56 protein-coding genes (2 of these 56 cut by a window edge) are annotated in these 54,953 nt (G+C 66.3%); 22 read left to right on the top strand and 34 right to left on the bottom strand.

Annotated features, from left to right (window positions below; all coding sequences use genetic code 11):
- Both AC5RUU_RS09860 and AC5RUU_RS09855 read right to left on the bottom strand, forming a co-directional pair.
- Window positions 1–102: the beginning of an alpha/beta hydrolase gene (locus tag AC5RUU_RS09860; protein WP_493975029.1), read on the bottom strand. It extends 753 nt beyond the left edge of the window; only the first 102 of its 855 coding nucleotides appear in the window; its start codon is at window positions 100–102; the stop codon falls past the left edge of the window.
- 511 nt (window positions 103–613) lie between these two features.
- Entirely contained in the window at window positions 614–1,816 is a 1,203-nt protein-coding gene (locus AC5RUU_RS09855; protein WP_493975028.1) for an NAD(P)/FAD-dependent oxidoreductase, read from the bottom strand.
- Between the two features lie 332 nt (window positions 1,817–2,148).
- Between AC5RUU_RS09855 and AC5RUU_RS09850 the strand changes: the two genes are divergently transcribed.
- Window positions 2,149–4,095 (top strand): BCCT family transporter, encoded by a 1,947-nt coding sequence (locus tag AC5RUU_RS09850; protein WP_493975027.1) that lies wholly within the window; start codon window positions 2,149–2,151, stop codon window positions 4,093–4,095.
- 74 nt (window positions 4,096–4,169) lie between these two features.
- On the opposite strand, the gene AC5RUU_RS09845 is transcribed toward AC5RUU_RS09850, so the two are convergent.
- From AC5RUU_RS09845 to AC5RUU_RS09835, 3 genes are all read right to left on the bottom strand, one after another.
- Entirely contained in the window at window positions 4,170–5,033 is an 864-nt protein-coding gene (locus AC5RUU_RS09845; RefSeq protein WP_493975026.1) for a glycosyltransferase family 2 protein, read from the bottom strand.
- Window positions 5,034–5,227: 194 nt separating this feature from the next.
- Window positions 5,228–5,593, bottom strand: coding sequence for a hypothetical protein (locus AC5RUU_RS09840; RefSeq protein ID WP_493975025.1), 366 nt, complete (start codon window positions 5,591–5,593; stop codon window positions 5,228–5,230).
- 53 nt (window positions 5,594–5,646) lie between these two features.
- Complete coding sequence (locus AC5RUU_RS09835) at window positions 5,647–6,546, bottom strand: SDR family oxidoreductase (RefSeq protein WP_493975024.1); 900 nt, start codon at window positions 6,544–6,546, stop codon at window positions 5,647–5,649.
- 219 nt (window positions 6,547–6,765) lie between these two features.
- Here AC5RUU_RS09835 and AC5RUU_RS09830 point away from each other — a divergent pair, with 219 nt between their 5' ends.
- Genes AC5RUU_RS09830 through AC5RUU_RS09815 form a run of 4 tightly spaced genes read left to right on the top strand, consistent with a single transcriptional unit; the run spans window position 6,766 to window position 9,126 of the window.
- Window positions 6,766–7,278, top strand: a complete 513-nt coding sequence (locus AC5RUU_RS09830; RefSeq protein ID WP_493975023.1) for a DUF6328 family protein — start codon at window positions 6,766–6,768, stop codon at window positions 7,276–7,278.
- 17 nt (window positions 7,279–7,295) lie between these two features.
- A complete protein-coding gene (locus AC5RUU_RS09825; RefSeq protein WP_493975022.1) occupies window positions 7,296–7,958 on the top strand; it encodes a DUF6766 family protein in 663 nt (220 codons plus the stop codon).
- A gap of 27 nt (window positions 7,959–7,985) precedes the next feature.
- Complete coding sequence (locus tag AC5RUU_RS09820) at window positions 7,986–8,336, top strand: LuxR family transcriptional regulator (protein WP_493975021.1); 351 nt, start codon at window positions 7,986–7,988, stop codon at window positions 8,334–8,336.
- Between the two features lie 46 nt (window positions 8,337–8,382).
- A complete protein-coding gene (locus AC5RUU_RS09815) occupies window positions 8,383–9,126 on the top strand; it encodes an MBL fold metallo-hydrolase (RefSeq protein ID WP_493975020.1) in 744 nt (247 codons plus the stop codon).
- Between the two features lie 25 nt (window positions 9,127–9,151).
- Here the strand turns inward: AC5RUU_RS09815 and AC5RUU_RS09810 are convergent, their stop codons facing one another.
- The 6 genes from AC5RUU_RS09810 to AC5RUU_RS09785 form a co-directional block, all read right to left on the bottom strand.
- The gene (locus AC5RUU_RS09810) at window positions 9,152–10,276 is read right to left on the bottom strand and encodes a glycerate kinase (protein WP_493975019.1); all 1,125 of its coding nucleotides are present in this window, start codon (window positions 10,274–10,276) and stop codon (window positions 9,152–9,154) included.
- Between the two features lie 67 nt (window positions 10,277–10,343).
- Entirely contained in the window at window positions 10,344–11,153 is an 810-nt protein-coding gene (locus AC5RUU_RS09805) for an SDR family oxidoreductase (protein ID WP_493975018.1), read from the bottom strand.
- A gap of 46 nt (window positions 11,154–11,199) precedes the next feature.
- A complete protein-coding gene (locus tag AC5RUU_RS09800; RefSeq protein WP_493975017.1) occupies window positions 11,200–11,616 on the bottom strand; it encodes a hypothetical protein in 417 nt (138 codons plus the stop codon).
- A 90-nt stretch (window positions 11,617–11,706) separates the two neighbouring features.
- Window positions 11,707–12,156 carry a hypothetical protein gene (locus tag AC5RUU_RS09795; RefSeq protein ID WP_493975016.1) on the bottom strand — a complete coding sequence of 150 codons (450 nt, stop codon included), beginning with the start codon at window positions 12,154–12,156 and terminating at the stop codon, window positions 11,707–11,709.
- Window positions 12,157–12,289: 133 nt separating this feature from the next.
- Window positions 12,290–13,108, bottom strand: a complete 819-nt coding sequence (locus tag AC5RUU_RS09790) for a class I SAM-dependent methyltransferase (protein ID WP_493975015.1) — start codon at window positions 13,106–13,108, stop codon at window positions 12,290–12,292.
- A gap of 110 nt (window positions 13,109–13,218) precedes the next feature.
- Entirely contained in the window at window positions 13,219–13,617 is a 399-nt protein-coding gene (locus AC5RUU_RS09785; RefSeq protein WP_493975014.1) for a DUF7793 family protein, read from the bottom strand.
- A 38-nt stretch (window positions 13,618–13,655) separates the two neighbouring features.
- On the opposite strand from AC5RUU_RS09785, the gene AC5RUU_RS09780 reads away from it, so the two are divergent.
- The 3 genes from AC5RUU_RS09780 (at window position 13,656) to AC5RUU_RS09770 (ending at window position 18,190) form a co-directional block, all read left to right on the top strand.
- The gene (locus AC5RUU_RS09780) at window positions 13,656–15,356 is read left to right on the top strand and encodes a sensor histidine kinase (RefSeq protein WP_493975013.1); all 1,701 of its coding nucleotides are present in this window, start codon (window positions 13,656–13,658) and stop codon (window positions 15,354–15,356) included.
- A gap of 21 nt (window positions 15,357–15,377) precedes the next feature.
- Window positions 15,378–16,913, top strand: coding sequence for a putative bifunctional diguanylate cyclase/phosphodiesterase (locus tag AC5RUU_RS09775; RefSeq protein ID WP_493975012.1), 1,536 nt, complete (start codon window positions 15,378–15,380; stop codon window positions 16,911–16,913).
- A gap of 212 nt (window positions 16,914–17,125) precedes the next feature.
- A complete protein-coding gene (locus AC5RUU_RS09770; RefSeq protein ID WP_493975011.1) occupies window positions 17,126–18,190 on the top strand; it encodes an EAL domain-containing protein in 1,065 nt (354 codons plus the stop codon).
- Window positions 18,191–18,259: 69 nt separating this feature from the next.
- Here the strand turns inward: AC5RUU_RS09770 and AC5RUU_RS09765 are convergent, their stop codons facing one another.
- Entirely contained in the window at window positions 18,260–18,451 is a 192-nt protein-coding gene (locus AC5RUU_RS09765) for a DUF6480 family protein (RefSeq protein ID WP_493975010.1), read from the bottom strand.
- A 135-nt stretch (window positions 18,452–18,586) separates the two neighbouring features.
- Here AC5RUU_RS09765 and AC5RUU_RS09760 point away from each other — a divergent pair, with 135 nt between their 5' ends.
- Window positions 18,587–19,042, top strand: coding sequence for a hypothetical protein (locus AC5RUU_RS09760; RefSeq protein ID WP_493975009.1), 456 nt, complete (start codon window positions 18,587–18,589; stop codon window positions 19,040–19,042).
- Window positions 19,043–19,063: 21 nt separating this feature from the next.
- On the opposite strand, the gene AC5RUU_RS09755 is transcribed toward AC5RUU_RS09760, so the two are convergent.
- From AC5RUU_RS09755 to AC5RUU_RS09745, 3 genes are all read right to left on the bottom strand, one after another.
- Window positions 19,064–19,876, bottom strand: coding sequence for a glycerophosphodiester phosphodiesterase family protein (locus AC5RUU_RS09755; protein WP_493975008.1), 813 nt, complete (start codon window positions 19,874–19,876; stop codon window positions 19,064–19,066).
- Window positions 19,877–19,924: 48 nt separating this feature from the next.
- Window positions 19,925–20,173, bottom strand: coding sequence for a hypothetical protein (locus AC5RUU_RS09750; RefSeq protein ID WP_493975007.1), 249 nt, complete (start codon window positions 20,171–20,173; stop codon window positions 19,925–19,927).
- Window positions 20,174–20,284: 111 nt separating this feature from the next.
- Window positions 20,285–21,103 carry an HAD family hydrolase gene (locus tag AC5RUU_RS09745; RefSeq protein ID WP_493975006.1) on the bottom strand — a complete coding sequence of 273 codons (819 nt, stop codon included), beginning with the start codon at window positions 21,101–21,103 and terminating at the stop codon, window positions 20,285–20,287.
- 337 nt (window positions 21,104–21,440) lie between these two features.
- Between AC5RUU_RS09745 and AC5RUU_RS09740 the strand changes: the two genes are divergently transcribed.
- From AC5RUU_RS09740 to AC5RUU_RS09730, 3 genes are all read left to right on the top strand, one after another.
- Complete coding sequence (locus AC5RUU_RS09740; protein WP_493975005.1) at window positions 21,441–22,628, top strand: FAD-dependent monooxygenase; 1,188 nt, start codon at window positions 21,441–21,443, stop codon at window positions 22,626–22,628.
- A 223-nt stretch (window positions 22,629–22,851) separates the two neighbouring features.
- Window positions 22,852–23,283 (top strand): LexA family protein, encoded by a 432-nt coding sequence (locus AC5RUU_RS09735; RefSeq protein ID WP_493975004.1) that lies wholly within the window; start codon window positions 22,852–22,854, stop codon window positions 23,281–23,283.
- A gap of 8 nt (window positions 23,284–23,291) precedes the next feature.
- Entirely contained in the window at window positions 23,292–24,590 is a 1,299-nt protein-coding gene (locus AC5RUU_RS09730; RefSeq protein WP_493975003.1) for a Y-family DNA polymerase, read from the top strand.
- 43 nt (window positions 24,591–24,633) lie between these two features.
- On the opposite strand, the gene AC5RUU_RS09725 is transcribed toward AC5RUU_RS09730, so the two are convergent.
- From AC5RUU_RS09725 to AC5RUU_RS09685, 9 genes are all read right to left on the bottom strand, one after another.
- Complete coding sequence (locus AC5RUU_RS09725) at window positions 24,634–25,470, bottom strand: alpha/beta fold hydrolase (RefSeq protein ID WP_493975002.1); 837 nt, start codon at window positions 25,468–25,470, stop codon at window positions 24,634–24,636.
- A 78-nt stretch (window positions 25,471–25,548) separates the two neighbouring features.
- Window positions 25,549–26,508 carry a lipid kinase gene (locus AC5RUU_RS09720; RefSeq protein ID WP_493975001.1) on the bottom strand — a complete coding sequence of 320 codons (960 nt, stop codon included), beginning with the start codon at window positions 26,506–26,508 and terminating at the stop codon, window positions 25,549–25,551.
- Between the two features lie 165 nt (window positions 26,509–26,673).
- Window positions 26,674–28,278: an APC family permease gene (locus tag AC5RUU_RS09715; protein WP_493975000.1), complete on the bottom strand. Its 1,605-nt coding sequence runs from the start codon at window positions 28,276–28,278 to the stop codon at window positions 26,674–26,676.
- A 120-nt stretch (window positions 28,279–28,398) separates the two neighbouring features.
- Window positions 28,399–29,952, bottom strand: a complete 1,554-nt coding sequence (locus AC5RUU_RS09710) for an aldehyde dehydrogenase family protein (protein ID WP_493974999.1) — start codon at window positions 29,950–29,952, stop codon at window positions 28,399–28,401.
- A gap of 31 nt (window positions 29,953–29,983) precedes the next feature.
- Window positions 29,984–31,687 (bottom strand): choline dehydrogenase, encoded by a 1,704-nt coding sequence (gene betA, locus AC5RUU_RS09705; protein ID WP_493974998.1) that lies wholly within the window; start codon window positions 31,685–31,687, stop codon window positions 29,984–29,986.
- Window positions 31,688–31,909: 222 nt separating this feature from the next.
- Window positions 31,910–32,494, bottom strand: coding sequence for a TetR/AcrR family transcriptional regulator (locus tag AC5RUU_RS09700; RefSeq protein WP_493974997.1), 585 nt, complete (start codon window positions 32,492–32,494; stop codon window positions 31,910–31,912).
- A 58-nt stretch (window positions 32,495–32,552) separates the two neighbouring features.
- Complete coding sequence (locus AC5RUU_RS09695; RefSeq protein ID WP_493974996.1) at window positions 32,553–32,882, bottom strand: DMT family transporter; 330 nt, start codon at window positions 32,880–32,882, stop codon at window positions 32,553–32,555.
- Window positions 32,879–33,232 (bottom strand): DMT family transporter, encoded by a 354-nt coding sequence (locus AC5RUU_RS09690; RefSeq protein ID WP_493974995.1) that lies wholly within the window; start codon window positions 33,230–33,232, stop codon window positions 32,879–32,881. The genes AC5RUU_RS09695 and AC5RUU_RS09690 overlap by 4 nt, the downstream gene beginning before the upstream one ends.
- Window positions 33,229–33,771 (bottom strand): TetR/AcrR family transcriptional regulator, encoded by a 543-nt coding sequence (locus AC5RUU_RS09685; protein WP_493974994.1) that lies wholly within the window; start codon window positions 33,769–33,771, stop codon window positions 33,229–33,231. Before AC5RUU_RS09685 ends, AC5RUU_RS09690 begins: the two co-directional genes overlap by 4 nt.
- Window positions 33,772–33,984: 213 nt before the next feature.
- Between AC5RUU_RS09685 and AC5RUU_RS09680 the strand changes: the two genes are divergently transcribed.
- The 8 genes from AC5RUU_RS09680 (at window position 33,985) to AC5RUU_RS09645 (ending at window position 42,483) form a co-directional block, all read left to right on the top strand.
- A complete protein-coding gene (locus AC5RUU_RS09680; protein ID WP_493974993.1) occupies window positions 33,985–35,166 on the top strand; it encodes an ABC transporter substrate-binding protein in 1,182 nt (393 codons plus the stop codon).
- Between the two features lie 237 nt (window positions 35,167–35,403).
- Window positions 35,404–36,423: a VOC family protein gene (locus AC5RUU_RS09675; RefSeq protein ID WP_493974992.1), complete on the top strand. Its 1,020-nt coding sequence runs from the start codon at window positions 35,404–35,406 to the stop codon at window positions 36,421–36,423.
- Between the two features lie 7 nt (window positions 36,424–36,430).
- Complete coding sequence (locus AC5RUU_RS09670; protein WP_493974991.1) at window positions 36,431–37,393, top strand: fumarylacetoacetate hydrolase family protein; 963 nt, start codon at window positions 36,431–36,433, stop codon at window positions 37,391–37,393.
- Window positions 37,390–38,427 carry a cyclase family protein gene (locus AC5RUU_RS09665; RefSeq protein ID WP_493974990.1) on the top strand — a complete coding sequence of 346 codons (1,038 nt, stop codon included), beginning with the start codon at window positions 37,390–37,392 and terminating at the stop codon, window positions 38,425–38,427. Before AC5RUU_RS09670 ends, AC5RUU_RS09665 begins: the two co-directional genes overlap by 4 nt.
- A 60-nt stretch (window positions 38,428–38,487) precedes the next feature.
- Window positions 38,488–39,612, top strand: a complete 1,125-nt coding sequence (locus tag AC5RUU_RS09660; protein ID WP_493974989.1) for an FAD-dependent oxidoreductase — start codon at window positions 38,488–38,490, stop codon at window positions 39,610–39,612.
- On the top strand, window positions 39,609–40,685 hold the full coding sequence (locus AC5RUU_RS09655; RefSeq protein WP_493974988.1) for an amidohydrolase family protein: 1,077 nt from the start codon (window positions 39,609–39,611) through the stop codon (window positions 40,683–40,685). Before AC5RUU_RS09660 ends, AC5RUU_RS09655 begins: the two co-directional genes overlap by 4 nt.
- A gap of 12 nt (window positions 40,686–40,697) precedes the next feature.
- The gene (locus AC5RUU_RS09650) at window positions 40,698–41,696 is read left to right on the top strand and encodes a fumarylacetoacetate hydrolase family protein (protein ID WP_493974987.1); all 999 of its coding nucleotides are present in this window, start codon (window positions 40,698–40,700) and stop codon (window positions 41,694–41,696) included.
- A gap of 1 nt (window position 41,697) precedes the next feature.
- Window positions 41,698–42,483, top strand: a complete 786-nt coding sequence (locus AC5RUU_RS09645) for an SDR family NAD(P)-dependent oxidoreductase (RefSeq protein WP_493974986.1) — start codon at window positions 41,698–41,700, stop codon at window positions 42,481–42,483.
- 53 nt (window positions 42,484–42,536) lie between these two features.
- Here the strand turns inward: AC5RUU_RS09645 and AC5RUU_RS09640 are convergent, their stop codons facing one another.
- The 6 genes from AC5RUU_RS09640 to AC5RUU_RS09615 all read right to left on the bottom strand — a co-directional run bounded on the left by AC5RUU_RS09640 (window position 42,537) and on the right by AC5RUU_RS09615 (window position 49,504).
- Complete coding sequence (locus AC5RUU_RS09640) at window positions 42,537–43,319, bottom strand: SDR family NAD(P)-dependent oxidoreductase (protein WP_493974985.1); 783 nt, start codon at window positions 43,317–43,319, stop codon at window positions 42,537–42,539.
- Between the two features lie 74 nt (window positions 43,320–43,393).
- On the bottom strand, window positions 43,394–44,356 hold the full coding sequence (locus AC5RUU_RS09635; RefSeq protein WP_493974984.1) for a LysR family transcriptional regulator: 963 nt from the start codon (window positions 44,354–44,356) through the stop codon (window positions 43,394–43,396).
- A 64-nt stretch (window positions 44,357–44,420) separates the two neighbouring features.
- Window positions 44,421–45,989 (bottom strand): GMC oxidoreductase, encoded by a 1,569-nt coding sequence (locus AC5RUU_RS09630; RefSeq protein ID WP_493974983.1) that lies wholly within the window; start codon window positions 45,987–45,989, stop codon window positions 44,421–44,423.
- Window positions 45,990–46,005: 16 nt separating this feature from the next.
- The gene (locus AC5RUU_RS09625; RefSeq protein ID WP_493974982.1) at window positions 46,006–47,496 is read right to left on the bottom strand and encodes an MFS transporter; all 1,491 of its coding nucleotides are present in this window, start codon (window positions 47,494–47,496) and stop codon (window positions 46,006–46,008) included.
- Between the two features lie 173 nt (window positions 47,497–47,669).
- Window positions 47,670–48,464, bottom strand: a complete 795-nt coding sequence (locus AC5RUU_RS09620) for a hypothetical protein (RefSeq protein ID WP_493974981.1) — start codon at window positions 48,462–48,464, stop codon at window positions 47,670–47,672.
- Entirely contained in the window at window positions 48,461–49,504 is a 1,044-nt protein-coding gene (locus tag AC5RUU_RS09615; protein ID WP_493974980.1) for a Gfo/Idh/MocA family protein, read from the bottom strand. Before AC5RUU_RS09615 ends, AC5RUU_RS09620 begins: the two co-directional genes overlap by 4 nt.
- A 104-nt stretch (window positions 49,505–49,608) precedes the next feature.
- Here AC5RUU_RS09615 and AC5RUU_RS09610 point away from each other — a divergent pair, with 104 nt between their 5' ends.
- Window positions 49,609–50,871: an ROK family protein gene (locus tag AC5RUU_RS09610; RefSeq protein ID WP_493974979.1), complete on the top strand. Its 1,263-nt coding sequence runs from the start codon at window positions 49,609–49,611 to the stop codon at window positions 50,869–50,871.
- A 27-nt stretch (window positions 50,872–50,898) separates the two neighbouring features.
- On the opposite strand, the gene AC5RUU_RS09605 is transcribed toward AC5RUU_RS09610, so the two are convergent.
- Window positions 50,899–51,324, bottom strand: coding sequence for a C-glycoside deglycosidase beta subunit domain-containing protein (locus AC5RUU_RS09605; RefSeq protein WP_493974978.1), 426 nt, complete (start codon window positions 51,322–51,324; stop codon window positions 50,899–50,901).
- A 59-nt stretch (window positions 51,325–51,383) separates the two neighbouring features.
- Here AC5RUU_RS09605 and AC5RUU_RS09600 point away from each other — a divergent pair, with 59 nt between their 5' ends.
- On the top strand, window positions 51,384–52,400 hold the full coding sequence (locus tag AC5RUU_RS09600) for an apurinic/apyrimidinic endonuclease family protein (RefSeq protein ID WP_493974977.1): 1,017 nt from the start codon (window positions 51,384–51,386) through the stop codon (window positions 52,398–52,400).
- Between the two features lie 114 nt (window positions 52,401–52,514).
- Here the strand turns inward: AC5RUU_RS09600 and AC5RUU_RS09595 are convergent, their stop codons facing one another.
- The 3 genes in view from AC5RUU_RS09595 to AC5RUU_RS09585 are tightly spaced (at most 12 nt apart) and all read right to left on the bottom strand, a layout consistent with a single transcriptional unit that may run on beyond the window.
- A complete protein-coding gene (locus AC5RUU_RS09595; RefSeq protein ID WP_493974976.1) occupies window positions 52,515–53,519 on the bottom strand; it encodes a sugar phosphate isomerase/epimerase family protein in 1,005 nt (334 codons plus the stop codon).
- A 12-nt stretch (window positions 53,520–53,531) separates the two neighbouring features.
- Window positions 53,532–54,719 (bottom strand): Gfo/Idh/MocA family protein, encoded by a 1,188-nt coding sequence (locus AC5RUU_RS09590; protein WP_493974975.1) that lies wholly within the window; start codon window positions 54,717–54,719, stop codon window positions 53,532–53,534.
- Window positions 54,716–54,953 carry the 3' portion of a C-glycoside deglycosidase beta subunit domain-containing protein gene (locus tag AC5RUU_RS09585; protein ID WP_493974974.1) on the bottom strand. It continues 161 nt past the right edge of the window, so only the last 238 of its 399 coding nucleotides appear in the window; its start codon lies beyond the right edge, outside the window — the gene reads right to left on this strand; the stop codon is at window positions 54,716–54,718. Before AC5RUU_RS09585 ends, AC5RUU_RS09590 begins: the two co-directional genes overlap by 4 nt.

The raw sequence follows: 54,953 nt of genomic DNA, 5'->3' as shown, positions 1-54,953 counted from the left end.
TCCGGTGGCACTCGTTGGGGAGAAGACGTCGATTGTCGCATCCGCGTTGTAGGCAACCCCTGTACGGGTCCTTAAGGGCGTATCGGGAACATGGGGAGTCATTTCCCGGATGGTGGCCTGCGCTCCCCGTTCAAAGACACTTCGGATCAGGAGGGCTGAGGGCCATGGGGTCGCGGAAAGAACGGTAAGAACGGCCAGTGCCAGCAGGACTGCCGTGTCGGTCTTCCTGAAGCGAAGACGCTTCTTTGCCCAGCTCATTTTCCCGGACACTGGTGCGCCCTTGATGTTTTCCAGCGATAACGGCTGTTGACTGCCGGCTTCCGGCGAATCCAATGGCCCCATCACACGATCCCCCCATACGTGTCATCAGAATGTTAGGGCCAGACTATGCCACTGGACAGCACCAACGATGCCTACGATGTCCGGTTTGTCCTCAGCAATACGCAGCGCCACCGCGGCTTCGCGCTGCTCCTTCGAAACGAAGTGCCCGTGAACATGAAACTGCGCCCCGAAAGTTGGCACCGAATTTGAGTCCAATTTTCGGGGCGCAGTCCATTGGGCCAGGCCTTTCCGTTGCCTGCTTCCATGTCTCTGCCTGGGATGCCCGGAGGGCTTAGGAGGCCCCCGCGGCGGCAAGTGCCGCCGGGGCGGCGCTGACCACAGGCGTGCCGATGCTGCGGCGCCATTTGGCGAAAAGCCGAGGCTGGTTCATTGCCAGTACCGCCAGTGGGGTGTCGCCCTGGTAGTAGACCGCAAGGAAGCTGTGCTGCTCCGGATCGCCGGCTTCTATCGCAAGCCGGTCATAGCCTGCGGAGTGGCCTGCAAACTGGATTTTTACGCCGTGCTGGTCGGACCAGAAGTAGGGCGGCTTCAGGGGTTGCTGTGGCGCGCCGTCGTCGAGCAGCGCCTGGACGGCGAGCGCGGCACGCTCCAAAGCTCCGGTCCAGTGTTCAACGCGGCGGTGCCTGCCAAGGCCAGCCTCGAACCAGGCAGCACAGTCTCCGACTGCCACGATGCCCGGGACATTGGTGCGTCCCATGGAATCACACACCACGCCGTCGCGAAGCTCAACGCCGGAGCCGTCCAGCCACTCCACGTTGGGCTCGGCACCGATGCCCACAACAACGACGTCGGCGGGCAGGCGGCGTCCATCCGAGAGCCGGACGGCGGTGACCTGCCCGTCGGACGTGTCGAACGAGTCGATCGCCACGCCGCAGACCAGGTTGACCCCATTGGCGGTGTGCAGCCGGGCCACCGTGGCTCCCATGTCGCCGCCCAGCTGGGCGGTGAACGGGAGGGGGTTGTTGTTGATCATGGTGACGTCCATGCCGCGCGATGCCGCGACTGAGGCAGCCTCCGCGCCGATGAAGCCGGCCCCGATAATGACCATGCGGTTCCCGGGAACCAGCCTGGGTGCGAGGTTCTCCGCGTCCGCGATGGTGCGCAGGTAGGAAACGTTGTCCAACCCTTCAAGGGCGGGGAGCCTGCGGCAGCGGGCTCCCGTGGCAATAACAATGCCATCTGCCGCCACGGACCGGCCGTCCGAGAGCTCAATGGTCCGACTGGGAGCGTGCAGCCCTACAGCACCGACACCGAGAACCCATTCGGCCTCGAGTCCGTCGTCGGCTGATTCCAGGAAGAGGTCCTCGGCCGTGATGGCACCCAGCAGGAAGTCCTTGGAAAGCGGAGGCCTGTCGTACGGGCGGTGCTGTTCATCGCCAATGATGACCAGCCGTCCCGCGAAGCCCTGAGCGCGGGCGGCCCGGGCGGCCGACAGGCCTGCCAGCGAGGCTCCCACGATCGCAAGCGTCTGCATTGTTTTCCCTTTCAGTCGCTTTCTACGCAACATGAATCGCGATAAGCAACAGCGTGACCCACGCCACGGAGCCTGTCAAGGGATGCGGCCTGTACTACGAAATACCTTGACTTTGAGTGTGGCCTGGTTCACTCTGTTGCTTAGCGCGAGTTTTGTTGATTCTTGCGGAACACCTCCCCCAGGGGCCTCCCGGCCCCCGACAGCGACCACGATCCTCAATCGAAGAGGTGCAACATGCACAAGGCCTGCCCCCCACAGCCCGTTCTCCAGCGCGACTCTTCGGCTTGATATCCAACCCCAAGCGCATGACTCGCCGAGCAAAGGACCCGCTCATGGCCATCAACAGTGAAATAAAATCCCCGCAACCCAAGAAACCGTCGGCGGGCAGCGATCCGCTGCCCGATCCCGGCCTTCCGGACTCGGCCAAGACGGCGTCAGCCGACCCGGCCGAGGAAGAAACCACCGTCCTGCCCGAAACGGAGGAGTACGAGCAGATCCTGGAGGAACTGCGCCAGACCAAAACCGAGCAGGCCGTCTCCGAACGCCGCAACCGCAAGCTCATCCTGGACAAGACCACCTTCGGGATCACGGGCGCCATCGCCGTCGCCTTCGTGATCTGGGGGTTCGTTGGCAAGGACAGCCTTTCCACCACGTCGAAAGACGCCCTCAACTGGGTGATGGAATACACCGGCTGGCTCTTCATGGTCCTTGCCTCCCTGTTCGTTGCCTTCGTCCTGTGGCTGGCCTTGGGCAAGTTCGGAAACATCCCCCTCGGCAAGGACGGCGAAAAGCCCGAATTCCGGACCGTCTCCTGGGTGGCGATGATGTTCGCCGCGGGCATGGGCATTGGCCTCATGTTCTACGGCGTGGCAGAGCCGCTCTACCACTTCATCACTCCCCCGCCCGGCACCGTGGACGGCCGCACGCCGGCCGCCATCCAGACGGCGATGGCCACGTCCATCTTCCACTGGACCCTGCACCCCTGGGCCATGTACGCGGTGGTGGGAATTGCCATGGCCTACGGCACTTACCGTTTGGGCCGCAAGCAGCTGATCTCGGCTGCCTTCACGTCCCTCTTCGGCATCCGGACGGTGGAGGGGCCGGTGGGGAAGTTCATCAACATCCTCGCCATCTTCGCCACGCTCTTCGGTACTGCCGCTTCGCTGGGCCTCGGAGCACTCCAAATCGGCAGCGGCCTGTCCTCCAACGGCTGGATGGGCGAGGTCGGAACCCCGGTCCTGGTGGCCATCGTAGCGATCCTGACAGCATGCTTCGTGGCCTCTGCGGTGTCCGGCATCAGCCGCGGCATCCAGTGGCTGTCCAACATCAATATGGTCCTGGCCGTCATCCTGGCCTTGATCGTCTTCATCGCCGGGCCCACGTTGTTCATCCTCAACCTCATTCCGGCTGCCGTGGGCGACTACGCCCGTGACCTCGCCGAAATGTCCTCCCGGACCGAGGCGGTAGGCGACGAAGCGCTGAGGACCTGGATGTCCGGCTGGACCATCTTCTACTGGGCATGGTGGATTTCCTGGACGCCCTTCGTAGGGATGTTCATCGCCCGCATCAGCCGCGGCCGGACCATCCGGCAGTTCGTCACGGGCGTCCTGCTGGTTCCGAGCATCGTCAGCGTGATCTGGTTCGGCATCTTTGGCGGCACGGCGTTCAACATCCAGCAGGAAGCCGACAAAGCGAACCTGCCGGGGCTCATGACGGTCACGGACGGGACAGCCAGCATCGATTTCGACGGCGCCCTCTTCAACCTGGTCAAGAACCTGCCGCTGCCTGCCTGGCTCACCGCAGCTGTCATCGTCCTGGCCATGGTCCTGGTTGCCATCTTCTTCATCACGGGGGCCGACTCGGCATCCCTGATCATGTCATCACTGAGCTCCAACGGTTCCTCCGAGCCGAAACGCGGCCTGGTCATTTTCTGGGGCACGCTGACCGGGGCAGTTGCGGCAGTCATGCTGCTGGCAGGCGGCGACGAGCCCTCCGAAGCCTTGTCCGGCCTGCAGAGGATCACCATCGTGGCGGCGCTGCCGTTCGTCCTCGTCATGCTGCTGCTCTGTTTCGCCCTGGCCAAGGACCTGCGCCGGGACCCCCTCTCCCTGCGCCGCCGCCTTGCCACCTCCGTGGTGGAGCGGGCCATCCGCACCGGAGTGGAACAGCACCGCGGCGTCCAGTTCGACCTCGTGACCCGGCATGAATGCGCCGAATCCTGCCCCGACCCTGAGTCCTGCCCGGGCGGAAGCGCGGGTCCGGAGACCGACAAGAAATAGCCAGTGCTTCTGGCCCCGGTGACCACCGGGGCCAGAAGCATTTAACCCCTATCCCAGGACGGACCATCCTAGGGCTATTCGCCGTTCAGCACCACCTCGTAGGCCTCCACGCGCCGGTCCGTCACCGTGGTGGGGGACTCCAGGTGCACGGCCCCGGACGGCAGGATGCCGGCCCCGCCGGACCGCTCCATGACCTGCCACTGGGCCAGGACGTCCTCTCCGGCATGCTCGGCCGGCAGGTCCGGCCAGAACGTGAACCCGCCGGCGTCGTTCAGCGCTTCCCGCCGGTACAGCACGCAGCCGCCCAGCCACGCCACCCGGTACGGCATCCACTCCCCCGGCTGCAGGGACAGTTCGGCGCTGAGGTGGCTGAGGTTGGCCGCGTTGTGGAGGGGCCAGCGTTCGAAGCCGGGTGCGCCCGGGCGGATGCGCTCCGGTGCCACCTGTTCCTCCCAAGCTTCGAATCGGGCCGTCTGTTCAGGGCGCCTGTCATTCAGGTAGGACAGTCCCTGCGGTGCCATTCCGACAAAGCCGCACCCCAGCCCATCCAGCGCCCTGCTCAGCCGCGCCAGCGCGCCCGGTTCCAGCCAGACGTCGTCGTCAAGGAAAAGGCATTGGTCCGCGGTGGACTGCTCCAGCAGGAACTGGCGGTGCTCGGCCAGCCCGCGCCGCGGCAGATGGCGGAGCAGCGTGACCTGTGTCCCCTGGGCTTCCAGGACCCGGACCATGGCGGCAGCGGCGGGGTGCTCCCACCCCGGTTCCCCGGCTGACTGGTCGCTGATCACGACGGCGAACGCAGGCTCCGCTTGTCCGGCAAGCCCGGCGAGGGTAACAGCGAGCTCAGCCGGGCGGTTACAGGTGGGCACCAGCACGTCCACTGCCACCTGCGCGGGAATACCGGCGGGGCGGGCCCATTGTTCTGACGATCTCCTGATCACAACTCCTCCTGGCGCCGGCCGGCCGTGCCGGCCGCTGGCGGATTGGTTTCCCTGTGTTCTTTACCCAGCCCGCATCGATGTATGCCCTCGGCACGGCAAGGCCCCCGCCCCAGCATCTCGAAGCGTCGAGCAAGCGGGGCGAGGGCCCTTTGCCTGTACCGGAACTCTTTGTCCAAGGAGCCGTCTCTAGGCGGTTAGCCGGCGTCGAAGCTTTCGCCGCCGCCGTCCTTGGGAGACTCGTCCTGCGGAAGGTCGTCGCCGCTGCCGTCCGGGATGCCGGCCGCTTCCTGCCCGGACTCCGAGGAGACCGGCGCAGAACCCTTGGAGTCATCGTTCTGATCGTTGATCTCGGCCTCCCCCGAAGGAAGGTCCATATCGTGGGGAACCGGCTCGGTGCCGGCACCGGGCTGCGGTGCATTGGTGTCGGCACCGCCGGCCGCCTGGCTGGCCGGAGACGCGCCGCCGGCGCCCTGGCTTCCCCCCATCTCCTGCTCGGCGGTTGGGGTTCCGTATCCGCCGGGATCCGACTCGGGCTGGGCCTGCTGGTTTTCCTGCGTCATGGTTCCTCCTGTTGGGTTGTGGTTGGAATGGTCTTGAGGGGCTGTTCCACCGGCTAGAGCCCTTTGCCGCCGGTGACCGGAAGTACTGCCCCGGAGATGTAGGAGCCGTCCTCGGAGGCCAGCAGCACGTAGGCCGCGGCGAGCTCGGCGGGCTGCCCGGCGCGCTCCAGGGGCGTGTCCTGGCCGAACTTGGGGAGCTTGTCCGGCCATTCGGTGGCCGGGATCAGCGGGGTCCAGATAGGGCCGGGAGCCACTGCGTTGACACGGATGCCCTTGGGGCCGAGTTCCTGGGCCAGGGCTTTGGTGAACGCGACCTGTGCCGCCTTGGTCATGGCGTAATCGATGAGGCCCGGCGAGGGGTTGAACGCCTGGATCGATGCCGTCGTGATGATGGAGGCGCCGGCTTTCAGGTGCGGAACGGCGGCCCGCGCACTCCACAGCAGGGAGTACAGATTGGTCTTGAAGACCCGGTCAAATTCTTCCGTGGGGAGGGTCTCCAGGCTCTCGCGGTTCTTCTGGTAGGCCGCGTTCAGCACAACGATATCCAGGCGGCCGAACTCGGACACCGTTTCCTCCACGATCCGGGTGCTGAACTCCTCATCCCGCCCGTCCCCGGCGAACAGGAGCGCGCGCCGCCCAGCCTTTCTGATCCAGTCTGCGGTGTCCTGGGCGTCGTCTTCCTCCTCGGGAAGATAGGAAATGGCGACGTCGGCTCCTTCGCGGGCGAACGCAATGGCCGCCGCCTTGCCAATCCCCGAATCGCCGCCGGTGATAAGCGTTGCCTTGCCTTCCAGCTTGGCGTGGCCCTCGTAGCTGAGCTCACCATGGTCCGGCTTGGGGTCCATGGGCGCCGTGAGGCCCGGCTGCTTTTGTTCCTGCTCCGGGAACGGGCCCGAGTGGTAGCCGCCCCGGGGGTCTTTTGGCTGGTCTGTTTGCTTCTCTGTGCCGCTCATAGTCCGCCTCGCTGTGTCGGTGCCGCAGTGCCGGTTGCCGAAGGCCGCGCCGGAGCGCCGGCCCTTCGAAGCTATCCCGGCCGGAGGAACAAGTCCACCGATCGGCATGAATAATCAGTAAACTTATCAAATGATGGTACGGGCGCAACGCCTGTCGAGTTTTTGGGTACGTGAGGAGTAGAAAGGGACTAGGGGCGGCCGTCGAAGGAAGGAGAGGCAATGTCCGAGGTGGAGGATTACACCGGTAGAACGGGGCGGAACGAGACCCGTGAGGAACAGCTGGACCGCAACTGGGCCGAGCTCCTGCAGGAACTCCGGGTGCTGCAGATGGGCGTGCAGATCCTGGCAGGTTTCCTGCTGACGCTTCCCTTCCAGGAACGGTTTGAAGACCTCGATGACTTCCAAGTGAACCTGTACCTCGCCAACGTGGTGGTCGCGGCCCTGACCACCGCTTTCATCCTCCTGCCCGTCAGCGTTCACAGGAGGCTGTTCAGGAAGCGGCTCAAGGAGACGCTGGTTTCCAGCGGAGACACGATTGCCAAGATAACCCTCGCCGGCATCGCGGTGCTGAGCGCCGGCACGGCCGCCCTGGTCTTCGACGTGGCCGCAGGGCGTTCGGCGGGCTTCACCGCCGGCGGGGCACTGCTGGCCTTCATGGTGGTACTCCTGGTCTACGTTCCCATCCATCTGAACAGGAAAGCGGCCGCGGGGAAGCTTGACCGGCAGGTGTGAGTCAGGAGTTCGAAAAAATGCGCAAATGGGCGAAAGAGCACGGGCTGCTCCTGGCGAATGCGGCCCTGTTCCTGGTGTTCTTCGGAGGCATGGTCCTCTCCGGAGCGGCATCCTACAGCGAGGAACAACAGGCGCACGGCGAACCCGCTGCCTCAGTCCTTCAGTTCATGGGCACGGGGGAGTTCTTCGAGGCCACGTTCGAGAACTGGGAATCCGAGTTCCTGCAGATGGCCATGTATGTGGTGCTGACAGTGTTCCTGTTCCAGAAGGGTTCATCCGAATCCAAGCCCGTGGGCAAAGAGGCCCCGCAGGATGAGGATCCCCGGCACGCGGCCATCAGGAAGGCAACACCCCTGCCGGTGAAGCGCGGCGGGTTGGTGCTCAAGGTCTATGAGCATTCGCTGTCCATCCTCCTGTTTGTACTGTTCCTGGCTTCCTTCACCGGCCATGCCCTGGGCGGCGCCGAGGCCTACAACCAGGACCAGCAAAGCCACGGCCAGCCCACGGTCACCTTCCTGCAGTACATGGGTACCAGCCGCTTCTGGTTTGAGTCCTTCCAGAACTGGCAGAGCGAGTTCCTGGCCGTCGCCGTCCTGGTGGGCGCGTCCGTCTACCTTCGCGAGAAGGGATCGCCCGAGTCCAAGCCCGTTTCCGAACCACACTACGAGACCGGCGCCTGAGCCGGTTCTCAACATCGAGAGGAACCTATGCGAACTGTCGCGAAATCTATTCTCCTGGCCCTCCTGCTCCTGGCCGCCCCGGCCCTTTCGGCAGGCGCAGCCTCAGCGGCCCCGGCGGCGCACGCCGGCCAAGGGAACGCAGTCCAGGCGGGCGCGGGATCCTTCGGAGGGGTCTGGGTGCTGGCTGGCAATACCCCCACGCCGTCCCCCGGGGATACCGCCGGCACCGGCCCTGCCAACCCCGGAACAGGCGAGTCGGCACAGAATGAGTCCACGCGGCTGGATTGGGCGCCCTGGGTCATTGGCGCCATCGCTGCAGTTACGCTCATCGTGGTGCTGATCTGGCGCCGCCGCCGCAACACCACCATCGTCGGCTAATGGATACTGGACAGCCTTTGGGGCCCGGCGGATGCGGAACGCCGGCATGATCACGTCCAATGTGGCGGACGGTGTCCACCTGATGACGCACGCCCACGTCAACTGCTATGTGATTGAGGACGACGACGGGCTGACCCTGGTGGACGCCGGCCTGCCGAGCATGTGGCCCATGCTGCTGCAACTGCTCGAGGACCGCGGCCGGCGCCCCGAGGACATCAAGGCGCTGGTGCTCACGCACGGCCACTTCGACCATGTGGGATTCGCCCTTCGGGCGCAGCAGGAGTGGGGCGTCCCGGCCCTGGTCCATCCTGCTGATTCGCACCTGGCGGCCCACCCCTACCGGTACACGCCCCAGCGCAACCGGTTCGCCTACCCCTTCACGCATCCACGCTCGCTGCCGCTCCTGGGGAGGATGGCTGCGGCCGGGGCGCTGAAGGTCAAGGGAATCTCCGCCACCCGGCCGCTGCGCGCCGGGGATGCGCTGGCCGTCCCTGGCCACCCGATGGTGGTCCACACTCCGGGCCACACTGACGGGCACTGCATTCTGCATCTGCAGGACCGGAATACCGTCCTCAGCGGCGATGCCCTGGTGACGCTGGACCCGTACACGGGCAGGCGGGGGCCGCAGATCGTGGCTTCGGCCGCCACCAAGGACACCGGCCGGGCACTGTCATCCCTGGCTGCGCTTGCGGCCACCGGTGCCGCCACCGTGCTGTCCGGCCACGGGGAGCCGTGGACCGGGGGCGCGGAGGCGGCGGTAAACCACGCACTTGGCGTGGGTGCGCACTAACGCGGGCGGGAAGCCGCCCGGGCAGCTACGCCCCTTCGAGAACCTGGCTTGTTGCCCAGGCCAGGTACTTTCCGGCGTTCGCGACGGCGTCTGCCGGGCTGGAGGCCACGTCCAGCAACTGCGCCGCGGCCACCACCCCGTGCCCGGCAAGATCCTCAAGGGTCACCAGGATCCGGCCGGCCACAACGATCACCGGAATCCCCTTTTCCCGGGCCGCGTCGGCGAGCGCGATGGGCGCCTTGCCGGTCAGGGACTGAGAATCCATGGACCCCTCGCCGGTGATCACCAGGTCTGCGCCGGACAGCTGGTCGGCAAGTCCGGTGAGTCCGGCCACCAGCGCGAAGCCGCCCTCCAGCGCGGCGCCCGTGAAGGCCAGGAGTGACGCAGGGAAGCCGCCCGCGGCGCCCGCGCCCGGCACGTTCACGTCCCGGCCCGTTGCTTCCCGCAGCACCGATGCCCAGTTGCGGAGCCCGGCGTCGAGCAGCTCAACGGCCTCCTGGTCTGCGCCTTTTTGCGGAGAGAAGACGTGCGCGGCGCCGGCCGGCCCGAAGAGTGGGTTGCGGACGTCCACGGCGATGCGGAACCTGGTGGCGGCCAGCCGGGGGTCCAGCCCGCTGGTGTCCAGCGAAACGACGTCGGCCAGGGAGCCGCCGCCCAGCGGCACCACGTTGCCGGCGGAGTCAAGCGGTTTCAGCCCGAGGGCGCGCAGGGCACCGCTGCCGCCGTCGGTCATCGCCGATCCGCCAAGCCCGAGCACGATCTCCGTGGCACCGGCGTCCAGTGCGGCCGCGATCAGCTGGCCGCAGCCGTAGCTGTGCGCGCGGAGCGCATTCTCCGGGGTGGGTTCCATGTCCGCCAAACCGGAGGCCTGCGCGGTTTCGATGACGGCTGTGATGGTGCCGTCGCCGGACTTGCGGATGGCCCAGGCTGCGCCGAGAGGGGCAAGGATGGGACCCACCACGGCGTTGAGGCGTTCCTCGTATCCGGCAGCTACTGCCGCTTCGAGAGTGCCCTCGCCGCCGTCGGCAATGGGGAATTGGGTGGCCACCGCGTCCGGGTAAACGCGCAGGGCGCCTTCCGCCATTGCGGCGGCAGCTTCGGCCGCAGTCAGGGAGCCCTTGAATTTGTCCGGAGCAATAAGGATGCGCATGGGCTCCATCATGCCAGTTGCACCCAGGAAAGCGATTGCCTGATCCGGGATGCGGACTTCGGACGCCTTAGCCCTCGCGCCATTCATGGCTGGTGATGTGAGAGCCCGCCTGCGGCCCCATCTGGAGCATGCCGCCGTCCACGGCCCAGGCTGCCCCGTTGACGTAGCTGGAAGCGGGTGAGGCCAGGAAGGCTATGACGGCGGCGATTTCCCGTGCGTCGCCGGGCCGGCCTAGCGGAACTCCGGGGCGGTCCTTTGTGGTGGGATCCTCGTCCTCCTGGCCGGTCATTGGTGTTGCGATCTCACCGGGTGCCACGGTGTTGGCGGTGATCCCGTGCGCGGCCAGTTCCAGGGCCAGGGTCTTCATGAGCCCGCCCAGCCCGTGCTTTGAGGCATCGTAGGCGGAGGAGCCCACGCGGGGCTGGAATTCGTGGACGCTGGAGACGGCAATCAGCCGCCCGCCCCTGCCGGCCTGGACCATGCGGCGGGCGGCGGCCTGCAGGCAGACGAAGGCCCCGTTAAGGTTGGTGTCCAGGGTTTGCATCCAGCGGTCCAGGTCCATGTCCAGGAACTTGGTGCTTTCCCCGGTACCGGCGTTGTTGACAAAGACGTCCACTCCGCCCAGCTCCTCCGCGAGTTCGTCGATGACGGCCGCCGCGGATCGCAGGTCGGTAGTGTCCAGCTGGCGAACGACCGCCTTGCGGCCAGCAGCCCGGATCTCCTCGGCCGTTCCCTCGGCCCCAGCCTTGTCCGAATGCCAGGTGACACCCACATCCATCCCCGCCTGGGCAAGGGCTACTGCGGTGGCCTTGCCGATTCCGGAATCGGACCCGGTGACGATGGCGGTGGCGGGTGAGAAATTGCTGGTGTCCTGCATCGCGGCAGCCTTTCGGTGGGTCAGGTGCTGGGATTGGGGTGCGTGGTCACGCGGGACGGCGAAGCTCCGGCTCGGAGCGGTAACGGCCGCTGGCCACTTCGTCCGGTTCGTCCTCCACGGCCATAAGCGGAACGGCGAAGGTGACCACCGGGCGCTCGGCGTCGTCTGCCGACCTGACCGTCAGGCTCCTGGTGCCCGGCGGCACCGAGGGGGTGAAGACCTGCAGGTTCCGCGAGCCCAGGACCGCCGAGTTTTTGAACCTGTACTCGGTGCCAAAGTGGTCCTGCAGGATGATGTTTGGCTGTGGTGCCCCTTCGGATGCCATCTGGATATTGACCACCAGCCCGGTGGCCCAGATTTCGACGGACAGGACGGTGAATTCGGTGGATTCCGTGACGTGGCTTCCGTAGGTGGGTGGCAGCAGCATGCCCCGGAGGGAGCCTGACGGTATGAGTTCTCGCATTGTTGTTCCTGATGGTCTTGCGTCCGCGGTCGCCGAAGTGGCGCCGGAGGTATTCCGGTGCTGCTGAAACGATTGGGGCGCGGGTGCGGCTTAGGCGTCTTCGCGGTTGGGGTTTTCCAGCCGGAAGAAAGTGGATTGTTGCCCGTCGCTGCGCTGTTCCTGGTAGATGAAATTCAAACGCCGGGAGTCAAAGGTTTCGAACCATTCCTCCCAGCTGATGTGGCGGAGTTTGTCATTGTCTCCGCCGAAGTCGATCCGCAGCACTCCGAGGTGGTCTCCGTGTTCGGTGCCCTCCACGGTGGCCGGAACACCGTCGCGTTCCTCGGCCCACTGCCTGATGACTTCGTGATGCGTGGTTGCCAGGCTTCGGCCCTGGCGTTCGGGTTCGTCCTCCGGAGAGGTGACCTCCTGGGAGTATTTGAGCGATTTGGACGACTCAGGCCCCTGCCGGATCTTTCCGTCGTCCGGACCGGCGCCCAGGTCCTCTTCGTCCCGGTCCGCGTCAGCGTCGCGGGTCCTGTTGCCCTTGTCCTCCGCCATGGTGGCCTTCCTTTCCCCAGAGGCTATAACTAGTAAGTCTACTTACCATGGAGCCTCCCGACCGGCCCCTGTGTCAAGGGGATGGAGGGGTTTCGGCGGCTTTCCACAAAGGCCGGGGCAGGATTTCCCGCGGCTAGTTCCGGGGCCGCAGGACGGCGTAGTACCCAGGCACGCGGCTTCGCCCCGCCACTCCGGTTGCCGGGTTGGTCTCGATGGCCACCTCGCCGTCCTCCAGCAGCTCCCATGCCTCGGACGGAAAGGCCCGCTGCCTCTCGTCAGGACCGAAGTGGCCGGGCATGGGCAGGCCGCGGATCGCGCGTTCAAGCGGGGCGGGAATGCCGCGTCTGGTGGCGCCGAGGAGGGATACGTACTCCACCGGGTTGCCCTGGAAGTTGGTTTCCGCCAGGAAGACCGTCCCCCGCTCCCCTGCGAGGCGGCGCAGGTTTCTGACGAGTGCTGCCTGGTCCGCCGGGTCCAGGACGTGGAGTACGCCCCGGATGAAGACGTTGGCACCGCAGTCGAAGCCCTTCTCCGCTCCCGGCACGGTCATGTCCCGCACCTCGAACCGGACGTTCCCGATCCCCTCGGATTCCGCCGCTGCCCGCGTGACCGCGTGTTCGGAGATGTCCACGCCGACGGCCGCGGGGAAGATTCCGGCCAGCGCACGCGTGAAGCTGCCGTGCCCACAGCCTACGTCCATCACGGGCAACCCGGGATCCAGGTGGCGGAGGAGGACATCCTGGTAACTGAGGAATTCGTTGTCCGTTCCGGAGTCCCACAGCACCTCGCCGCCCGCGCCGGTTGCCTTGATGCCTGCCCAGTACCGGTCCCAGGCCAGCGGCCGGTCCTTCGGGGCGGAGCGGGCCAGCCGGACAAGCTTGGGGATCAGCAGGTACTTCCGCGCGGCGGACAGTACCGCTTTGGCGGGCGAGGGCTTCGCTGGGGAGGACACCGGTCAAATATAAGCCGTCAGGCAATTACCGGCCGTAATCGCCGGGCAAGTTCGCTGAAATGACGACGGCGGGATCTCCCCTCCGCCGCCCCCCGCAGCAGGAGCGGGGTTCAGGCTGCCGGGTCGCCGTCCAGCACGAGCCATGCCATGGCATCCTGCCGGGAGGTGAAGAAGCGGGTGGGACAGGGCAGCCTGCTGACCCCCAGGACGAAGTTGGCCATCACCTTGTCCACCGGCGAGGAGCCCAGCAGCGCAATGCGCGAGGCCTGGCAGGGCCGTCCGAACACGGCGCGCGCTCCCCGGCTCACCTTTTCCGTCGTCGCCATGTCCACCAGCATGGGACGCCTGCTCTCCCCGCACAGCTCGTTGACCCGGCTCATGGCATTCTCGGCATCAGCCTCGCTGATGGAAGAGCCGCGCGGCCATCGCAACTGCAGGATCCCGGCCTCATCCAGGCTCAGATCTCCCTTGGCAAATTCTGCCGGCTGGTTCGTCACTTTGTCCTCCATGCAAATTTCTGGGGCCGCCCGACCTTCATCCCCCTACAATGTACTCAACTGGGAGGGAAGGGGTCATTGTGGCGGATGATACGCCGTGTGACTTGCGCGTGCCACGCACCGCTGTGGTGGCGGACCCCGACGCCGCACGACTGAAGCGAAATGCTTCCGCACTGCAGGAGGCGGGCTTCTGCGTGGCAACTGCGGTGGATGCGGCGCGGCTGTCTGCCGTCCTGGCAGAGGGTGAGCCCGCGGTCATCGTTGCCGACGCCTCATTGCTTCCTGCCATTGACGCGGACGCACCTGTCCTGCTGATGGTGGACCTGGACAACCCTGCCGAGACCTCCGCCCGCCCTTCCGGCATCCACGACTGCATCGCCAAACCGCCCGCGCCGCGCGAGCTCGTCCATCGGGCTTCGGCACTGATCGACCTGGTGGCCAGGCGGAATGCGTCCCGGCAGGAGGCCGAGGCGCTGCGCGAACAGCTCCGGATGGTGTCCGCCGCTGTGCGCGCCACCAACGATCCCCAGGAGATCGCCAACCATGTGGTGGCAGGCTTCGGCCGGACGTTCAGGGCCGACCACGTCCGGCTGGCCACCTTCGAGGACGAACGGGTTCCACCCATCACCGCGTCATGGGACCGCCCGGGGCTCCACCCACTGCCCGACGGCGCCCTGCCGGACGGGGAGGAGGCGCGCCGGACGGCGGACCTGCTGTGGGCGGGCGCGGAAACGCTGTCCTCGGACGCAACCGAACCGGACGACGGCCACGGCAAAGCCGGGGGCACGGCGGCAGGAGGGGTGCCGGCGCCGGGCACCTCCATGGCCCTTTCCACGCTGGCGATACCCATGGGGGAAGGCGAGTCCTCGCTTGGCATCATCTGGATTGCCATGCGTGACCAGCCCCGCCGGTGGTCCCGGGCGGAGCTGGGCCTGATCCAGCACGTGGCGGGCAACGCCGCCCACGGCCTGATCCAGAGCCACTTGATCAGCAGCCAGCAGCAGGTGGTTAGGCAGCTCCAGCAGCTGGACAAAGCCAAGACGGACTTCCTTGCCACCGTCAACCATGAGCTGCGGACACCGCTGACCTCGATCATGGCCTACCTGGACATGATCCAGGAAAGCACTGAGCAGCCCGTCTCCCCGGAAGTCCACCAGATGCTGGACATCGTGGTGCGGAACACCGAGCGGCTCCGGTCACTGATCGAGGACATGCTGAGCGTGTCGCGCAACGGCCTGGATGACAGCATGATGCACTTCACCCCGGTGCGCCTGGGCCAGACCCTGGACCTTGTGGCGGCAGCGCTCCGGCCGCTGGCCAGGCTGCAGAACGTGACCATTGCGGTGGAACCGGTCCCGGAGGACCCGGAGATCCTGGCCGACGAGGTGCAGCTGCAGCAGGTGTTCACCAATCTGGTGTCCAATGCCATCAAGTTCACGCCCAGCGGCGGACGGATCGAGGTGGGCAGTGAGTCCCACGCCGCCGAGGACGGCACCCGCTGGGCCACCGTCAGCGTGGCGGACACCGGCATCGGCATTTCCAGCGACGAACTTGACCACGTGTTCACCCGGTTCTACCGCGCCTCCAACGCCATGTCCGGGGCAATCCCGGGGACGGGGCTGGGACTGGCCATCACCAAGGACATTGTGGCCAGGCACGGGGGGAAAATAGACGTAGCGTCCACCCTGGGCGCGGGCACCACCGTCACTGTCAGCCTCCCCTTGGATGCCGACCGCTCCCGGGCCAACTGAGCGGGGGAAGGAGGAAACCTGATGTTCGAGGATGATGATCCCCGGCTCTCCCAGCTGCTGGAAGGCATTGTCCGGCTGGCATCCGGAGACCTCAGCTCCCGGATTGAGGTGTCCCCGGCACGTGACGAGCTGGACGCCATCATCACCGGCACGAACCTCCTGGCCGAGGACCTGCAGATCATCTACGAAGAGCTTGAACAGCGCGTACAGGTCCGGACCCAGCTCCTGCACGAAGCACACCTTGAGATGCAGAAGATGGCCATGGAGGACCCGCTTACCGGCCTGGCCAACCGGGCCGCCCTGATCGAGGCGCTGCAGACGGCACTGGAGGCCGAGACCGAACCGGGCGAGGGCCCCGTGCTCCTCCTGATGGACCTCGACGCCTTCAAATCCATCAATGACAGCATGGGCCACACGGTGGGCGACCAGGTCCTGGTCACCGTGGGGGAACGGATCCGCGGTGCGGTACGGGCCAGCGACGTCGTCGCGCGCCTGGGCGGGGACGAGTTCGCGATTGTCATGCCTGCCGCTACCCCCGACCAGGCCACCATCGTGGGGCATCGGATCCTTGCGGCGCTCAAGCATCCGATCGAACTGCCCGGCCGGAGCGTGCGCTGCGGGGCCAGCATCGGCCAGAGCGTTGGCGGCGCAGGCCAGACGCCCCAGGACATGCTGATGGAGGCCGACGTCGCCATGTATGCATCCAAGGCAGAAGGGCAGAACCGGCTGCACCGCTTTGAACCTGCACTGCTCCTGATGCGGAGGCTCCGGAGCCAGCTGGTGGACGACCTGCGCGCCGCGATCAGGAACGATGGCCTGACCCTCCACTACCAGCCCGTGGTGGAGCTTGCCAGCGGGCGGGTTGAGGGCGTGGAGGCTCTGGTGCGCTGGAACCATCCCACCCGCGGGTTTGTCATGCCCGACGAGTTCATACCGCTGGCCGAGGAAGCAGGGCTGATCTCCGAGCTTGGCCTGTGGGTGCTCGGCACGGCCGTGCGACAGCTCCGTTCCTGGATTGATGCCTCCCTCGTGGACAACAGGTTCTCCGTCCGGATCAACATCTCCGCCACGGACCTGCAGAGCCTGCAGTTCATCGAGGATGTCCGCAACGTGCTGAAGGAAACCGGAGTGAGGCCCGAGCAGGTGGTCCTGGAACTGACCGAAGTGGCCATCGTCAAGGGCAATGAACTGGACCGGTACTCGCTGGCCGGGCTGCGCGGGCTGGGGGTCGGCATCGAAATCGACGACTTCGGCACCGGCTACTCTTCCATCAGCTATTTGCGCCGCCTCCCGGTGGACCGGGTGAAGGTGGACCGTTCGCTGATCACGGGGCTGGGCACCGATCCGAGCCAGCCGGCGCTGGTGGCGGCGGTGCTGCAGCTGGTCCGGGCATGCGGCCTGGAAGCTGTGTGGGAAGGTGTGGAAACTGCCGAGCAGGCCGAAATCCTTCGCGGGCTGGGATGCCTGAGCGCGCAGGGCTATTACTTCAGCCGGCCCGTTCCGCCCGACCAGATTCCGTTGTTTCTGGCCGACCAGCCGGAAAGCGCTAACCCGTAGCCGAAAGCTGCTGGCAATTACCGGCACACTGCTGCTTAAAACTATTGGGAACTACTGCGTTTTTCGTGCCGCCGATATACGATCATCGTGCGGTGTCTGGTTTTCCTTGCCGCTAAAGCTGGGATGATCAGAAGCACCGAATAAAAGGCGTTTGGAAATTGAACAATAATTGGGCCACTGGGTCATTACTTCGTCAACTGGGGGCGTAGCTAATGTCGGTTCGTGTACAGGCATGGGGCATTATTGCCGCGGTACTGGCGGATACTGATCCGTCCGGCGCGGTTGTCCGTCAGCGCCTTAGCAAAAGTCTCGACGAGAATCCGGGGGTCCCCGAGCGGGCCCTGCTGGAATACCTCCTGGAAACGCGGCGCAGCGATGCCAACACCGTGGAAACGCTGGAGACCGCACGGGAAATGCGCCTGACTCCCCCGGCAATGCCGCCCAAGCTTGCGGAACAGATAGATGCCATCCGGAGCATCTCGCGGATCAGTGCGCTGCTCGAAAGCCAGATGCTGATGACGGCCTTCCAGCCAATTTACGGACTGGCCGGAAAAAGCGTCGTAGGTGTGGAGGCGCTGTCCCGCTTTGTCAGTGACGACGGTGCCGCGGCCGAGTTGTGGTTCGCGGAAGCGGCGGCCGTGGGCCTGGGCGCCAACCTGGAATTTTCGGCACTGGGCTCCGCGGCGGCGGCAGCCAGGGACCTTCCACCCACCCTGTTCGTTTCACTCAATATCTCGCCCACGTCCTGCCTGGACCCGCGCCTTCCGGAGCTGTTCGCGCACATCGATCTGCCCATCAACCGGGTGGTCCTCGAACTGACGGAAACCATTGCGGATGAGGAGTACGCGCAGTTTATCGCCGCCATCAATCCTCTCCGCGACCAGGGCCTCCGGATCGCCGTCGACGATACCCACTCCGGCGCCGGCGCGCTGAGCCGCATGGTGCACCTGCGGCCCGACTTCCTCAAGGTGGGCCGGGACGTGATCAGCGGCGTGGACAACGACGGCATCCAGCGCGCCCTGGCCTCCTGCCTGGTGGACTTCACCCAGCAGATCGGCACCACCCTGGTGGCGGAGGGCATCGAGACTGTGGGGGAACTGAAAGTACTTACCGAGCTGGGTATCCACGCCGGCCAGGGCTACCTGCTGGGCCGCCCCTCGGTCCGGCCCCAGGACTGGGCTTCGTGGAACACCCGCTTGGACGCAGACGGCCTTAACCGGCAGCTTGTCGGCCCCGGGAAGTCCAGCCGGAAGGCGAAGACAAACGACGCACCCTGATGTGAACCACGTTCAAAACAGTGGACCGGCGGACAGTTGCCGCCGGTCCACTGTTTTGTGTGTGGGGCTCTATTCGTCGTGCCCCTGGTCCCCGCTCATCTGGTCCTCGGCCGGGGGCGTCTCACCGGGCGGCACTCCCCCGCCCGGTTCCAGGCCGGTGATGTTGCCTTCCGCCGGGTCCGGGTTCGGTGTGCGCGCCGAATCCTTCCCGCCCGGCTGATCAGGGTTCGCCGGATCATTTTCCGGATGGTAGCTGCTCATCGTGCTTGTCCTTCCTGCCCGGCCGCGGTTCTTCACCCCAGCTCTGGACTAATTGTAAGCATGCTGATAATTCTGGAGGGTAGGGCCGGGCGGCCGCTGGAGCGCCCGGCACACGCGACGTCAGGAGGAACAGTCATGGGAATCGGCGACAGCATCGGCAAAGCAGCAGAGAACGCCATGGAGGACCTTGCGGGTACCTCAAAGCCCACGGAAAAGCTCAATGTCCCCGACCCAACGGACCCCAACGACGACGTGGAGGTCCATTCCTCCATCAGCGAGGGGTCCAATGCCATGGAAGCTGAGAAGGAGAAGGCGCCGGGGCTGAAGACCGGACCTGCGCCCGGTCCGGTCTCGGAGAATCCCTTCGGCGGCGACATTGACGAAACGGACAATGACAGCGCCGAGGCAGGCCGCGGAACGGGTGATGCCGGGCTGACGGGTGATGCGTCCGCTCCCACCGGGGCCGGGTCAGCCGGGAACGGCGGCCCAGGCGGCGTTTCGGGCGGGCTGCCGGACAGCAACCCGGACGAGTTGCGCGCCGACCCGACGGAAGGCGACGAGGACCCATCCACCAGTACCGGCAGGGGCTAAAAACCGGCAGGAAAAGCAGGATCAGGCGGGTGGCAGGGGCGGCCACCCGCCTTTTTCCATGAGGATCTCTTTGAGCAGGTCGGCGCGGTCCGTGACGAGGCCGTCGACGCCCAGGCCCAGCAGGCGGCGCATCTCCGCGGGGTCGTTGACGGTCCAGACATGCACCACCAGGCCTAGTTCATGGGCGCGGCGGACAAACCCCGGCGTGACCACTTCAACGCCGCTGCGGCGTGCCGGCACCTGCAGCGCCTGGACGTCGCGCAGGATCCGGCGCATCAGCCACCTGAAAGCCGGGCCGGGCAGTACCGGTCCCAGGAAGGTGAAGAGGGCGATCGACACAACGCCGGCCGAGGCGGCAACCGGGCGGCTGAGCAGCTTCAGCACCGCCCGCCGTCGCCGGTCGGAGAAACTGGTGACCAGCACGCGGTCATGCACCCCGTGCCGTTCAATGGCGGCCGCCGTGCTGCGGACAGAGTTCCAGTCCTTGACGTCCAGGTTGAGCCGGGCGGTGGGAAGTTCGGCAATCAATCCGTCAAACGTTGGAATAGGCTCGCGGCCGTCAATGCGCACCTTGGCAACGTCCGCCGCGGCCAGATCCGAAACCTTGCCCCGGCCATCGGTCACCCGGTCCAGGGTGTCGTCGTGGAAGAGGAGCAGCACGCCGTCTGACGTGGTGTGGACATCCGTTTCCAGGTACCGGTAACCGAGTTCGACGGCGGCGCGGAACGCGGCCATTGAGTTTTCCAGCCCCTCGGGCGAAAAGCCGCGGTGCGCCATGGCGATGGGGAGCTGGCGCCCGTCAGTGTCGGGGTTGGCGAAGAACGGCAGGGTCACAGTGCGAGCGTACCGGAGGTGCCCGCACGGCAGTCAGCCGGTTTGGAGTTACTCCTCCAGCGGCAGGATTTCGACGCCGTCGCCGCAGTGCAGCAGGGTACGGCCGCGGCCGCCGTCGAGGTTAATCCACACCACGGTGTTGTCGGGGGTGATGGCGTCCACCACGCCTCCGGTCTCGAACCCTGGCGTGAACAGGACGCGGACGCGGTCGCCCTGGCGGAGCGTCTTCCAGTGCGGCGCGGGTGTTGCCCTGCGCAGCGGTGCATCGGCGATATCATGCTTGGCGTTCCGTGCCATCTCTACCCCTTCAGCCTGCAGGAGAGGTGTCTGCTCTCCGCACTTCACGCTACCGAGCGAAAGTGAACGCGAAGTGAGCGCCAGCTGTGAGAACGGCGGCGCGAAGGAGAATCAGGAACGCCGGGCCCCCAGGGAAGTCAGCCGAGCCTCCAGAACCTGGGCCACGCCGTCGTCGTCAAAATGCGGGGCCCGCTGCCCTGCCGCCCTGATCGCCTCCGGGTGGCCGCTGGCCATGGCATAGCCGTGGCCGGCCCAGCGGAGCATCTCGATGTCGTTGGGCATATCCCCGAATGCCACTACCTCAGAGGAGTCAATCCCCAGCGCCGCAGCGTACTCGGCCAGGGTGACGGCCTTGTTCACGCCGGGCAGGGACAACTCAAGCATGGGGACGCCGGGCGAGGAGTGCGTGGCAGCAGCAAGGTGTGCGACGGCGGGGCGCACCTGGGCGAGGAAATCGTCCGGGGTGCCGTCCCGGACGATGGCGAGGAACTTCACCACGCTGTCGTCATCAACGAGGGTTTCCTGGAGCGGGGCCGGGGTGAACTCTGACAGCAGTTCGCTCGATTCGTTTTCGATGAAGCCGGGCTCGAGATGGAACCCGGTCAGTGTCTCCGCGGCGAACAGGGCTGCCGGCCGCAGGTCTTTGATGATGCGGCGGATTTCCAGTACGGCGGCGATGCTGAGCGTGCGGGCAGAGACCAGCTTGTCCGTTTCAAGGTTCCAGACGACGGCTCCGTTGGAGCAGATGACGGTTCCGGTGTGGCCCAGCTGTTCTTCAAGGGGGTGCAGCCAGCGGGGCGGGCGGCCGGTGACGAAGACGAGTTCGACGCCGGCGTCGCGGCAGGCGTGGAAGGCGCGGATGGTGCGGTCGCTGATTTTTCCGTCGTGCCCGAGGATCGTTCCGTCAATATCGCTTGCCACCAACCGCATCCCGCAAGTCTACGTGGCTCCGGGAGGGAGCGGCCGGGCGGGCTGCTTTTGCGGTTCGGCACTCATCGTGGAGAGCAGCCCTCTTTATTTGTCGTCATAGAACCATGCCGCCAAAAAGGCCGCATAGCAGCCGGCCATGGCGAGGAACGCCCAGCAGAGAGGGTGCCCCAGCGGATGGCGAGCTCCTGCAGCCCGTTGGTTTGATCAGCCTTTCCGGGCACGACCACCAGCCATGCTGCGGTCCCTGCCCCCTTGTCCGACCTCCTTCGTCGTGGGGTAGACACACTTTTGCCGTCCCGGCAGACTGAGGTGCCCAAGCACTAGTTCGAGGTAGGACATGAAGGCTGTGGTTGTCGGTGCCGGTATCGCGGGCCTGGTTGCGGCCCGCCAGCTGGGGCTGGCCGGCTGGGAGGTCGAGCTCCTCGAGAAATCTGCCGCTCCGCGCCCGGAAGGCTACATGATGGACTTCTTTGGGCCAGGATTCGAGGCAGCGGAACGGATTGGCCTCTTCCCGCGCCTCACGGAAGTGGCCTATCAGGTCGACGCCCTTGAGTATGTCGATGTGACGGGACGCCCCACTGCCCGGCTTGATTACCAGCAATTCGCCCGGCTTGCCGGTGGAAAGGTCCTGAGCCTGCTACGCCCCGACATGGAGCGGGCCGCTCTCGCGGCCCTCGATGACGTGGCCCCGGGCCGAGTGCGCATCCGCTATGGCACCCCGGTATCCCAGGTCCGGAGCGAGGATGACGGCGTAGGGGTCGCCGTCGACGGCTCGCCGCAGGCGTCGATCGCCGCGGACGTCCTCGTCGGCGCTGATGGCATCCATTCAACGGTCCGCTCCCAAGTGTTTGGTGGCAATGAGGATTACCTGCGCGCCCTGGGCATGCGTGCCGCTGCATTCATCGTGACCGAACCGCTCCTGAATGCCCGTTTCCGGAACCGGTTTGTCCTCACGGACAGCATCGACCGGATGGCCGGGTTTTACAGCCTCCGCGCGGACGAGGTGGCGGCGTTCATGGTCTACAGGGAGGCCGGAGGCGCTAGCGGGCATCTGCCATCCGAGCATGCCCGGGAGCGGCTGTGGCGGGAGTTCGCCGGACTCGGCGACCAGGTTGACCGGCTCCTTGAACTGTGCCCAGAGGACGCCTACGACGATGTCGTCGCGCAGATAGTCATGCCGGCCTGGCGGAGCGACCGAACAATTCTCGTTGGCGATTCTTGCGGAGCAGTATCGCTCCTCGCGGGTCAGGGCGGATCGCTCGCCACCGCCGGTGCCGCTCTCCTGGGCGACATCCTCGGCCCCGTGACTTCACCTGAGGGAATCAGCTCAGCGCTCACCGAATTCGAGCGACGTTGGAGACCCGTTGTGGAAGTCGCCCAAGCAGCCGGGAGGCGCGCCGCATCATCGTTCCTCCCCTCAAACCAAGCCCAGCTCCTCCTGCGCAGGTGGATCATCAGGGCAAGCCACCTGCCAGGGATCGACTGGCTTGTGGCCCGCCAGATCGTTGGCAGAACCGCCAAGTAGGCCTGTTCGACAGTGCCGTCCGAAACCGCCTTGACCCTTTCGTCAGCTCCCCCGGACCACTAGAACACACATTCGGTGCCTGAGTGTCGGTGTGTCGTGGCAACCTGATCAGAGTCGACTGCGCCAAACGTGGAAGACAGCTGTATCCGACCTATACCCGCAGATCAAAATCGCCGCACACGGCGTAAGCTAATGGGAACATATTTTCGAATAAGGGTGTGTTGTGGGCGTTATTGTTGGTCCCCGCGTGATAGATGCGGGTGCCTCGTACTTGTCGGTGCTGGTCTCTCCCGTCGCGGTGGCGGCCGGTTTCCCGTCGCCGGCGCAGGACTACTTCGACGGCCGGATCGACCTCAACGCGCACCTGATCAAGGACATCACCAGCACGTTCGTGGTGCGCGTTACCGGGGACTCGATGGAGGGGGCCGGCATCAGCGACGGCGACGAGTTGATCGTCAACCGGGCGCTTGAGCCGAAGGACGGTTCGGTGGTAATCGCGGTGCTGGACGGGGAACTGACAGTCAAGCGGCTTCGTATCACTGCCACGGGCGTGGTGCTGCAGGCGGAAAACCCGAAGTACCCGGACATCCGGGTCCCCGCACTGTCGGAGCTGACAGTCTGGGGCGTGGCCACCAGGTGCCTGCACCATGTCTGACACCGGCCATGCCTAAGCCGGTCTTGATGCGGCAGATGCCGCAGATCGCGCACGTGGACGTGAACTGCTTCTACGCCTCGGCAGAACGCGCGTTCGACCCCTCACTTGAGGGGCGGCCGCTGATTGTCCTGTCCAACAACGACGGGTGCGCCGTGACCCGCTCGCCCGAGGCGAAGGCCCTTGGCATCCGGACCGGTGACCCGTGGTTCAAGCTCGCGCCCCGCGCGAAGGAGTGGGGCCTGGTAGCCAAATCCAGCAACTACGAGCTGTACGGGGACATCAGCGCCCGGGTCATGGAGCTGCTCCGCAGGTACTCGGCCTGGCTGGAGGTCTACAGCATCGACGAGGCCTTCCTGGGAGTGAAGGGTGAGCCGGAGCAGCTGCTGACGCTCGGCCGGGCCATGAAAACTGCGGTCCGCAGGAACGTGGGAGTCCCCGTCTGCGTAGGGATCGCGCCCACCAAGACACTGGCCAAGCTGTGCAACAAGTGGGCGAAGAACAACGCCTCTTTCGGCGGAGTGTGCCACTGGGACGCCGTACCGGCGCCGCAGCGGGAGGCGCTCCTGGGCTGGCTGCCCGTGGACGAGATCTGGGGCATCGCCGGCCGGCTGGCCAGGCGCCTGAATGTCCTCGGCATCTTCACCGTGCTGGACCTGGTACGCGCAGACCCGGTGGTCATCCGCGACAAGTTCTCGGTGGTGGTGATGCGCACGGTGCTGGAGCTGCGCGGTATCCCCTGCATTCCCATGGAGGAAGAGCGCATCGGCCGGGACCAGCTCATCTTCTCCCGTTCCTTTTCCACACCGGTCACCACTGTTGCAGGCATGCGTCAGGTCCTCAGCGTTTACGGCCAGCAGGCCAGCGCCCGGCTGTGCCGGCACGGGCTCCAGGCAAAAGTCCTGACCGCCTTTGCGGCCACATCCCCCTTCAGGCAGCATGAGCAGGCCTACCCTTCGGTGTGCGTATCCCTTCCAATGCCGACGGCGGATCCGCTCCTGCTCGCCAAGGCCGCCTATGCCCTGCTGCCCGGCGTCCGCGATGGCGTGCAGTATGCCAAGGCGGGGCTCATGCTCACCGACCTGCGCCCCCCGGGCAACCAGTCACCGCTGGAGCCCTTCGAAAACCGCCATGAGGAGCGCGGCATCGGCCCGCTCCTCGAGGACGTGAGCCGCCGCTTTGGGCGCGGCTCCATCGGACTGGGCCACGGCGGCATCAAGGGCGGAGTGGACTGGTCCATGAAGCGCGCCATGCAGTCGCCCCGGTACACAACGCATTGGGACGAACTCCCCCTGGTCAAAGCCTCCTGATCCGCCGCCTGGTGGACGTGGAGGAACCAGGAAGATGATGCCCTCACCGATCCGCCCAGCCGGTGGGCGCGGGCGCATCCAGGAACGTCGTCACAACGTCAAGCACGAGGTCGGTCCGCGCCAGCCCAAAAAAGTGGCTGGTGCCCGGGAACACCGCGAGCTGCGATTCCGGCACACCCTCAAAGTCGCCGTTCACGTCTCCACCGCGCAGTTGGAGGAACTTTACCGCGTGGTCTAGCCTGACCATGTCGCAGTCGCCCACCGTGATGAGCGTCGGCGCGGCGATTCCGCGGATGTCGTCATCGCTCCATCCAATCTCGCCCTCGCCGTAGCGTGCCAGCTTGTTGAGCAGGGCCTGCAGGTGCTGGCGATCGGGATGCGGAGACACAGCGAGGTAGCGTTCCTCCATCAGTGTTCCCGCGATCATGTCCACCGTCATCTCCCCGACAGCTTCGGCATTGCCGCCACGGTCCCCCTCCGGCCGGAACGACACCGACGAAACGATGAGCTTGCGCACGAGTTCCGGCTGGTTGATGGCGATGTCCAGCGCCACCGCACCTCCGACGCTGAAGCCGAAGATATCGGCCTTGTCCACGGCTAGGTGCCGCAGAAGCCCGATGACATCTGAGGCCAGATGGGGAGTGGCCAGTGGCCGGTCTGTGTCGTTGGTGCGTCCGTGCCCTTGGAAATCCGTGGCGATCACCCGGCGCCCGGCTGACAGGCTCGGGATCAGCGCACCGAACTGCTGCTCAATATCGAAGAGCCCGCCGTGCAGGAGCACCAGCGGGGTGCCGCCGTCGCCATGCAGCTCGTAGTACATCTGGAGCCCGTTGACCTGCGCGTAGCCGGTTTCGGGTGCGGCTGGTGCCCCGCCGGTCATCAAGCCTCCTCTTGCCACGGGCGTGGTCGTGTCTCCAATCCTGACACTGCTCCAGTGCGGCCGCCAGTAATAGACTCTTCAGAGGGACGTCCCCCTCGGCGCGTACGGCCCGTCAAACAATGCGCTGTTGCTGGACTGTGGCACGACGACGTGAACGGCGTTTCGCTGCACAGTGAAGTCGGTCGGGGTGATGGCCGCGATCTCGCCGTCGAGGTTCACCGGCATCGGTGGCGCGGTGACCAGCCGGACGCGCCGGCTGGTCACGTGGTACACCCGGTCGTGCTCCACAAAGCTTCCGTCCCTGAGCAGCCTGGCGATCTTCACGTGCTCCCAGAGCGGTGCTGCCAGGATTGCGTAGATGTCAAGAATGTGATCGTCGATCCCCGCCGTTGGCGAAACTGTGTTGCCGCCTCCGTAGAACCTGCCATTGCCCACGGCCACCTGCAGCAAGCCCTCGAGCTGCATCGGCTCGTGGTCCCCTTCAGGGAACTCCAGACGGGCCCGGAAAGGCTCGTGCCGGGCATACGAACGAAGGGTGGCAACGCCGTACGCCAGCGGCCCGATATGCCGCTTCAGGCGTGGGCTGAGAGCCTCGGTAACACGCACCGACAGGCCGGCTGAGGCCACGTTGAGGAAGGGCTGGCCGTTCGCCCGGCCGAGGTCGACGTCCACCACCCTCCCGTCTGCGACGGCAGCGCACGCCTCGGCCAGATTGGTTGGTATCTCCAGCGTGCGGGCGAAATCATTCGCGGTGCCGAGCGGCAGAACACCGAGCATCACCTCCGTGCCGGCTACCCGGCCGGCTGCGCACGTCACGGTCCCGTCGCCGCCACCGACCACCACCAGGTCCGGCCCGTCCGCAAGCACCCGGTCGAGCGTCCCGGCCAGCTCGGCCCCCGATAGGACGTGGTACACGGAGGAGATTGGCACGCCTGCCGTTTTCATCCGGTGCACCGCGAGTTCGCTTGCCGCCGCGCCACGGCGTGATCCTGCGTTAATCACCACGGCAGCAGAGCGGGCCTCTCGGGCAACCTTCATGGGGACATGTTAGGGCGGTTGACCTTGGAAATCCCTGCTAGCCGCGTCCGCCCCCGGGGACTTCTTCCGAAGCACTGATGGGCATCCCGTTCGCAGCGCTCGCGAAGGGGATGCCCATCAGGACTGACATGCCAGAGGTTGGACAATGCTATGGATTGGGCAAGGCTACGGATTGGATGAGGGGGCCGACACCAGCTGGTGCGCAACCGGGGCATCGGGTTCGCTCAGGCCGCGCGCCGGCTGTGCTGCTGCCGCGTGCTCCGCCAGGACTCCTGTCCGGTGCCGGATCCGCAGACGGTAGAGCAGTGCGCCGCCGATGCTCACGGCACCCACGAACATCACGCCGCCCCACTGTAGGTACCACTCAAACGGCGGCACCGAGTTGTAGATTTCCGGCCTCGGCCAGATCAGGTTCAGCGTCATGGCCCCGCCCCACAGGACCGCCAGGATGTTCACGGGCACCCCCCACCTGCCCAGGCTGAACCCGGCCTTTCCGTGGCCTTCGTCGGACAGCGGCCATTTCTTCAGGAAGCGCTGCCGAAGCATCGGGACGGTGACCAGCAGGTAGGACAGGTAGATCAGGACAATGCTGATGCTGGACAGGATGGTGAAGATCGCAGGCTGGGAGATGTTGACGATCAGCGGAATGATGGCGATGAGTCCGATGACGATGGCCGCCACCGTGGGCGTCTTCCGCTCGGGGTGCACCTTGCTGAGCTGGCGGCTGAAGGGCAGGTTGTTGTCCCTGGCCATGGCGAACATCATGCGGATGGCGGCAGCGTGGACGGCGAGCGTACAGACGATCACGGCCACGACGATGCACACCAGGAAGGCCTTGCCAAACGGGCCTCCCAGCACGGAGAGCACAATGTACTGCAGGCCGCCGTCGGCAGCGCCCAGCTTGGGGTCGTTCAGGTCGGGGGCGGCCAGGAGTCCGCCGAGGAGAATCAGTCCGCCGAGGATGAAGGACGCCGTGATTGCCCGCAGGATGGCCTTGGGAGCCGTCTTTTTCGGGTCCTTCGTCTCCTCACCGAGGGAACTGGCGGTGTCAAAGCCGTACATCACGTACCCCGATGCCATGGCGCCGATGAGGAACACCCCAAAGAAGCCAAGATCGTGGTCCTCGCCGTAGCCTGAGGTGCTGAAAAGGACTTCCGGCCCCCGCACCACATGCCAGGCAAGGGCCAGGATCAGGAGCACGGCGGCAGCGAGTTCCACGAAGACGCCGATGCTGTTGATTTTGGTCATTAGCTTCACGCCGAAGGCGTTGATGAGGGTTGAGATGGAGATCATGATGCTGGCGAGCAGCACGCCGTTGAGGGCGAAATCGTAGGTGCCGGTGCCGTCGCCGATGATCTGGAAACCGGACCAGATCTGGGGCAGGGTCAGCTGCAGCGCCAGGGCCACGGCTCCGAGCGCCACGATCGAGGAGATGAGCAGCAGCCAGCCGGCCAGCCAGGCGAACGTCCCTGATGAGAGCTGTTTGGCCCAGTTGTAGACCGATCCGGCCACGGGATAGCGTCCGGCGAGCTCGGCGAAGCAGAGCGCCACCATGAGCTGGCCGGCGAAAACGATGGGCCAGGACCACGCATAGGCGGGCCCGGCCATGGAGAAACCAAAGTAAAACAGTTGAAAAACGCCGGTGAGGATGGAGATGTAGCTGACTCCGGCCGCGAAACTGGCGAACTTGCCGATGCTGCGGTCCAAGGTTTGGGCATAGCCGAACTCGTCCATGCCGCTTGAATCAGTACTCTTGCTGGGTTCCAACATCTGAACTCCTAGGTCAGAAAAGCACAATGGTGATGACCCGCGGCCGCCGTTGGACGCGGGTGATATCGGCGGCCGGGCACCGCGCCTGCGGCGCCCGGCCGTTTCCCCCAAATGCTGTTGCTAGCCGGCGGCCCCCACCACGGCGTCACCGGCAGGTGAGCCAAACCAGCCGCTGGGTGCGGGCTGGATGTTCTGCCAGATATGTTTTGCCTCGCGGTACTCGTTGAGTCCCGCGCTGCCAAGCTCCCGGCCAATGCCGGACTTCCCGAAGCCGCCCCACTCCGCCTGCGGGACGTACGGGTGATAGTCGTTGATCCATACTGTTCCGTGCCGGAGGGCGCCCGCAACACGCTGCGCCTTCGACGCGTCGGATGTCCACACCGCGCCTGCCAGGCCGTACTCCGTGTCGTTGGCGATGGCCACGGCCTCGTCCTCGGTCTGGAATGTCTCCACGGTCAGCACCGGACCGAATGACTCCTCCTGGAGCACGCTCATGCCGGAGCGGCAGTTGCCCAGGACCGTGGGCGGGTAGAAGAAACCGTCCGCAAGTGGCCCGTCGTCGGGAATGTAGCCGCCGCACAAAAGCTCAGCGCCCTCCGCAATGCCGGCCTGGACGTAGGCGTGGACCTGGTCGCGGTGCCTGGCGGAGATGAGCGGGCCCGTCTCGGCGTCAGGATCGAACGGCCCACCCATCCGGATCTTCTTCGCCCGTTCCACCACCTCCGCCACAAAGCGGTCCGCGATCGTCTCCTCGACGACGAGCCGCGCCCCTGCAGAGCAGACCTGGCCGGAGTGCAGGAACACGGCGGTCAGGGCATTGTCGACGGCGGCATCCCAGTCCGCGTCCGCGAAGACGACATTGGGGTTCTTGCCGCCGAGCTCGAAGGCGACGCGCTTCACCGTCTCCGCCGCGGCGGCCATGATGGTCTGGCCCGTGGCCAGGCTTCCCGTCAGGGAGACGAGGTCCACGCGCGGGTCGGAGCTGAGCGGGCCGCCCACCCGCGACCCGGTTCCGGTGACCAGGTTGGCGACGCCGGCGGGAACACCGGCTTCTGCGAGGGTCTCCATGAGCAGGATCGAGGTGGATGGCGTGAGCTCGCTGGGCTTGAGCACGAACGAGTTTCCGGCGACGAGTGCCGGCGCCACCTTCCAGGCCGCCTGGAGGAGCGGGTAGTTCCACGGGGCGATGAGGGCACAGACGCCGAGGGGCTCGTAGACCACGCGGCTGATGGCGTTCGGCCGGCCCGTGTCGATTACCCGGCCCGCATCGAGTCCCGCGATCTTGCCGTAGTACCGGAAGCAGGCGGCAATGTCGTCCATGTCGTATTCGGCCTCGACGAGCCGCTTGCCTGTGTCCAGCGCCTCGGCCCGGGCATAAGCCGCCTTGTCCCGCTCAAGCAGCTCAGCCACCCGAAGCAGGACGGCGCCCCGCTCGATGTCCGTGAGCCGCCGCCAAGGGCCGCCGTCGAAGGCTGCCCGCGCACTGGCGATTGCCCGCTCTGCGTCCTCCGCCGTCGACCTGGCGACAACTGCCACCTCGCCGCCGTCCGCGGGGCAGCGCACGACTGTTGTGCCGCCGTCGGACGCCTGCTGCCAGGCGCCGTCGATGTACAGGCCTTTGACGGTGTTTTGCGCTTGGCCGGCCTGGTGTGCCTGCTCAACGGTGGCGGTCATGCTTGCTCCTTTTCCTGTGCATCAATCATGCCTAGGCCCTGCCTGCCGGGGCAGCGGCGGCGTTCCGCTCAAGCGGGCTGATGCCGTGCCGGTAGAACTCCGCGTGCTGCGGCGCCAAGGGTGCCTTGCCGGCGATCAGGTCGGCCGCCTTTTCTGCGAGCATCATCACCGGGGCGTAGATGTTGCCGTTGGTGACGTAGGGCATGGCCGAGGCGTCCACCACGCGGAGGCCTCGGGTACCGTGCACGGTCATGTCCAGGGGGTTCACCACGGCCATCGGATCGGAGTCCGGGCCCATCTTGGCGGTGCAGGACGGGTGCAGCGCCGTCTCGGCGTCGCGGGCAACCCAGTCCAGGATCTCGGCGTCGGTCTGCACCGCCCGGCCGGGGGAGAGCTCGCCGCCGTTGAAGGGGCCCATGGCGGACTGGCCCAGGATGTCACGGGCAACGTGGATGGCCTCGACCCATTCACGGCGGTCCTGGTCCGTGGACAGGTAGTTGAACACCATGGACGGGTGCACCGTGGGATCTGTGGACTTGATCTTGAGGGTGCCGCGGGCGTCGGAGTACATGGGGCCGATGTGCACCTGGTAGCCGTGCTTGGCATCCGCCTTCTGGCCGTCGTAGCGGACAGCGACCGGGAGGAAGTGGAACATCAGGTTCGGGTACGCCACGTCCTCGTTGGAGCGGACGAAGCCACCGCCTTCGAAGTGGTTGGTGGCGGCCGGGCCCTTGCGGCCGAAGAGCCACTGCATGCCGATCCACGGCATGCGCCAGACGTCCAGGGCCGGCTGCATGGACACCGGCTGGGTGCAGGCGTGCTGGATGTAGACCTCGAGGTGGTCCTGGAGGTTTTGTCCGACGCCGGGCAGGTTGACAACGGAGTTGATGCCCAGGGAGTTCAGGTGGGCAGCTTCGCCAACGCCGGAGAGCTGGAGCAGCTGCGGGGTGTTGATGGCGCCGCCGGCCAGGATCACCTCGCCCGCGTTCACCTGGTGGGTCTTGCCGTTGCGGCGGTAGGTGACGCCGGTGGCCACGTTGCCCGTGAAGTTGATCTTCGTGACCAGTGCCCGGGTCAGGACGGTCAGGTTGTTCCGGCCGAAATTGGGCCGCAGGTAGGCGCGGGACGCGGAGAGCCGCTGGCCCTTGTGCACGTTGCGGTCAAACGCTGCAAAGCCTTCCTGGCGGTACCCGTTGACGTCGTCCGTCAGCGGGTAGCCGGCTTCCTGGGCGGCTTCGAAGAAGGCCTGGAACAGCGGGTTTGTGGCCGGGCCGCGCTCCAGTACGAGGGGACCGTTATGCCCGCGGAGCTCATCGTTTGGGTCTGCCGCGAGCGCGTTTTCCATTCGGTTGAAGTACGGCAGGCAGTGCGCGAAGTCCCACGTTTCCATGCCGGCTTCGGCGCCCCAGCGCTCGTAGTCGAGCGGGTTGCCGCGCTGGAAGATCATGCCGTTGATGGAGCTGGAACCGCCCAGGACCTTGCCTCGGGCGTGGGCCACCCGCCGGCCGCCCATGTACGGTTCGGGGTCCGATTCGTAGCGCCAGTCATAGAGCGGGTTGCCGCTGGGGAAGGTGAGCGCGGCCGGCATCTGGATGAAAAGGTCCCAGGGGTAGTCGCTCCGTCCGGCCTCAAGGACCAGGACGCTGCTCTGGCCTCCGTCGCTCAGGCGGTTGGCGAGCACGGACCCCGCGCTTCCGCCGCCGACGATGACGTAGTCGTAGCTGGTTTTTGTCATGCTGCTAAATCTCCTTCTACCTGCTGCATCCACCGGAGACTGCGGGAAACGCCTTTATTTCCGCGCCACTCCGATTGTGTGGTGTAGGTCATACCGAAGGACAGTAGTTCACTTTGAACGAGTGTTCAATAGTTAAACTGGACGAACGTTCAAAGAATTTTGATTGTTACGTGGCAGGTCAGGAATTGAGACGGGCGGCGTTGTCCGGCAGGCGCATCGGCCCTAGGTGGCGAAGGCGATTTCTTCCGTACGGGCGATGCTTCGCTGGATGGAGGCTTCGTCCACGCCGAGGAGCGCAGTCAGCCACATACCGTTCTGCACGACGACGATGTCGGCCGCCCGCTCCCTGCACACGTCGGTGGACAGCTCAGGCCGGGCATTCCCCAGCAACGCTGCGAGCCCCTTGAGGTAGCGGTCAAAGGCTGCAGCATTGATGTGCGCGAAGTCCTCATGGGCCTGCGCGAGCGCCCAGAGGTGAAGGCGCAGGGACAGATGCTGCGTGGTGAGGAACTCCGGATCCGCCACCCGCCGGAGGGCTTTCCGGAGCTGCTCGTCCGGGGGCGAAGCGGGATCGGGCGCCACCAGCCTCAGGTCGCGTTCATCGATCCGGTGCAGGGCGGCGCGGATCAGGCTCGTCTTGTCCTCGTAGTAGTAGTTCACAAGCCCCAGCGCGACGCCGGCCTCGCGGGAAACGGCACGCATGCTCACACCCGAGATGCCGTGGCGTGACAGGAGGTCCAGTGCGGCCTCGAGAATGCGGGCCTGCCGGTCAACCTGTTCGCCGGAGTTCACGGTGCTTGTATCCACCCGGCCAGAATATGGGGAAACCAGAGACGGTGCATCCGGGCGCCAGGCGATCACGTTCCTAGTGGGCCTGGCCGGCACCGATTTCGACGACGAGCACTCCGGCGGAAATGAGCAGGATCCCGAGAGCCACGGTGGGCGTCAGCGGCTCCTTGAACAGGACGCGGCTGGCCACCGCTGTCAGCGCCACGCCGCAGGCCACCCAGATGCCGTACCCCACGCCAAGCGGCATCCCATGGTCAAGCGCCAGGCTCAGGAAACCGAAGGCGGCGACATAGCCGAGGACGATGGGAACCAGCCACAGCTTCTTTTTCAGGCCCTCCGAGGCGCGCAGGGACATGGTTGCCGCAACCTCGGTGAGAATTGCCAGGCCAAGGAAAAACCAGGTCATGACTGCTCCTCCCCCCGGCTGGCGCGGTGGGCTTTTTGCGATCCGGCTTCGACGGTGATGACCCCTGCCAGAATCAGCGCGATGCCGAAGCCCATCAGCCAGGTCAGCGGCTCGTCGAAGATCGCCGCCGACAGCACGGCGGTAGCGGTCACACCACCGGCGCCCCAGGCGCCGTACGCGACGCTGATGCTCATCCCCAGGCGCAGGCAGACGGTCAACAGGAAGAAGGCGGCGGCATATCCAGCAACCACCAGGACATACCAACCCGGCGTTTCCAATGCAGCCTTCAGGGCAAGGGTTGCACTGACTTCCGTGACGATGGCTCCGCCGAGGTAAAGCCACCGCTTCATTCCGCTCCCCCGTCATCAATGAGGCCGAGGATGTGGGCCACGATTGCCGCCCTGTCAGCTTTCCCGGGCGCACCCACGCCGCTGGCCTGGGCAGCCCATAGTCCGTCGGCGGCCAGCCGGGCAGTCAGAAGCCTCGCCCGCCGGGCAGGCGGTGTCCCGTCCGGTATCAGGAGCCAGGGGTCCAGGTGCTGGGCCCAGGCTTCCTGCAGCTGAGCCTGGCATGAGGAGTGGAACCACAGGGCCCACTCCGCGCGCATGTTCTGCCCGTCGGCCGCCGCCTGGACATAGGCGCGGTACCGCTCCTCCACCGTTCCTTCGCTGCGGCCCAGGAGCGCCGCCATTCTACGCTCCAACTGGCAGGCGGCGTACTGGACCAGGGCGACCATCAGCGCATCACGGTTCGGAAAGTGGTACATCAGCCCGGGCTTGGTAACACCTGCCTCCGCAGCCACGGCATCCAGCGTTATGGCGGCACCTTGGCTGCGCGCTGCCACGCGCAGGCCCGCTTCCAGGATTTGGGGGCGCTGGCTCTCTCTCACTCTCAAACTTTACCATCCGGACGGTAAAGTTTGAGCGCTGTTCATGCCCTCTCTAAGCCGCCCCAATAAGACGCCCCGCGACGTTTCTGGACGCTCCACTACGCCGTGTTGAGCGTCCGCGTCGCCCCGTGAACGCCTGCTACAGGAACGATTGTGGCGCCGCTGGCCGCTCCGTACTCTCAACTCAGCATCAGACCCAGCAAAGGAATTCCAATGGCAGAACCCACGGACAAGAGCCCCCGGAACGCGGGAAACTCCACCCGCATCGTCGCCGGGCAGGCAGCACCCAAACGGCCCCTCGGCTTCAAGATCGGCATCGCGGCAGCAGTCCTCGCCCTCGTGGGCGGGGGCGCCGCCGTCGCCTCCGCCGTCAGCAGCAACAACCCCGGCACTGCCCCGGCCGCCGAAGCCGCCCCCGCCGGAAACCCTGCGACCGAACTCAAACTTGGCTACTTCGGCAACGTCACCCACGCTCCCGCATTGGTGGGCGTAAGCCAGGGCCACATTGCCGGGGAGCTCGGGGATACCAAACTCAGCACCCAGGTGTTCAACGCGGGCCCCGCCGCCATCGAGGCGCTGAACGCCGGCGCCATCGACGCCACCTACATCGGCCCCAACCCGGCCATCAATTCCTACGTCAAGAGCGCCGGCGAGTCCGTGCACATCATTGCCGGCGCCGCCGCTGGCGGCGCCCAACTGGTGGTCAAGCCGGAGATTAACTCTGCGGCGGACCTCAAGGGCAAGACGCTCGCCTCTCCACAGCTCGGCGGCACGCAGGACGTGGCCCTCCGCGCCTGGCTCGCCTCCCAGGGCTACAAGACCAACGTGGACGGCAGCGGCGATGTGGCCATCAACCCCACGGAAAACGCCCAGACCCTCAAGCTGTTCCAGGACGGAAAGCTCGACGGCGCGTGGTTGCCTGAGCCGTGGGCCTCACGCCTGGTGCTGACCGCCGGAGCGAAGGTTCTGGTGGACGAAAAAGACCTGTGGGACGGTTCGCTGTCCGGCAAGCCCGGCGAGTTCCCCACCACCATCCTGATCGTGAACCAGAAGTTCGCCGCCGAACACCCTGACACCGTCAAGGCGCTCCTGAAGGGCCACGTGAAGTCGGTTGAGTGGCTGAACAAGGCTGCCGACAGCGAGAAGGCGAGCGTCATCAACGCGGCATTGAAGGAAGCCGCAGGCGCCGAGCTGAAGGCGGACGTGATCGACCGGTCCCTGAAGAACATCGTGTTCACCGTGGATCCGCTGGCCGGAACCTACGAAAAGCTCCTGGCCGACGGAGTCGCTGCGGGGACCACCAAGCAGGCCGACATCAACGGCATCTTCGACCTGGCGGCGCTCAACCAAGTCACGGGCGAAAAGACCTCTGCGGCGCGACTCGGCAAGGAGTAGGCGCAAAGCACCGCACAGCAACGCTCTCGCACTTTGAACTGGAAGGTGGGAGAGCGTTGCTGCTTTTCATGCATCAAGTGAGAGAGCGTTGAGCGGCGGCGATTTCTACTATCAGCGCCGCGAATACTTGCTATCAAAAACCGCGCCTTCCCCAAATACATGAGCTGCCTCACAGTAGTTACAGGACCTGCAGCAACCTGCACGGCAGCCAGTATCCAGAAGGAATAGGAATTCAGCGTGGAAACTCCCCTCTCCCATCTCGCCCACCTCGAGATCACCGCCCCCGACGTCGAAGCATCGGCCAGGTTCTACGAGGAAAAGTTCGGCATGCGCATCGTTGACCGTGTGGACGGCAGGGTCTACCTCCGCTGCTGGGGCGACTACTACCGCTACAGCCTGGTGGTCACGCACGGCGAGGAAGCGAGCCTTGGCCGGATGGCGTGGCGCACCAGCTCCCAGTCGGCCCTTGAGGCAGCGGCCCAACGGATCGAAGCCGGCGGCGTGCAGGGCACCTGGACTGCCGGCGGACATGGCTACGGCAAGGCCTACGAGTTCACCGGCCCCTACGGCCACCACATGCGACTCTTCTTCGACGTCGAAAAGTTCGTCGCCGAGCCCGAGTTCAAGTCCACCTACCCGGACCGCCCGGAGAAGCGCAGCAGCCACGCAGCCGCCCCGCGTTTCCTGGACCATGTCACCGTGGCCACCCAGGACGTGCGCGGCTTCGCCAAGTGGTACAGCGAGGCCCTCGGCTTCCGCGTCATGGCCTTCGTCGAGCTGGATGAGGCCCCCATCACCGTCTTTTCCGTGCTCACCACCAACGAGAAGTCCCACGACCTCGGCGTTGTCCTGGACACCTCCAGCCGTGCCGGCCGCGTGAACCACATCGCCTTCTGGGTGGACACCCACGAGGACCTGCTCCGCACCGCGGACGTAATGATGGAAAATGGCACCCCGATGGAATACGGCCCCTCCATCCACGGCGTGGGCGAGCAGAACTTCCTCTACTTCCGCGAGCCGTCCGGCCTGCGGGTCGAGCTGAACTCCGGCGGCTACCGCAACTACGTTCCGGACTGGGAGCCCAACACCTGGAAGCCCTCCGAAGGCTCCAACAACTTCTACAAGAACGGCGCCATGCCGCACTCCATGACCGAGTCCTTCCCGCCGGCCGAGGGCTTCACCGCCACCGAGGAAGGCGCCTCCCCCGAAATGAAGGAAGCGCTCCTGAACCCGTACGCCAAGCAGGGCCGGGGCTAACGGCACCATGACCGACACCACCTACGCCCTGGTCCGGTTCCAGGAGCCGGGCGACAGCAAGGCCCGGGCCGGGCTGCTGGTCAAGGACCGCGTCCTGCCGCTGGACGGGGACATCAACTCCCTGATCCAGCACTGGGACACCGCCGAGGGCCGGCTGGACGCCCTTGCCGCCTCTGCCGGCGAGGACACCGGCCTGCCGCTTGCCGCCGTCGAAATCCTGGCTCCGGTGGAGCCGGCCCAGGTGCTGCAGACCGGCGCCAACTACCGCAAGCACGTCATCGATCTCGCCGCCGCGCACCGCGAACCCGGCGAGGACGAGGAGGAAGTGCGGACCAGGACCGCCGCGATGATGGACAAGCGCGCGGGCCAGGGCACGCCGTACTTCTTCATCGGCCTCCCGACGGCGATCGCTTCCGCCACCGACGACCTCACCCTGCCGTCCTACTCCAAGACCCACGACTGGGAACTGGAACTGGCGGCGGTCATCGGCAAGGAAGCCTTCCGGGTCACCCCCGAGGAGGCCCTGGACTACGTCTTCGGCTACACGATGGTCAACGACATCACCACCCGCGAATACGTGTTCCGCAAGGACATGCCCGCCATTGGCTCCGACTGGTACCGCGCCAAGAACGCCCCCGGTTTCCTGCCCACCGGCCCGCTGCTGGTGCCCGCCAAGTTCTTCGGCGATCCCCAGAACGTGCAGGTCACGCTGAAGCTCAACGGCAAGGCCATGCAGGACGAATCCACCGCGGACATGATCTTCGGCGTGGCCAAGCTCGTCAGCGAAGCCTCCCAGATCATGCCGCTGCGCCCCGGCGACCTGGTCCTCACCGGCAGCCCGGCCGGCAACGGCCAACACTGGGGCCGGCTCCTCCAGGACGGCGACGTTATGGAAGGCACCATCACCGGCCTGGGCACCCAGCTCATCCATTGCAAGGACGAAGCCACAACTGAAGGCAGCAAGCAGTGACCAGCCCGGACACAGCTGTAAACACCGGCACCGGGGAATCCCACGATTCCCCGGTGATCCGGCGTGATGACGCACTGGCCAGCATCACCGCTGCCGCCTACAAGTACAACAACTGGGGCCGCTGGGGCGAGGACGACGTGCTGGGCACGCTGAACTTCATCGACGCCGGCAAACGCATCGAGGCAGCCTCGCTGGTGACAACAGGCGAAGCGTTCTCGCTGTCCCAGCCGTTCGACACCAACGGCCCGCAAAAAGGCTGGCGGCGCCGGACCAACCCCGTGCACACCATGACGGACACCGGTGTTGACGCCGAACGCGGCAACCAGGGCTTCCCGCACGGGTTCGGCGGCGCTGACGACGTCATCGCGATGCCCCTGCAGTGCTCCACCCAGTGGGACGGCCTGGGCCACATCTTCGACCGCGGCAAGGCCTGGAACGGCCGCGCCGCGGGCGACGTGGTCACCTCCGAGGGCGACCTGGTCACCGGCATCGAAACCGCCGCGGCCAAGATCGTCACCCGCGGCGTACTGCTCGACGTCGGACGTGCGCTTAGCCCAGACCTTGGCCTGACCGATGGCGAACTCCCGGACGGCTTCGCCATCACAGTTGATCACCTGGAGCGCACCATCGCACTCCAGGGGCCCAGTTCCCAAGTGCGGCGCGGGGACATCGTGGTGATCCGCACCGGGCAGTACACCCGGGCGCGCCGCGACGGCTGGGGTGACTACGCCGGCGGCTCCGCCCCCGGCCTGTCCTTCAGTACGGCCCCGTGGCTGCACTCCTCGCAGATCGCGGGCATCGCCACCGATACCTGGGGCTTCGAGGTCCGGCCCAACGAGTTCGACGCCGCCTTCCAGCCCCTGCACCAGATCGCCATTCCCAACCTGGGGCTGTTCCTGGGCGAGATGTGGGATCCGGACGCGCTGGCGGAAGCCTGCGCCGCGGACGGCAGGTACGACTTCCTGCTCACCGCGGCCCCGCTGCCCATCACCGGCGCCGTGGGCTCCCCCGTCAACCCCATCGCGCTGCGGTAGCCCCCGGCCGCCGGCAGCACAATAATCAGCAGTAACGCCGTCCATACAAAGGAGTCAACGATGGCAGCAGTACAGAACGTCGGAATCGTCGGAGCGGGAGCCGCGGGACTGACCGCCGCCATCCTCCTGGCCGACGCCGGTATCACGGTGGAAGTCCTCGAAAAGGCCACGGAACCGCAGACCCTCGGGTCCGGCATCACCTTGCAGGGCAATGCCCTGCGGATCCTCAAGCAGCTCGGCGTTTGGGACAAGGTGGAGGAGAAGGGCTTCGGCTTCAGCACGCTGGGCCTGCGCGCCCCGGACCCCAACGGCACCGTCCTGGCCGTGCTGGAGGACATCCGCACCGGCGGCGAGGACCTTCCGGCCACCATGGGCATGTACCGCCCCGAGCTCACCGCGATCCTCCGCGAACGCGCCCTCGAGGCAGGGGCAACCATCACCTACGGCAAGTCGGTCACCGGGATCAAGGACGACGGCGGCAGCGTCACCGTGAGCACCGCCGACGGCGGCTCGGCCACCTATGACCTCCTGATCGGCGCCGATGGACTGCACTCCGCCGTCCGCAAGGCCATTCGCATCGACGTGGAACCCGTCACCACCGGCATGGGCATCTGGCGCGCGTTCGTGCCCCGGCCCGAGGAAGTGGTCCGCACGGACCTCACCTACGGCGGGCCCTGCTTCATCGCCGGCTACTGCCCCACCGGCCCGGACACCATCTACGCCTACCTGGTGGAGAAGGCCCAGGAACGCAAGCACGAGGAGGGCCCCCGCATCATGGCCGGGCTCGCCGCAGCCTACGGCGGCCCGTGGAAGGAAATCCGGGAAAACCTGGACCAGACCGCACGGATCAACTACACCAAGTTCACCACCCACATCGTGGAGGGGCCCTGGAACCGCGGCCGGACGGTCATCATCGGCGACGCCGCGCACAGCTGCCCGCCCACCGTTGCCCAGGGCGCTGCCATGGCCCTGGAGGACGCCGCCGTGCTGGCGGAGCTGCTCACCAGCCATGACGAACTGACCGAGACGCTGTGGAAGGAATTCACCGACCGTCGCCTGGACCGCGCCCGGACGGTGGTCAACGCCTCCGTGCAGCTGGGCCAGTGGATGCTCGACGGCGTGCGCGACGCCGACGTTCCCGGGCTGATGCACTCGCTGTCCTCGATGCTGAAGAACCCGGCATGAGCGCCCGCCCCGCCCAAACCCATCCCACTGTCGACGTCCATGCGCATGTCCTGCTCCCGGCCCTGCAGCAGCTGGTCGCGGAGCAGGACCCGGCCGCGTTCGCCACACACCAGGAACTGGAGGTGCGGCGCAACGGCCCGGAGTCGATGGCCGCCTCCGGACGGATGATCAAGGAACGCTGGCCGCAGCTGACGGACCTGGACCGCCGGCTCGCTGACATGGACGCCCAAGGGGTGGACGTGCAGCTGGTCTCGCCGTCGCCGTCGCATTTCTACTACTTCGCCGGCAGGGAACTTGCGCTGGAGCTGGCACGCCGCGCCAACCAGGCAGTCCGGGAGTATGTGGACCGGGCTCCGGACCGGCTCCACGGCCTGGGCCTGGTGCCCCTGCAGCATCCCGAACTGATGGTCGAAGCGCTGGACCATGCCGTGCTGGAATGCGGGCTGCTGGGCGTGGAAATCGGCTCGTTCGCCGGCACTCCGGACGATCCGGACCGCAGCACGGTTGAGCTCTCGGACCCGCGGCTCGAGCCGTTCTGGGCCCGGGCAGACGAGCTGGGCGCGCTGGTGTTCCTGCACCCCTTCGGCTGCTCGCTGGATGAGCGGCTGGACCGGTTCTACCTGGCCAACACAGTGTCCCAGCCCGCCGAAAACGCGGTTGCCCTGTCCCACCTGATCTTCAGCGGCGTCCTGGACCGGCACGCCGGCCTGAAAGTTCTGGCCGCCCATGGCGGCGGCTACCTCCCCACCAAGCTCGGCCGATCGGACCACGCCTGGAAGGTGCGGCCCGAGGCCCGTGGGTGCGCCGAGCCGCCGTCGTCCTACCTGAAGAGGCTGTATTTCGACTCCCTGGTGCACAGCCCCGAAGAGCTCCGCGCCCTGGTGGCAGCCGCCGGACGGGAGCAGGTGCTGCTCGGCTCCGACTACCCCTTCGACATGGGCTCCGACCTGCCGGTGGACGAGGTCCAGGCTGCCGGACTGGCGTCCGACGACGAGGCACAGGTCCTGGGCGGCAACGCCCGCAGGCTGGGCATCGCCGCGGCCGCCTCCCTTACCGCCCGACCCACCGCCTAAGGCAGACGACGCATGGTCAAGATCGCACGCTGGAATGACGACAGCGGGACGCACTCCGGGTTCGTGGAGGGCGGCAACTGCTACGCCCTGCCGCCGGAGCACACCGTCAACACGCTCCTTGAGGCCGGGCTGTCCGAGGCCCGGCGGTTGGCGGTTGAAACCGTTGGTTCTGCGCCGCCGGTGCCGCTGGCCGGGGTGACCCTCCTGGCACCGCTGGTTCCCTCCACCATCAGGGATTTCGTTGCCTTCGAAGAGCACGTGGAGGGGGTCCGGAAAAGCATCGACGGCGCCGCCGGCGTGGTCCCGGAATGGTACGAGGCCCCCACGTTCTACTTCACCAACCCGCACACCGTCACCGGCACCGGCGAGGTGATCGGAATACCGGCAGGCTGCACGGACCTGGACTTCGAAACGGAAGTCGCCGCCGTCGTCGGCCGCGTCCCGGACAGCGACGGCAGGAACCTGACCGCAGCCGACGCGCACCGGCACATCTTCGGCTACACAATCCTCAACGACTGGTCCGCGCGGGACCTCCAGCGGCGGGAGATGAAGGTCAGCTTGGGCCCGTGCAAGGGCAAGGACTTCGCCAACACGCTGGGCCCCTGGATCGTCACGGCAGACGAGTTCGAGGACCGGCACGACGCCGAGGGGTTCCTGCCCATCTCCATGTCGGTCGAGGTCAATGGCGAGCAGATCGGACAGGACCTGCTCTCCAATATGGGCTGGCCGTTTGCCGAACTGGTGGCGTACGCGTCGCAGGATTCCGTGGTGAAGCCCGGCGATGTGCTCGGTTCCGGCACCTGCGGCAGCGGCTGCCTGGCAGAACTCTGGGGACGCAACGGGTCCCAGACTCCCCCGCCGCTCACAACCGGGGACGTGGTTAGGATGACCGTTGAAGGCATCGGCACCATCGAAAACACGGTGGGCAGCCGGCGCGAGGCCGTGACCCGGGTGGCAGCCCGGCCCCGGCCGCGCAACCGGATTGTCCAGCCGGCTTCCGCCGGGTCCTAGGGTGGTTTCCCTTCAGCTCGAGGGCCGGACGGTGGTGGTCACCGGGGCGGGCCAGGGGCAGGGTGCGGCCGAGGCACGGATGCTTGCCGAGGCCGGGGCACGCGTCATCGCCACCGACGTGCCGGCCGGCATGCCCGCCGGGCTCGCCGACGCATCCCCTTCGCCGAACGGTTCCCTGCTCTACCGCCAGCTGGACGTTGCGGACGCCGTCGAATGGTCCGGACTCGGGGACTGGATCCGGTCCCAGGGCTGGGCCGTGGATGGCCTGGTGAACAACGCCGGCATCACCCAGCGCAGCCGCCTGCTCGACGCCTCGGCAGCTGACCTGCACAAGGTCTACGACGTCAACGTCGCTGGAGCACTGCTGGGCATCCAAACTCTGGCACCCTTGATGGCAGGCGGGGCATCGGTCGTGAATGTGGGCTCCGTTGCGGGCCTCACCGCCCACTATCCGGTGGCGTATACGGCCAGTAAGTGGGCGCTGCGCGGGCTCTCCCAGGTGGCGGCCATGGAGCTTGGGGCGCGCGGGATCAGGGTCAACACCGTCCATCCGGGCTTTATCGAAACACCCATGACGGCGAGTGCCAAACCTGAGTTCCGGGAAGCCACCCTGGCCGAAACCCCACTGGGCCGCACCGGAAACGTGGAGGAGGTGGCCGCCGTCGTGCTCTTCCTCCTCAGTCCCCTGTCATCCTTCGTGACGGGCGCCGAGATTCCGGTGGACGGTGGCCAGTCATCCCACGGCGGCGCCAAGTCCATCTCAGACGCCCTCTCCCCAACTAGGTAGCAGTTAATGTCGTTATGGACCCTCAAAACGACATTAACTGCTACCTGGTTGGGTCAGCCGGGGAGCACCGCCGACCAGCCGCCGTCGACCATCAGGTTGGCGCCGGTGACGTAGGAGGCTTCGTCGGAGGCCAGGAACAGCGCGCATTTGGCAACCTCATCCGGCGAGCCAATCCGGCCCAGGGGAATGCTGCCTGCGATGGTCCGCATCGGGTGGCCGGGAGCGAGAAGGTTCCCCTCGGTGGCGGCGGTGCGGATCATCCCGGGGCTGACGGCGTTAACCCGCAACCCATGCGGCGCTCCTTCCGCCGCGAGCTGTTTTGTCATGGCCACCACGGCACCCTTCGTGGCAGTGTGCGCCAGCCGGCCGTTGGTCATCGAGCCGGTCACGCCCGCCGTGGAGCCCACCAGCACAACGGCGGCATTCTGCGCCTGGATCAGCTGCGGCCAAAAGTATTTGACCGGAAGGAACACCACGTCCATTTCGTGTTCAACGTTCCACTTCCAGTCGGCAAAAGTCAGTTGCTCCACCGGGGCGAAGCGGGTGATTGCCGCGTTGGCGTAGAGGATATGGACCTGGCCGTGTTGCGCGGCGACGTCGGTGGCCCAGCCTGCAACGGCTCCCTCGTCCGTGAGGTCCACCCGGCTGCTGCTCATCCGGCCCCCGGCCGCGGTAACGGACGCAACCGTGGCCGCGGCGCCGTCGTCGTCCATGTCGCAACCCACCACTACGGCGCCGGCCTCCGCGAACGCGAGCGCGGCAGCCCTGCCTTGGCCGCTCGCAGTGCCCGTGATGACGGCGGTTTTGCCGGCCAGGCGCTGGCTGGTGGCAGGCATCAAGACTCCTTCCGAAAGCGCGTGTCTCCTCGACTTTCGCAGGGATGGGCCGGAAGCGGAACGGCGGGTTGGGTCTACGCGGTATCCGCCGCGTGGATAGTCACGGGGTGTGCGGTGACGCGGAAGAGCTCGTGGAGCCGGGCGCAGGAGCGCTGGACCACGGAGCGAAGCCACACGCTCGCCGGGTCCTCCGCCTGGGACGGGTGCCAGTACATGGCCTCCACCAGCGACGCCTCGGCACCTTGGGAAAATTCCAGCACAACGATGTCCGCGCCGCGCTGGGCCCGTCCCGCCAGCATCCCAGGGACCAGCGCCACAAGGTCTGTCCCTTCCACCAGGAGCGGCAGGGACAGGAACCCGGCCACCACGGCGGCCACCCGGCGCTGGATGCCCCGGGACTCGAACAGCTTGTCCGCCGGGGTGCTGATGCCTTCGCCGAAATAGCCGACGGCGTGCGGCACCGTTACCAGGTCTTCGAGGGTGAGGCGGGGCTGCTGCAGAAGGTGGTTGCCGGCGTCGGCGACGGCCACGAAGCTGTCCCGGAAGAGCTGCTTGCTTGCTCCCTGCATCTGGTACCCGGTGGGCCCGACGAGGAGGTCGATTTTGGAGTAGTCGGCCATCTGGCCCTGGATCCCGGAGCCTGCGGTGGGGACGAAGTCCACAGATACACCCGGCGCTTCTTCCCGCAGGATCCCCCGCAGCGGCCCCACGATCAGCGCCGCAGCGTAGTCCGAGGCGGCGATGATGAACTCCCGCTCGCTGGTGGCGGCGTCGAACCCGGACCGCACGCGCGTAGCCCGCTGGATGTGAAGCATCGCTTCATCAACCAGCGGGACAAGGGACTGCGCAAAGGGCGTGAGGTCATAGGTGCGGCCGTTGCGGACCAGGAGTTCGTCGTCGAAATGGCGCCGGAGCCGGGCCATCGCAGCGCTGGTGGCCGGCTGGCTGAGCTGGAGCCTCTCCGCTGCCCGGGAGATGTTCCGCAGTTCAAGCAGGACCTGCAGATGGGGCAGCAGGTTCAGGTCCAGGTTCTTCATACCCACAGGTTATCCATGCCCCAGGTTTTGCCCTGCAACGGCCGCCTTCCACCACGCGTCCGGGTCAGGAACCCAGTTCTTCTGCCACTTTCCGTGCACCGCGCACCGCAATGGCAACGCTCATCAGGGTGGGATTCATCGCGGTCGCCGTCGGAATCAGCGCATTGCCGCCGACCACCAGGTTCTCGTAGCCCCACACGTGCGACCACGGGTCCGCCACTGAAGTGCCGTCGTCGGCGGCGCCCATCCGCATGGTGCCCTGGTAGTGCAGGCTGGAGCCGTTGGGCATGAGCCGGGGCTCGGCAACAAAGACGCCGAGGGCCTTGCCGGCACGGCGTAGCCGCTCGGTGGCCTGGGCGATCTCCGTTTCCTCCCGCTCAGTGAGCGCGTATTCGATGGTCATGTTCGGAAAGCCCCGGTAGTCCGGCTCATTGTCGTTAAAGGTGACGGCGTCCTCATAGCGCGGGTGCTTGCGCATGCCGTAGCCCATGTTGACGTACCCCCAGCGGTTCTCGGAATAGGGCGCACCCGGGTCCATAGGAAACGGGGTTGCTTCGGAGTACATCACCTGGACGGAGAAAGGATGCTCCGGCTCCGAGAACGGGATCCGGTTCACCGCCGCCACCGGGTCTGCCGCGTTCTGTGCACGGCGGGCCAGTTCGGCGTCAAGGTCATCCTCGGTGGCGAAGCGGCTCATCTTGTCGGGATCCAGTGCAACAGTGGAGATAACCACGGGGTGCTCGGTCAGGTAGTGGCCCAACGCCCTGGGCCGCACACCTGAGGCCCACAAAAGCTGCGGGGAGCGGAAGGCGTCGGCGGCCACGACAACAACGTCAGCTGCCACAAAGGAGGTCACCCCCGTGCGCAGGTCCTGCACCGTTACGCCGGTAACGCGGTGTCCATCCAGCTCCACCCGGCGGACCAGGGTCAGGTCTCGCAGTTCAAACCGGCTGGAAAGCGGGCTGTCCTTCTCGATCAGCGGGCCGAGGACGACGTCGGCACCCGCCCAGCGCACGGACCCGTCGGGCTGCGGGTCCCCGGCCACCGGAAGGGTACCCACGCCGTAGCCCTCCGGCAGTTCCGCGCCGAACTCTTCGTTCAGAAGGGAACGGATGGCTTCGCCGACCTTGGAGTCCGCGAAAGCGGCGCTGTGGACGTGCAGCAGCTGCCTGGCATCCTCAATCAGACCGTCCCACTCGTCGTCGGCGATGAAGGGGATCTTCTCGCTGAAGGCGGGCGACGGCGTCGCGCAGGTCCAGTGGGCGCCCTGGCCGCCCACGTTGGTGGCCGCAGCCGCGGCCGGGAAAGAGGGGGCGTGCGCTGAGCCCGCGCCCCCGAAGTCCAGAAGGTGGGTGCCCTGGCGGGCGGTGAACATGCCTTCCGTGACAGTGGCTGCCGGGATGCCAAGCGATTCCCGGTAGGCGCCGGCCTGCGGCCCCTGGGACATTTCGCGGGCACGCGCCTTTTCGGCGGGGTCGGGGATGTTGCGGACGCTTTCGCCGGGGACGTCGGTCAGCTGCGGCCCGGCTTCGAACATCACCACCCGCGCGTTCTGGACCTGCTCCAGGAGCACCCGGGCGTAAGTGGAACCGATGGGTCCGCTGCCGACGATGGCAATGGTGGGATTGGACATGATGTCTCCTTTGAAATCAGGCCGAGAGGGATTCGGAAGTGCTGTGCGGAGCGGGTTCGTCGGAGAGGCGGCCGTGCGGGAGCAGGACCGCAGCGACAATCCCCACCGCATAGGTGGCCGCCAAGGCAATGAAGATCGGCGTGAAAACCGAGCTGTAGATGTGTGCAACGGTGGTTTGGATTGCCGGCGAGGCCCCCTGGACCAGCTGCGGCGTCAGCGTGGACGCATCCAGGCCTGCCGGTAAAAGAGCGGCGACGCCGTAGCCAACCACACCGCCGATGACCGCCGTCGCCACCGTGGACCCCACCTGCCGCACCAGGTTGACGGTGGCCGTGATGGTGCCGGTCTGGCTGGCAGGGGCGGCACCCTGGACTACGGCCACGATCAGGCTCATAAACGCGCCGGTGCCCATCCCCACCACGGCCATCACCATCATGGGAACCCACAGCGGAAGGCCCGCAGGCAGCATGGCCATCACCAGAAGTCCGGCGGCCCCCATCAGGGTTCCCGCAATCGGGAAAATCCGGTACTGCCCGGTCCGGCTGGCCAGCCATCCGGTCAGCAGGTTGCTGACCAGCATGCCGAACACCGTAGCGATGGGAACAAGGCCGGACACGGTGGCGGTGGTTTGGTAGGCCATCTGGAAGTACGTGGGCAGGTAGGCAGTGATGGAGAAGAGGCCGACGCCGATAATCGCCGAGAGTGCCGTGCCTGCCGCGATGGTCCGGTTGGCGAAGAAGTGGAGCGGCACGATAGGTTTGGGGGCACGCCGCTCGATGACGAAGAAGGCAGCAAAGCCGGCGATGCTTACCGCGAGCGCGGCGGCCGTGGCGGGTCCTGCGCTGCGTTCGGCGGCCCAGGTAACGGCGAGCACCAGCGCCACAAGGGCGGTGGTGAAGACCGCAGCCCCGGCAACATCGAAGTGGCGGGGTATGGGGCCGGGCTCCAGATGGGGAACGGCGATGAGCGCCAGGCCCAGGGCCGCAGCCCCCACCGGGATGTTGATCCAGAAGACCCACTGCCAGCCCCAAAAGTCGGTGATGGCACCGCCGAGGACGGGGCCAACCAGGATGGCGATGGGGAAGGCGGCGCCAATGATGGCCATGTAGCGCGGCCGTTCCCGCTGGGTGGTGACGCGGGCAATGATGGTCTGGGACATCAACTGCAGGCCCGCGGAGCTCATGCCCTGCAGGACGCGTGCGGCAATCAGCCACGCCATGTCAGTGGCGAAGCCGCAGGCCAGTGAGGCGGCCAGGAACATCACCAGCGAGAAGATGAAGATGCGGCGGGCACCCAGCACGTCACCGAGTTTGCCGAGTACCGGCAGCAGCACGGTGCTGGCGAGGGTGTAGCCCACCACAACCCAGCTCATGAGCGTCAGTGCGCCCAGCTCGCCGGAGATGGTGGCCAGGGAAGTGGACACCACCGTGTGGTCCAGGGCCCCGAGGAAGGAGACCGAGAGCAGGGAGACAACAAGGAGACGGAGTCTCAGAGGCGAAAGTGGCATAGTGATCTACCCGAACGATCGGGCCGTCGACGCGACGTGGTGTGCCTCCGGCGCACCATCACACCGGAGAACGGGTCCGGAAGGAACCCCGGCGCCGTTATCCATGATACTGCACTTTAGTCAGAAAACAACATAAGAATGACAGGATCAGACATGAAGCTGGGACGCGCCACCTACGCATTGAGCAGGCCCCAGGTCAGTGTCATGTCCTGCAGCAGTTCCTCCAGGTCCGCTGCCGGCCGATCCGACAGGCAGGCATCCATTGCGCGGCGGACCGCCAGGCGCGCTGAGGACTCATAGCGCTCCGGAGCCCGCAATGCCCCCTCCCCGGTGAAAGCCTCCACCTTGGTCAGCCCGGCCGGCTGGTCGATGGTCACTTCAGTCCGGACCTCCCCCAGGGCAAGCACCTGGAGCAGGCCACCAGCATGCAGGCCACCGACGGCGGTTGCCGAAAGGGTGGCGGGGACAATTCCGTCCTTGAAGTCGTTCGAGCCCAGGAGGGCGATCCTGCTGTGCGCGGTGGCAATGCTTGACTGAAGCGTCAGGGATCCGCCGGCAACGGACCGCATCCAGCCGAAGCCGTCGCAGATGAGCGCACCAAGGCCCGCAGCGGGGCCGGCGCACTCAACAGTGATGATCCGGGGAAGGCTGCGGCGCCTTGCCCCGACTGCATCGGCCGCAACATCTGGGCGCAGGCGGGGGCGTTCAACGATCACCGGGATGTCGCCGGGCCACTGCTCCGGGTCAACGGCTCCCGGCGGAAGGACATCAGGATCAGTCACCACGACCACCGACGCTCCTGCGGCGCGGGCGGCCAGCATCCCCCGCCACCAGTCGCCCGCTCCGGGCACTACCACCACCGCACCACGCATATCCTCCGTGAGTGTGGCACTCACGGGCAGCTCGGCGACAGCGGCCGTGTAGGCGGGCAACGCGGTGAAGACCCCGAACGCGCGATCCTGACTCATTGCGGCACGCCTTCAAGAAGTTTCGCCGCAGCAGCATCGGCCAAGTCAATGGCATAGTGGACATCTGCCAGCAATTCGTCGTATTCAACGGGGGCATCTCCCTGAAGGAGCGAGGCCAGCAGGCGCCACTCGGCCACATAGCCATCCTCATCATCACGCGGATACTCCGTCCACAGTCCATCGGCACTCCGCACCCTCGTGGCAGCGCTTCCGGCATGGACAAACGCGGGCGGGAAATTCACGTCGATGCGGTCGTGGGAAGTGGCGATACTCATCCGCCACAGCGCATCCGGTCCCTCCGGAAGCATGGTGAGCGCCAACTGGACCAGGACACCACCGGCCCGGTACCCCACCAGGTAGCCGATGGGGGAAACGACCCGCGCATAGACAACTTCATCGATGCCGGGCGCGATGTCCCGCACCGCGGGAAGATCATGGATTGCGAGACCGGTCAGCAACTGCCGCAAGACGCCTGCCGCCACGGCGGGGTTGCCAAGATCCGGGCGTCCCCGCCCGGCAGCCTGGAAGGGACCGTCCTCGCCCACCAGCTGGTGATACCTGTCATTCGGCGGAAGCGCCAAGGTCACCGAGATGGCCTGCACCCGCCCCTCCAGGGCTACAAGGTGGTGTTTGGCGCGCCCCCATGCGGCGTCGAACAGGTGGTTGGTCCCCACCACCAGGATGGCTCCTGCATCCCGGCACGCGGTGACAACGCGGTCCGCCTGCCCCCTGCTGGTGGCCAGAGGCTTCTCGCAGAAGAAGGCGCGCTTGCCTGCGGCGAGTGCCGCCAGAATCTGCCGCGGATGCTCGCCAGGCGGGCTGCAGATGGCCACCAGGTCCACGGCCGGGTCCGCCAGCAGGCCTGCCTCCCCCTTCGACCAGCGCGCCCCATGCCGTTCAGCCAGGCCCCGGGCCCGCCCGCTTCCCGCGTCGGCAACGTGCACCACCCTGAAGAGCTCCTCAAGGCGCCCCAGCACCGGCAGGTGAAGCGCTGCGACCCCGGGCCCGGCGCCAATAATCCCCACGTCCCAAGGCATCATCGCCCTCCTTCTTCTGTCACTATTATTCATAAGTATGGATGGATCTGGCTATAGTCGCGGCAAACCGCGCGTTAGTGGGCGTTGATGTGTGAGAATTGTGAATTATGACGACAGAGTCCACCCTCCGCTTCGGAGCCCAGACCGATGAAGTGACGAGCCTCCTGAGGATCGTCAACCTCGTGCGGACGGGCGAGGCAACCACCCGCCCCGAAATCGGCAAGGTCACGGGGCTGGGCAGGGGCGTTGTCAGCCAGCGCGTGGATCAGGCCATCCAGATCGGCTTCCTCGGCGAGGGGGAATTCGGCGCCTCCTCCGGCGGCCGCGCGCCCCGGACCCTGCGCTTTCGCGCCGAGCAGGGGCGCATCATCATCTGCGCCCTCGGAGCGGCCCATATCAGGGTGGGCCTGACGGCGCTCGACGGCGACGTCCTGGAGCACGCCCACCGCACCTGGGATATTTCCCGCGGCCCCGAGAAGACCATTGAGGCAGTCATGGCCCTCGTGGACGACGTGCTGAAGAAGGACTCCAAAGTGCCCGTCTGGGCCGTAGTGGTGGGCCTTCCCGGTCCGGTCGACTTTGCCTCCGGGCAGCCCGTGTCGCCTCCCATCATGCCCGGGTGGAACGGCTTCGACGTTCGGACCCCCTTCGAGGAGCGCTTCAACGCGCCAGTCTGGGTGGATAACGACGTCAACCTGCTGGCCCTCGGCGAACGTGCGCGCCGCCGCGATTCCCTCGCGGACCTCATCTATTGCAAGATCGGCTCCGGAATCGGTGCCGGACTGCTGTCCCAGGGCAGGATCCACCGCGGCGCCAACGGCGCCGCCGGCGACATCGGCCACGTCCGGGTCCTGGATTCAACTGCCCAGTGCCGCTGCGGAAAGACCGGCTGCCTGGAAGCCGTGGCCAGCGGCTGGGCCCTGGTCAGGGATGCGGAACAGGCCATCAGGGAGGGTGCCAACAGCTCCATGGCTGCGGTAGTGAAAAAGGGAGCCCTGACCCTCGAGGAGATCACCCTGGCGGTCCGCTCCGGTGACCCCCTGGCCATCACCCTGATCCAAAAATCGGCGCGCGTAGCGGGTGAGACCATTTCTGCCCTGGTGAACATGTTCAACCCCAGCGTCATCGTGATCGGCGGCGCCATGGGGTCGGCCGGCGAGGTATTCCTGGCGGAAGTTCGGCAGCGGGTCTACGAACTGTCGCTGCCACTGGCCACGCGCGATCTGACGATCACCCTCTCCGTGGCGGACGAGCGCGAGCCCCTTCGTGGCGGCGCTGAACTCGCGCGCGAGCAGCTGTTCGATGTCACCTTCCCGCGATGGTTTGCTGCCGGCCGCCCCTCACCGGAGCGGGTGGCAGTTCCTGCCTGAGAGTCCCACAGCGCCGCGAGCGCCCACTCAGGCGACGTCCCGGCAGACGCCGGGTACGGGTTTTCCGTCCAGTTCCAGCCGGGCCTCCAGATGGAAAGGCAGGACCAGGGGCGAGCCGGGACGCGCCTGCAGGTACGGCACCATCAGCTGGAAGTGGACGGCGACCGCGTGCGGCCCGGAGGACAGCTCGCGGCGGCATGCCAGAACAAGCCTGTCCTGCACGAACCACCAGCCCCGCTCTTGCCGCAATGCGGCAGGGGACGCACGGCGGGACCCGAGCATCACCACCAGCTCCCCTGGTGCCACCGGAACGCCGTCCACCTCCACTGCCAGTCCGGCAATACTGGAGAGCGGCATCGAACGGATCCACGGCAGGCCAACGCGGAGTTCACAGCCTCCGGGAGTAGAGGTCAGCGCATCTTCACGCAAAGCGGTTTCCAACACGGCTTCCATCCTTTATCCTGAAACTGACATAAGTTTGTCATAAACAAGCATAAAGGGGAAGAGTCCGTATGGCTTCCGAAATTCCAAGCAGCTGGACCCTTTGCGCCAGCTCCTTCAACTGGGCCCCGGACATCATCGGCGCCCGCCGGACGGCCCAGGATATCGTCACGGGCATCGCGGACTCAGTGGTGAAGACGCTAGAGCTCGAGCCCGGACTCGTGTGGCGCTCCTTCCCTACTCCGTACGATGCCGAGGTGGACGGGCTGCGGAATGCCCTGACGGCAAGGGGCGGATCTGTCAGCATCGTTGGTGCCAGCCTGGACGACTTCACGTCCCCTACGGAGCGCCGCTCCCTGCAGCAGCGCCTGGAGTTCCTGGTCCCCCAACTGCATGCCGCACACCGCGTTGGAGCCAGCGGAATCCGGCTCCCCATCGGGCAGGCGGGGACGGAACTGCTCAGGCTGGTCCAGCCCCTCCTGCACGAGTTCGACCTGGTCCTGTACGAGGAAATCCAGGGGCAGCAGGCTCCGGTCAGCGCCGCGGTCGAACCTGCCCTTGAAGCGATTGATGCGCTCGGGGATGACCACGTGCGGGTGCTCGTGGACATCAGCATGCTGATGCCCGCCCTTCCCGTCACCTACCTTGAAGAACTGCGCCGGAGTGGTATGCCGCAGGACTTCATGGGGCAGCTGGAGAATGACTGGCGGGACCCCGCCACCGTCGACGCCGTCACCGCACTGCTCCGCTCCGGCAATGTGCCACCGCAGATCCATACCCTCTTCATGAACCTGCTGATCCGTTTCGGCCGGAGCGACGCGGCGGACCTGCAGGGCATCCTGCCGCTGGTGGGCGCCTTCCACCTGAAGTTCTGGGACCTGCACGACGACGGCGGGCGGGTTTCGCAGCCGCTGCGGGACCTGGGCGGCCTCCTGGGCCGAAACGGCTTCAGCGGCACGCTCACCAGCGAGTGGGGCGGCCACGAGTGGCTGCAGGACGACCCCACCGACATGACGCGGCGGCACCTTCAGCTGGCGGAGACTTCCCTCGCCGAGGCCGCGCCCGTTGACCAAGGTGTTGGTGGTTGATCCTGTCGAAACCCCGACTTCGACAAGCTCAGTCACCAGCTGAAGTCCGCTGGCCCAATCGACAGAAAACGGCCGGTCCTGGAATTTCCAGGACCGGCCGTTCTTTGTGTTGGGTTACTTCGTGCTGAAGGCTGCGTCGAAAGCCGCTGCCGAGGGCTCGTAGCTGGAACGCCGGCGCACGAATTCGAGCGCTTCGGGGGCGCCGTCCAGGCGGTCCATGCCGGCGTCCTCCCACTCCACCGAGAGCGGGCCGGGGTAGTTGATGGAATTCAGCATGCGGAAGGCATCCTCCCACGGCACGTCGCCGTGGCCGGTGGAGATGAAGTCCCAGCCTCGGCGCGGGTCAGCCCAGGCCAGGTGGGAGGAGAGCCGGCCATTGCGGCCGTTGGCCAGCCGTTTCTTCGTGTCCTTGCAGTGCACGTGGTAGATGCGGTCCTTGAAGTCCCAGAGGAATCCCACGGGGTCGATGTCCTGCCACACCATGTGGCTCGGGTCCCAGTTCAGCCCAAAGGCCTCGCGGTGTCCGATCGCTTCCAGGGCGCGGTGGGTGGTCCAGTAGTCGTAGGCAATCTCGGACGGGTGCACCTCGTGCGCGAACCGGACGCCCACCTCGTCAAACACGTCAAGGATGGGGTTCCACCGGTCCGCAAAATCCTGGTACCCGGCGTCGACCATTTTTTCGGAGGCGGGCGGGAACATCGCCACATACTTCCAGATGGACGAACCCGTGAACCCGGTCACCGTCTTCACACCGAGCTTGGCGGCGAGCCGGGCCGTGTTCTTCATTTCCTCGGCGGCGCGGCGGCGCACCCCTTCAGGGTCGCCGTCGCCCCACACAGCATCCGGCAGGATGCCGCGGTGCCGTTCATCGATGGGGTCGTCGCAGACGGCCTGGCCCTTGAGGTGGTTGGCGATGGTCCACACCTTGAGGCCGTAGCGTTCCAGAATGTCGAGTTTTCCCTGCACGTAGGCGTCGTCGTCCCAGCGCCAAGGGTCCAGGTGGTCACCCCAGCAGGCGATTTCCAGCCCGTCGTAGCCCCACTCGCCGGCGAGCCGGGCCACCTCCTCGAATGGCAGGTCGGCCCACTGGCCAGTGAACAAGGTAATCGGTCGTGCCATGTGTTTCCCCTCCTACGAAACCTGCGCCGGGACGTCGGCGGCAACGCGTGTCCAGGCGGAATCATTCTCGGAACTGCGCTCGACGGCGTCGAGCACCCGCTGCACCCACAGCCCGTCAGCGAACGTGGGATGCGGGTCACTGCCGCCCACAATGCCCTCCACGAGATCCTTGACCTGGTGCGAGAACCCGTGCTCGTAGCCGAGCATGTGGCCTGCCGGCCACCATCCGGAGACATAGGGATGCTCCGCCTCGGTCACCAGGATCTGTCGGAAGCCCTGGCGGTCAGCGGGTACCGTACGGTCGTAGAACTGGACGCTGTTGAGGTCCTCCAGGTCAAACGCCAAGGCGCCCTTGTCGCCCGAGACCTCGATCTGCAGTGCGTTCTTCCGCCCGGTGGCGAAGCGTGAGGCCTCAAAGGAGGCCAGTGCCCCGGATTCGAAGCGTCCGGTGAAGATGGCTATATCGTCCACGGTCACCATGCCCTTGCCCACACCGGCGGTGCCGGAAAGGCCGGACCCGGAATCAAGAAGGGGACGCTCCTTCACGATGGTGTCGATGACGCCGGAAACCTTCTCCAGGCTCAGCCCTGTCACGAACTGGGCCAGGTCGATGGCATGGGCGCCGATGTCCCCAAGCGCGCCGGAACCGGCGTGCTCCTTCTGCAGGCGCCAGGCCAGCGGCATGTCCGGATCCACCAGCCAGTCCTGCCGGTATGAGGCGCGCACCTGGTTGATGGTCCCCACGGCGCCTTCGGCGATCAGGTTTCTCAGGAACGTCACCGCCGGGACCCGGCGGTACGTGAAACCGACCATCGCCCGGATTCCTTTTGCGGCTGCCCGCGCGGCAGCTTCGGCCATCGCTTCGGCCTCGGCGACCGTATTCGCCAGCGGCTTTTCGCACAGGACATGCTTCCCGGCTTCCAGCGCCGCGATCGCGATCTCGGCGTGGGAGTCACCGGGGGTGACAATGTCGACGACGTCGATATCGTCCCGGGCGATCACTTCCCGCCAGTCAGTGGCTGACTCGGCCCAGCCCCACTTACCGGCGGCGGCAGCCACCGCTTCGGCAGTCCGGCCGACAATGACCGCCATTTCCGGTTCGGCCGGCAGGTCGAAGACCCGGGGCGCCGTGCGCCAGCCCTGGGAATGGGCTGCCCCCATGAAGCCATAACCGATCATGGCCACGCGCAGGGTTGTCATGCGAGCACTACTTTGCGTTCAACAGCCACCCGGTTCCCCACGTAGCGCATCGGTGCGATCTGCATGTACAGCAGGCGGAGGGTGAGGATGACTTCGACGTCAATTTCCTCGCCGGCGTCGGGCACGCGGTCCAGCGGGATGATCACATCCGGCTTGTCAGCGACGAACCACAGGGTTTCCCATTGCTCGGGCAGCTCCTCGATGGTGTAGGACTTGCCCTGCAGTTCGAAGCGG

This window comes from Arthrobacter sp. K4-10C (assembly GCF_059090085.1).
Note: the sequence above shows the minus strand (reverse complement) of the source record. Positions and strands in the feature narration are given on the sequence as shown.

What these genes read in the sequence shown, in the direction of transcription:
- AC5RUU_RS09825 (WP_493975022.1), top strand. Translation starts at nt 7,296, where the DNA reads ATGCGCAAATGGGCGAAAGAGCACGGGCTGCTCCTGGCGAATGCGGCC.
- AC5RUU_RS09650 (WP_493974987.1), top strand. Translation starts at nt 40,698, where the DNA reads ATGGTCAAGATCGCACGCTGGAATGACGACAGCGGGACGCACTCCGGG.
- AC5RUU_RS09750 (WP_493975007.1), bottom strand. Translation starts at nt 20,173, where the DNA reads ATGGCACGGAACGCCAAGCATGATATCGCCGATGCACCGCTGCGCAGG.
- AC5RUU_RS09815 (WP_493975020.1), top strand. Translation starts at nt 8,383, where the DNA reads ATGATCACGTCCAATGTGGCGGACGGTGTCCACCTGATGACGCACGCC.
- AC5RUU_RS09730 (WP_493975003.1), top strand. Translation starts at nt 23,292, where the DNA reads ATGCCTAAGCCGGTCTTGATGCGGCAGATGCCGCAGATCGCGCACGTG.
- AC5RUU_RS09805 (WP_493975018.1), bottom strand. Translation starts at nt 11,153, where the DNA reads ATGCAGGACACCAGCAATTTCTCACCCGCCACCGCCATCGTCACCGGG.
- AC5RUU_RS09740 (WP_493975005.1), top strand. Translation starts at nt 21,441, where the DNA reads ATGAAGGCTGTGGTTGTCGGTGCCGGTATCGCGGGCCTGGTTGCGGCC.
- AC5RUU_RS09780 (WP_493975013.1), top strand. Translation starts at nt 13,656, where the DNA reads ATGTACTCAACTGGGAGGGAAGGGGTCATTGTGGCGGATGATACGCCG.
- AC5RUU_RS09820 (WP_493975021.1), top strand. Translation starts at nt 7,986, where the DNA reads ATGCGAACTGTCGCGAAATCTATTCTCCTGGCCCTCCTGCTCCTGGCC.
- AC5RUU_RS09830 (WP_493975023.1), top strand. Translation starts at nt 6,766, where the DNA reads ATGTCCGAGGTGGAGGATTACACCGGTAGAACGGGGCGGAACGAGACC.
- AC5RUU_RS09745 (WP_493975006.1), bottom strand. Translation starts at nt 21,103, where the DNA reads ATGCGGTTGGTGGCAAGCGATATTGACGGAACGATCCTCGGGCACGAC.
- AC5RUU_RS09595 (WP_493974976.1), bottom strand. Translation starts at nt 53,519, where the DNA reads ATGGCACGACCGATTACCTTGTTCACTGGCCAGTGGGCCGACCTGCCA.
- AC5RUU_RS09715 (WP_493975000.1), bottom strand. Translation starts at nt 28,278, where the DNA reads ATGTTGGAACCCAGCAAGAGTACTGATTCAAGCGGCATGGACGAGTTC.
- AC5RUU_RS09760 (WP_493975009.1), top strand. Translation starts at nt 18,587, where the DNA reads ATGGGAATCGGCGACAGCATCGGCAAAGCAGCAGAGAACGCCATGGAG.
- AC5RUU_RS09610 (WP_493974979.1), top strand. Translation starts at nt 49,609, where the DNA reads ATGACGACAGAGTCCACCCTCCGCTTCGGAGCCCAGACCGATGAAGTG.
- AC5RUU_RS09620 (WP_493974981.1), bottom strand. Translation starts at nt 48,464, where the DNA reads ATGAGTCAGGATCGCGCGTTCGGGGTCTTCACCGCGTTGCCCGCCTAC.
- AC5RUU_RS09600 (WP_493974977.1), top strand. Translation starts at nt 51,384, where the DNA reads ATGGCTTCCGAAATTCCAAGCAGCTGGACCCTTTGCGCCAGCTCCTTC.
- AC5RUU_RS09785 (WP_493975014.1), bottom strand. Translation starts at nt 13,617, where the DNA reads ATGGAGGACAAAGTGACGAACCAGCCGGCAGAATTTGCCAAGGGAGAT.
- AC5RUU_RS09840 (WP_493975025.1), bottom strand. Translation starts at nt 5,593, where the DNA reads ATGACGCAGGAAAACCAGCAGGCCCAGCCCGAGTCGGATCCCGGCGGA.
- AC5RUU_RS09800 (WP_493975017.1), bottom strand. Translation starts at nt 11,616, where the DNA reads ATGCGAGAACTCATACCGTCAGGCTCCCTCCGGGGCATGCTGCTGCCA.
- AC5RUU_RS09625 (WP_493974982.1), bottom strand. Translation starts at nt 47,496, where the DNA reads ATGCCACTTTCGCCTCTGAGACTCCGTCTCCTTGTTGTCTCCCTGCTC.
- AC5RUU_RS09695 (WP_493974996.1), bottom strand. Translation starts at nt 32,882, where the DNA reads ATGACCTGGTTTTTCCTTGGCCTGGCAATTCTCACCGAGGTTGCGGCA.
- AC5RUU_RS09810 (WP_493975019.1), bottom strand. Translation starts at nt 10,276, where the DNA reads ATGCGCATCCTTATTGCTCCGGACAAATTCAAGGGCTCCCTGACTGCG.
- AC5RUU_RS09590 (WP_493974975.1), bottom strand. Translation starts at nt 54,719, where the DNA reads ATGACAACCCTGCGCGTGGCCATGATCGGTTATGGCTTCATGGGGGCA.
- AC5RUU_RS09720 (WP_493975001.1), bottom strand. Translation starts at nt 26,508, where the DNA reads ATGAAGGTTGCCCGAGAGGCCCGCTCTGCTGCCGTGGTGATTAACGCA.
- AC5RUU_RS09680 (WP_493974993.1), top strand. Translation starts at nt 33,985, where the DNA reads ATGGCAGAACCCACGGACAAGAGCCCCCGGAACGCGGGAAACTCCACC.
- AC5RUU_RS09765 (WP_493975010.1), bottom strand. Translation starts at nt 18,451, where the DNA reads ATGAGCAGCTACCATCCGGAAAATGATCCGGCGAACCCTGATCAGCCG.
- AC5RUU_RS09615 (WP_493974980.1), bottom strand. Translation starts at nt 49,504, where the DNA reads ATGATGCCTTGGGACGTGGGGATTATTGGCGCCGGGCCCGGGGTCGCA.
- AC5RUU_RS09635 (WP_493974984.1), bottom strand. Translation starts at nt 44,356, where the DNA reads ATGAAGAACCTGGACCTGAACCTGCTGCCCCATCTGCAGGTCCTGCTT.
- betA (WP_493974998.1), bottom strand. Translation starts at nt 31,687, where the DNA reads ATGACAAAAACCAGCTACGACTACGTCATCGTCGGCGGCGGAAGCGCG.
- AC5RUU_RS09850 (WP_493975027.1), top strand. Translation starts at nt 2,149, where the DNA reads ATGGCCATCAACAGTGAAATAAAATCCCCGCAACCCAAGAAACCGTCG.
- AC5RUU_RS09775 (WP_493975012.1), top strand. Translation starts at nt 15,378, where the DNA reads ATGTTCGAGGATGATGATCCCCGGCTCTCCCAGCTGCTGGAAGGCATT.
- AC5RUU_RS09795 (WP_493975016.1), bottom strand. Translation starts at nt 12,156, where the DNA reads ATGGCGGAGGACAAGGGCAACAGGACCCGCGACGCTGACGCGGACCGG.
- AC5RUU_RS09690 (WP_493974995.1), bottom strand. Translation starts at nt 33,232, where the DNA reads ATGAAGCGGTGGCTTTACCTCGGCGGAGCCATCGTCACGGAAGTCAGT.
- AC5RUU_RS09660 (WP_493974989.1), top strand. Translation starts at nt 38,488, where the DNA reads ATGGCAGCAGTACAGAACGTCGGAATCGTCGGAGCGGGAGCCGCGGGA.
- AC5RUU_RS09655 (WP_493974988.1), top strand. Translation starts at nt 39,609, where the DNA reads ATGAGCGCCCGCCCCGCCCAAACCCATCCCACTGTCGACGTCCATGCG.
- AC5RUU_RS09710 (WP_493974999.1), bottom strand. Translation starts at nt 29,952, where the DNA reads ATGACCGCCACCGTTGAGCAGGCACACCAGGCCGGCCAAGCGCAAAAC.
- AC5RUU_RS09855 (WP_493975028.1), bottom strand. Translation starts at nt 1,816, where the DNA reads ATGCAGACGCTTGCGATCGTGGGAGCCTCGCTGGCAGGCCTGTCGGCC.
- AC5RUU_RS09640 (WP_493974985.1), bottom strand. Translation starts at nt 43,319, where the DNA reads ATGCCTGCCACCAGCCAGCGCCTGGCCGGCAAAACCGCCGTCATCACG.
- AC5RUU_RS09770 (WP_493975011.1), top strand. Translation starts at nt 17,126, where the DNA reads ATGTCGGTTCGTGTACAGGCATGGGGCATTATTGCCGCGGTACTGGCG.
- AC5RUU_RS09725 (WP_493975002.1), bottom strand. Translation starts at nt 25,470, where the DNA reads ATGACCGGCGGGGCACCAGCCGCACCCGAAACCGGCTACGCGCAGGTC.
- AC5RUU_RS09835 (WP_493975024.1), bottom strand. Translation starts at nt 6,546, where the DNA reads ATGAGCGGCACAGAGAAGCAAACAGACCAGCCAAAAGACCCCCGGGGC.
- AC5RUU_RS09630 (WP_493974983.1), bottom strand. Translation starts at nt 45,989, where the DNA reads ATGTCCAATCCCACCATTGCCATCGTCGGCAGCGGACCCATCGGTTCC.
- AC5RUU_RS09605 (WP_493974978.1), bottom strand. Translation starts at nt 51,324, where the DNA reads ATGGAAGCCGTGTTGGAAACCGCTTTGCGTGAAGATGCGCTGACCTCT.
- AC5RUU_RS09670 (WP_493974991.1), top strand. Translation starts at nt 36,431, where the DNA reads ATGACCGACACCACCTACGCCCTGGTCCGGTTCCAGGAGCCGGGCGAC.